The sequence below is a fragment of the Paenibacillus sp. YN15 genome (genome assembly GCF_003285005.1).
Taxonomy (GTDB): domain Bacteria; phylum Bacillota; class Bacilli; order Paenibacillales; family NBRC-103111; genus Paenibacillus_AR.
The window spans coordinates 57,672-115,342 of record NZ_QMFA01000004.1 but is presented as its reverse complement, the minus strand read 5'-3'; the positions used below and the strand labels follow the sequence as shown (position 1 = coordinate 115,342).

At 55.8% G+C, this 57,671-nt stretch carries 52 protein-coding genes (2 of these 52 cut by a window edge); 40 read left to right on the top strand and 12 right to left on the bottom strand.

The genetic code is table 11. The features are described 5' to 3' along the window. Together DQG13_RS05155 and DQG13_RS05150 are read right to left on the bottom strand one after the other, a co-directional pair. Positions 1–1,129, bottom strand: partial view of an iron-containing alcohol dehydrogenase gene (locus DQG13_RS05155; protein WP_397333938.1) — the 5' portion only. 29 nt of this gene lie to the left of the window's left edge; the window shows 1,129 of its 1,158 coding nt (coding positions 1–1,129); the start codon lies at positions 1,127–1,129; its stop codon lies off the left edge, out of view. A gap of 171 nt (positions 1,130–1,300) precedes the next feature. Then, positions 1,301–2,590: a class II aldolase/adducin family protein gene (locus DQG13_RS05150; RefSeq protein ID WP_113018677.1), complete on the bottom strand. Its 1,290-nt coding sequence runs from the start codon at positions 2,588–2,590 to the stop codon at positions 1,301–1,303. A gap of 290 nt (positions 2,591–2,880) precedes the next feature. On the opposite strand from DQG13_RS05150, the gene DQG13_RS05145 reads away from it, so the two are divergent. From DQG13_RS05145 to DQG13_RS05130, 4 genes are all read left to right on the top strand, one after another. After that, complete coding sequence (locus DQG13_RS05145) at positions 2,881–4,056, top strand: GerAB/ArcD/ProY family transporter (protein ID WP_181592585.1); 1,176 nt, start codon at positions 2,881–2,883, stop codon at positions 4,054–4,056. Next, positions 3,962–5,506 carry a spore germination protein gene (locus DQG13_RS05140; protein ID WP_113018675.1) on the top strand — a complete coding sequence of 515 codons (1,545 nt, stop codon included), beginning with the start codon at positions 3,962–3,964 and terminating at the stop codon, positions 5,504–5,506. The genes DQG13_RS05145 and DQG13_RS05140 overlap by 95 nt, the downstream gene beginning before the upstream one ends. Beyond that, the gene (locus DQG13_RS05135; RefSeq protein ID WP_113018674.1) at positions 5,503–6,660 is read left to right on the top strand and encodes a Ger(x)C family spore germination protein; all 1,158 of its coding nucleotides are present in this window, start codon (positions 5,503–5,505) and stop codon (positions 6,658–6,660) included. Before DQG13_RS05140 ends, DQG13_RS05135 begins: the two co-directional genes overlap by 4 nt. Before the next feature lie 70 nt (positions 6,661–6,730). Beyond that, positions 6,731–7,387, top strand: a complete 657-nt coding sequence (locus DQG13_RS05130; protein ID WP_113018673.1) for a hypothetical protein — start codon at positions 6,731–6,733, stop codon at positions 7,385–7,387. A 459-nt stretch (positions 7,388–7,846) separates the two neighbouring features. Here DQG13_RS05130 and DQG13_RS05125 read toward each other — a convergent pair whose 3' ends face one another. Both DQG13_RS05125 and DQG13_RS05120 read right to left on the bottom strand, forming a co-directional pair. Continuing rightward, positions 7,847–8,182 (bottom strand): DUF4870 domain-containing protein, encoded by a 336-nt coding sequence (locus DQG13_RS05125; RefSeq protein ID WP_113018672.1) that lies wholly within the window; start codon positions 8,180–8,182, stop codon positions 7,847–7,849. A 206-nt stretch (positions 8,183–8,388) separates the two neighbouring features. After that, positions 8,389–8,622: a hypothetical protein gene (locus tag DQG13_RS05120; protein WP_113018671.1), complete on the bottom strand. Its 234-nt coding sequence runs from the start codon at positions 8,620–8,622 to the stop codon at positions 8,389–8,391. Between the two features lie 260 nt (positions 8,623–8,882). On the opposite strand from DQG13_RS05120, the gene DQG13_RS05115 reads away from it, so the two are divergent. From DQG13_RS05115 to DQG13_RS05095, 5 genes are all read left to right on the top strand, one after another. Then, a complete protein-coding gene (locus DQG13_RS05115; RefSeq protein WP_113018670.1) occupies positions 8,883–9,650 on the top strand; it encodes an alpha/beta fold hydrolase in 768 nt (255 codons plus the stop codon). Between the two features lie 665 nt (positions 9,651–10,315). Then, the gene (locus tag DQG13_RS05110) at positions 10,316–11,890 is read left to right on the top strand and encodes a UDP-N-acetylmuramoyl-tripeptide--D-alanyl-D-alanine ligase (RefSeq protein ID WP_113018669.1); all 1,575 of its coding nucleotides are present in this window, start codon (positions 10,316–10,318) and stop codon (positions 11,888–11,890) included. A 16-nt stretch (positions 11,891–11,906) separates the two neighbouring features. Then, positions 11,907–13,088 (top strand): D-alanine--D-alanine ligase family protein, encoded by a 1,182-nt coding sequence (locus DQG13_RS05105; RefSeq protein ID WP_113018668.1) that lies wholly within the window; start codon positions 11,907–11,909, stop codon positions 13,086–13,088. A gap of 90 nt (positions 13,089–13,178) precedes the next feature. Next, complete coding sequence (locus DQG13_RS05100; RefSeq protein WP_113018667.1) at positions 13,179–13,364, top strand: hypothetical protein; 186 nt, start codon at positions 13,179–13,181, stop codon at positions 13,362–13,364. 85 nt (positions 13,365–13,449) lie between these two features. Then, positions 13,450–13,917: a PilZ domain-containing protein gene (locus tag DQG13_RS05095; protein WP_113018666.1), complete on the top strand. Its 468-nt coding sequence runs from the start codon at positions 13,450–13,452 to the stop codon at positions 13,915–13,917. On the opposite strand, the gene pdxR is transcribed toward DQG13_RS05095, so the two are convergent. After that, positions 13,899–15,458 carry a MocR-like pyridoxine biosynthesis transcription factor PdxR gene (gene pdxR / locus DQG13_RS05090; RefSeq protein WP_113018665.1) on the bottom strand — a complete coding sequence of 520 codons (1,560 nt, stop codon included), beginning with the start codon at positions 15,456–15,458 and terminating at the stop codon, positions 13,899–13,901. The genes DQG13_RS05095 and pdxR overlap by 19 nt on opposite strands. 138 nt (positions 15,459–15,596) lie before the next feature. Here pdxR and hisC point away from each other — a divergent pair, with 138 nt between their 5' ends. Then, positions 15,597–16,661: a histidinol-phosphate transaminase gene (gene hisC / locus DQG13_RS05085; RefSeq protein WP_113018664.1), complete on the top strand. Its 1,065-nt coding sequence runs from the start codon at positions 15,597–15,599 to the stop codon at positions 16,659–16,661. 299 nt (positions 16,662–16,960) lie between these two features. Here hisC and DQG13_RS05080 read toward each other — a convergent pair whose 3' ends face one another. Next, a complete protein-coding gene (locus DQG13_RS05080) occupies positions 16,961–17,209 on the bottom strand; it encodes an HPr family phosphocarrier protein (RefSeq protein WP_113018663.1) in 249 nt (82 codons plus the stop codon). Between the two features lie 649 nt (positions 17,210–17,858). On the opposite strand from DQG13_RS05080, the gene rsmD reads away from it, so the two are divergent. Together rsmD and coaD are read left to right on the top strand one after the other, a co-directional pair. Continuing rightward, positions 17,859–18,440 (top strand): 16S rRNA (guanine(966)-N(2))-methyltransferase RsmD, encoded by a 582-nt coding sequence (gene rsmD, locus DQG13_RS05075; RefSeq protein ID WP_181592584.1) that lies wholly within the window; start codon positions 17,859–17,861, stop codon positions 18,438–18,440. A 41-nt stretch (positions 18,441–18,481) separates the two neighbouring features. Then, a complete protein-coding gene (gene coaD / locus DQG13_RS05070; protein ID WP_113018661.1) occupies positions 18,482–18,994 on the top strand; it encodes a pantetheine-phosphate adenylyltransferase in 513 nt (170 codons plus the stop codon). 55 nt (positions 18,995–19,049) lie between these two features. Here the strand turns inward: coaD and DQG13_RS05065 are convergent, their stop codons facing one another. Continuing rightward, positions 19,050–20,273: a hypothetical protein gene (locus DQG13_RS05065; RefSeq protein WP_113018660.1), complete on the bottom strand. Its 1,224-nt coding sequence runs from the start codon at positions 20,271–20,273 to the stop codon at positions 19,050–19,052. A 137-nt stretch (positions 20,274–20,410) separates the two neighbouring features. On the opposite strand from DQG13_RS05065, the gene DQG13_RS05060 reads away from it, so the two are divergent. Then, on the top strand, positions 20,411–21,463 hold the full coding sequence (locus tag DQG13_RS05060) for a YlbL family protein (protein ID WP_258525478.1): 1,053 nt from the start codon (positions 20,411–20,413) through the stop codon (positions 21,461–21,463). A 78-nt stretch (positions 21,464–21,541) separates the two neighbouring features. Here the strand turns inward: DQG13_RS05060 and DQG13_RS05055 are convergent, their stop codons facing one another. Next, on the bottom strand, positions 21,542–22,816 hold the full coding sequence (locus tag DQG13_RS05055; protein WP_113018658.1) for a nucleotidyltransferase: 1,275 nt from the start codon (positions 22,814–22,816) through the stop codon (positions 21,542–21,544). Positions 22,817–22,969: 153 nt separating this feature from the next. Between DQG13_RS05055 and DQG13_RS05050 the strand changes: the two genes are divergently transcribed. The 12 genes from DQG13_RS05050 (at position 22,970) to ftsY (ending at position 36,283) form a co-directional block, all read left to right on the top strand. Beyond that, positions 22,970–23,476 carry a YceD family protein gene (locus tag DQG13_RS05050; protein ID WP_113018657.1) on the top strand — a complete coding sequence of 169 codons (507 nt, stop codon included), beginning with the start codon at positions 22,970–22,972 and terminating at the stop codon, positions 23,474–23,476. A gap of 47 nt (positions 23,477–23,523) precedes the next feature. Further along, positions 23,524–23,697, top strand: coding sequence for a 50S ribosomal protein L32 (gene rpmF, locus DQG13_RS05045; RefSeq protein ID WP_113018656.1), 174 nt, complete (start codon positions 23,524–23,526; stop codon positions 23,695–23,697). 751 nt (positions 23,698–24,448) lie between these two features. Further along, on the top strand, positions 24,449–25,078 hold the full coding sequence (fapR, locus tag DQG13_RS05040; protein ID WP_113018655.1) for a transcription factor FapR: 630 nt from the start codon (positions 24,449–24,451) through the stop codon (positions 25,076–25,078). Next, the gene (gene plsX / locus DQG13_RS05035) at positions 25,062–26,060 is read left to right on the top strand and encodes a phosphate acyltransferase PlsX (RefSeq protein ID WP_113018654.1); all 999 of its coding nucleotides are present in this window, start codon (positions 25,062–25,064) and stop codon (positions 26,058–26,060) included. Before fapR ends, plsX begins: the two co-directional genes overlap by 17 nt. Positions 26,061–26,062: 2 nt before the next feature. Continuing rightward, positions 26,063–27,049, top strand: coding sequence for a beta-ketoacyl-ACP synthase III (locus tag DQG13_RS05030; protein WP_113018823.1), 987 nt, complete (start codon positions 26,063–26,065; stop codon positions 27,047–27,049). A 118-nt stretch (positions 27,050–27,167) separates the two neighbouring features. Then, entirely contained in the window at positions 27,168–28,094 is a 927-nt protein-coding gene (gene fabD, locus DQG13_RS05025) for an ACP S-malonyltransferase (protein ID WP_113018653.1), read from the top strand. Positions 28,095–28,115: 21 nt separating this feature from the next. Next, positions 28,116–28,859, top strand: coding sequence for a 3-oxoacyl-[acyl-carrier-protein] reductase (fabG, locus tag DQG13_RS05020; RefSeq protein ID WP_113018652.1), 744 nt, complete (start codon positions 28,116–28,118; stop codon positions 28,857–28,859). Between the two features lie 86 nt (positions 28,860–28,945). Continuing rightward, positions 28,946–29,179, top strand: a complete 234-nt coding sequence (gene acpP / locus DQG13_RS05015; protein ID WP_113018651.1) for an acyl carrier protein — start codon at positions 28,946–28,948, stop codon at positions 29,177–29,179. Positions 29,180–29,360: 181 nt separating this feature from the next. Further along, on the top strand, positions 29,361–30,605 hold the full coding sequence (gene fabF / locus DQG13_RS05010; RefSeq protein ID WP_113018650.1) for a beta-ketoacyl-ACP synthase II: 1,245 nt from the start codon (positions 29,361–29,363) through the stop codon (positions 30,603–30,605). 115 nt (positions 30,606–30,720) lie between these two features. Further along, the gene (gene rnc, locus DQG13_RS05005) at positions 30,721–31,422 is read left to right on the top strand and encodes a ribonuclease III (RefSeq protein WP_113018649.1); all 702 of its coding nucleotides are present in this window, start codon (positions 30,721–30,723) and stop codon (positions 31,420–31,422) included. Positions 31,423–31,675: 253 nt separating this feature from the next. After that, on the top strand, positions 31,676–35,257 hold the full coding sequence (smc, locus tag DQG13_RS05000) for a chromosome segregation protein SMC (protein ID WP_113018648.1): 3,582 nt from the start codon (positions 31,676–31,678) through the stop codon (positions 35,255–35,257). A 36-nt stretch (positions 35,258–35,293) separates the two neighbouring features. Further along, the gene (ftsY, locus tag DQG13_RS04995; protein ID WP_113018647.1) at positions 35,294–36,283 is read left to right on the top strand and encodes a signal recognition particle-docking protein FtsY; all 990 of its coding nucleotides are present in this window, start codon (positions 35,294–35,296) and stop codon (positions 36,281–36,283) included. A 481-nt stretch (positions 36,284–36,764) separates the two neighbouring features. On the opposite strand, the gene DQG13_RS04990 is transcribed toward ftsY, so the two are convergent. Then, positions 36,765–37,469: a hypothetical protein gene (locus DQG13_RS04990; RefSeq protein WP_113018646.1), complete on the bottom strand. Its 705-nt coding sequence runs from the start codon at positions 37,467–37,469 to the stop codon at positions 36,765–36,767. Positions 37,470–37,907: 438 nt separating this feature from the next. On the opposite strand from DQG13_RS04990, the gene DQG13_RS04985 reads away from it, so the two are divergent. The 9 genes from DQG13_RS04985 to DQG13_RS04945 all read left to right on the top strand — a co-directional run bounded on the left by DQG13_RS04985 (position 37,908) and on the right by DQG13_RS04945 (position 50,187). Continuing rightward, a complete protein-coding gene (locus DQG13_RS04985; RefSeq protein WP_113018645.1) occupies positions 37,908–38,504 on the top strand; it encodes a hypothetical protein in 597 nt (198 codons plus the stop codon). 117 nt (positions 38,505–38,621) lie between these two features. After that, positions 38,622–39,629: a LacI family DNA-binding transcriptional regulator gene (locus DQG13_RS04980; protein WP_113018644.1), complete on the top strand. Its 1,008-nt coding sequence runs from the start codon at positions 38,622–38,624 to the stop codon at positions 39,627–39,629. 112 nt (positions 39,630–39,741) lie between these two features. Then, a complete protein-coding gene (locus DQG13_RS04975) occupies positions 39,742–41,229 on the top strand; it encodes a tagaturonate epimerase family protein (protein WP_397333929.1) in 1,488 nt (495 codons plus the stop codon). Positions 41,230–41,269: 40 nt separating this feature from the next. After that, positions 41,270–42,538, top strand: a complete 1,269-nt coding sequence (locus DQG13_RS04970; protein ID WP_113018642.1) for a nickel pincer cofactor-dependent isomerase, group 22 — start codon at positions 41,270–41,272, stop codon at positions 42,536–42,538. After that, positions 42,539–44,092 (top strand): gluconokinase, encoded by a 1,554-nt coding sequence (locus DQG13_RS04965; protein WP_113018641.1) that lies wholly within the window; start codon positions 42,539–42,541, stop codon positions 44,090–44,092. It begins immediately after the preceding gene. 50 nt (positions 44,093–44,142) lie between these two features. Continuing rightward, positions 44,143–44,910 carry an SDR family oxidoreductase gene (locus DQG13_RS04960; protein WP_181592582.1) on the top strand — a complete coding sequence of 256 codons (768 nt, stop codon included), beginning with the start codon at positions 44,143–44,145 and terminating at the stop codon, positions 44,908–44,910. 337 nt (positions 44,911–45,247) lie between these two features. Beyond that, entirely contained in the window at positions 45,248–46,657 is a 1,410-nt protein-coding gene (gene gndA / locus DQG13_RS04955; RefSeq protein WP_113018639.1) for an NADP-dependent phosphogluconate dehydrogenase, read from the top strand. A gap of 672 nt (positions 46,658–47,329) precedes the next feature. After that, the gene (locus tag DQG13_RS04950) at positions 47,330–48,247 is read left to right on the top strand and encodes a hypothetical protein (protein WP_113018638.1); all 918 of its coding nucleotides are present in this window, start codon (positions 47,330–47,332) and stop codon (positions 48,245–48,247) included. Between the two features lie 365 nt (positions 48,248–48,612). Beyond that, the gene (locus tag DQG13_RS04945; RefSeq protein ID WP_258525477.1) at positions 48,613–50,187 is read left to right on the top strand and encodes a DUF5050 domain-containing protein; all 1,575 of its coding nucleotides are present in this window, start codon (positions 48,613–48,615) and stop codon (positions 50,185–50,187) included. 70 nt (positions 50,188–50,257) lie between these two features. Here the strand turns inward: DQG13_RS04945 and DQG13_RS31395 are convergent, their stop codons facing one another. Genes DQG13_RS31395 through DQG13_RS04935 form a run of 3 tightly spaced genes read right to left on the bottom strand, consistent with a single transcriptional unit; the run spans position 50,258 to position 51,642 of the window. Next, positions 50,258–50,485, bottom strand: a complete 228-nt coding sequence (locus DQG13_RS31395; RefSeq protein WP_258525468.1) for a hypothetical protein — start codon at positions 50,483–50,485, stop codon at positions 50,258–50,260. After that, positions 50,449–50,922 carry a class I SAM-dependent methyltransferase gene (locus DQG13_RS04940; protein WP_258525467.1) on the bottom strand — a complete coding sequence of 158 codons (474 nt, stop codon included), beginning with the start codon at positions 50,920–50,922 and terminating at the stop codon, positions 50,449–50,451. The genes DQG13_RS31395 and DQG13_RS04940 overlap by 37 nt, the downstream gene beginning before the upstream one ends. A gap of 30 nt (positions 50,923–50,952) precedes the next feature. Next, positions 50,953–51,642 carry a class I SAM-dependent methyltransferase gene (locus DQG13_RS04935; RefSeq protein WP_113018636.1) on the bottom strand — a complete coding sequence of 230 codons (690 nt, stop codon included), beginning with the start codon at positions 51,640–51,642 and terminating at the stop codon, positions 50,953–50,955. A gap of 152 nt (positions 51,643–51,794) precedes the next feature. Here DQG13_RS04935 and DQG13_RS04930 point away from each other — a divergent pair, with 152 nt between their 5' ends. The 6 genes from DQG13_RS04930 to DQG13_RS04905 all read left to right on the top strand — a co-directional run. After that, positions 51,795–53,711 (top strand): glycosyltransferase, encoded by a 1,917-nt coding sequence (locus DQG13_RS04930; RefSeq protein ID WP_113018635.1) that lies wholly within the window; start codon positions 51,795–51,797, stop codon positions 53,709–53,711. Between the two features lie 24 nt (positions 53,712–53,735). Further along, positions 53,736–54,437 (top strand): glycosyltransferase family 2 protein, encoded by a 702-nt coding sequence (locus DQG13_RS04925; protein ID WP_113018634.1) that lies wholly within the window; start codon positions 53,736–53,738, stop codon positions 54,435–54,437. 141 nt (positions 54,438–54,578) lie between these two features. Next, the gene (locus DQG13_RS04920) at positions 54,579–55,082 is read left to right on the top strand and encodes a shikimate kinase (protein ID WP_113018633.1); all 504 of its coding nucleotides are present in this window, start codon (positions 54,579–54,581) and stop codon (positions 55,080–55,082) included. 347 nt (positions 55,083–55,429) lie between these two features. Next, positions 55,430–56,731 carry a 3-phosphoshikimate 1-carboxyvinyltransferase gene (gene aroA, locus DQG13_RS04915; RefSeq protein ID WP_113018632.1) on the top strand — a complete coding sequence of 434 codons (1,302 nt, stop codon included), beginning with the start codon at positions 55,430–55,432 and terminating at the stop codon, positions 56,729–56,731. 43 nt (positions 56,732–56,774) lie between these two features. Continuing rightward, a complete protein-coding gene (locus tag DQG13_RS04910; RefSeq protein WP_113018631.1) occupies positions 56,775–57,608 on the top strand; it encodes a C39 family peptidase in 834 nt (277 codons plus the stop codon). Positions 57,609–57,642: 34 nt separating this feature from the next. After that, positions 57,643–57,671, top strand: partial view of a CoA-binding protein gene (locus DQG13_RS04905; protein WP_113018630.1) — the 5' portion only. Its footprint extends 397 nt past the window's final position; the window shows 29 of its 426 coding nt (coding positions 1–29); its start codon is at positions 57,643–57,645; its stop codon lies off the right edge, out of view.

The window sequence follows — 57,671 nt, the reverse complement described above, 5'->3', positions numbered from 1 at the left end:
CGACCATGTCTTCGGCTGTAACCGGCTTCGGATTGCCTCCGGTACATACGTCGCGCATGGCTTGGTCAGCCAGCTTGGCGGCATCGTCCGGGTTGAAGGAGGTTTCCTTCAGGGACGGAATGCCTACAGCCTTGGACAGCTTGCGGACAGCGGCCAGCGCCAGTTGGGCGGCTTCCAGGTCACTTGCGGCCTTGGAGGTGTCTTCGCCCATCGCTTCGGCGATTTCGGCGAACTTCTTGGGCGCGGAATCCAGGTTGAATTCCATGATGTACGGCAGCAGAATGGCATTGGCTACGCCGTGGGGCAGGTCATACTCGGAGCCCAGCTGGTGAGCCATGCTGTGCACAATGCCCAGACCGCAGTTGGAGAAGGACAGGCCTGCGGTAAAGGAGCCCCATGCCATTTCCGAGCGGGCTTCCACATCTGCGCCGTTGTTAACGGCTTTCTCCAGGGAGTTGGCGATGAACTTGATGGCTTGCAGGGCGATGGCGTCGGACAGCGGGAAAGCGCCTGCAGTCACATACGCCTCGATGGCGTGAGTCAGCGCGTCCATACCGGTAGCGGCAGTCAAACCCTTGGGCTTTTTCACCATCAGCTCGGGATCGTTTACAGCAACGGTTGCCAGAGAGTTGGGGTCTACCATCACCATCTTGATTTTGCGGTGCTCGTCGGTAATGACGTAGTTTACGGTTACTTCGGAGGCGGTGCCGGCAGTGGTGTTGATGGCGATGATGGGAGCGGACTTGTTCTTGGACTTGCCGATGCCTTCATAGTCCACAATGTTGCCGCCGTTGGTGGACAGGATGCCGATGGCCTTGGCTGCGTCCTGCGGGGAGCCGCCGCCCAGGGAGATGATGAAGTCGCAGCCGGCTTCCTTGTACAGAGCCAGACCGTCGTTTACGTTTTGGGTAGTCGGGTTGGGCTTTACATCGTCATAGACCACATAGGCGATGCCGCTGGCATCCAGCACATCAGTTACTTGTTTTACAACGCTGATTTGGTTCAAGACTTTATCGGTGACGAACAAGGCCTTGGTTTTGCCCAGGTTGATCACTTCTTGTCCGATTTCCTTCACGCAGCCGGGTCCAATCAGGTTAATGGCGGGCCAATACAGTCTCCGAACAGCCAACATAGAGATCATCCTCCATAGATTAAGTGTTTTAGTGTTTGCGAAAAAAATCACATGCCACTGCAAAAATAATGCTATCTTCACGCGCCGGCCATGCCCGAAAGCGGACAGACGGAATTTCTCCGCTCCGCGGGCATGGAGGCACGGCAGATACTGAATAGTCAGCGCAAATTACAGCAGGTTGAAGGCTACTTCCAGGTCATAGACTTGCTTCTCGTCGATGTGGACGATATCGCCCAGCACACCGGCGGAGATGATGGCTTGGGCGCTGAACTCGCACACTTCCAAACGGTCGAATGCATTCAACAGGGAATTGCCGGTAGCGATGATGCAGTCGTTTTCGCAGATGACAATCGGCTTGTCCTTGGTGAATACTTCTGCGGTTTTCTTGGGCGTGAGGAATGCGGCGCCGAAGGGAAGCCGGGGAGTTCTGCGCAAGAGAATATAGCTCTCCGGAATGGTCCGGGAATCGAAGCCGGCATTGGTGACGGCAAAGGCCATGCTGTACGGCGGGTGGGCGATGATCACCGATTGCACATGAGGCTGGGCCTGGTAGATTTCCTGGTGCAGAGCCACCGCGCGGCTGGGAATCTTGCCTGCTTCCTTGGCGCCGTCCTTGACCAGCACCAGATCGCTGGGCTCCAGATACTTGCGGTCCAGTCCGAAGGGAGTGATGACGAAGGAGCCGTCGGACAGACGCTGGGAGAAGGACCCTTGGCCGCTGGTAAACAGACGCTGGTCATAAGAGCGCTGAATCAGGCGGCACATTTCGCGGCGGGCTTCCCGCTCCTCGGAGCTGAAGCGCTCCGGGGTGAAGTCGGCCATTTCCAGCGGCTTGCGGCTTTTGGCCTGCTCCAACTGTCCGTCGGTGAGGGACACCGGGCTGCCGATGCGGCGGGCGTTGATTTCGATGCGGGCCATGAATTCAAGAGTTTCAAAGGACTTGAAGGCGTCGAACAGGTTTTTGCCGCCGACCACAACGCCATGGTTTTCCAGCATGACGGAGTCATAGCCTTGCGCAAACACAGCGGCCACCTTGTCAGCCAGCTCGGAGCTTCCCGGCAGGCCGTACTCGGCGATTCTGACTTCGCCCACCAAAGCATGGTCGAAGGGAAGCAGATGCATGTCGGGCGCCTTGCGCACGATGCTGAAGGCAACCAGTGCGGGAGGATGGGCATGAACGATTGCCTTCAAGTCGGGACGGGTGCGGAAAACCATTTGGTGGAAAGGGAACTCGCTGGAGGGCTTGTGCTTGCCGACTACAGTGCCGTCAGCCTTCACGCAGACGATGTCGCCCCGGTTCAGGTTTCCTTTATCGATGCTCGCAGGGGTAATCCAGATGTCCCCGTTGTCGTCGAGGATGGACAGATTGCCGCCTGACGTGGTGGTCATGCCGTAGCCGTAAATACGTTGGATCATCATGATAATCTGGTCGGCCGGATGCAAATATTCGAATTGCATAAAACAGGTTCCTCCTTGAAAATCCGTAGTGTGGGAGCAGATGCATGTTTTGAATATCTTTGATTCGCTCTAGATGTTTTTATTTTAAGCCAGTCCAGCCCAAAAATGAAGCCCCAATTTAGAGAAATTTGTGAAGAAATTTTGTTTTGTTTTTGTTTTTCGTTTTGAATGCAAGGGTTTTTGGATCAAATACAGCCTTTGCGCCCGTTTGCCTATTTGCTTCGGCCGATGTATACCCTCGCCTGCCTTGGAGAAAAATGACAACAACTAAAGCGAGAGGAGTGAAGCCGATGAAATCCCCCAAGCCTACGCTGCTCCAAGGAGCCATGGTCATGATGATGAGTGCAGGCATGGCCAACCATGTCTTTATCCTTCCCGCTTTGCTCCGCGCCACAGGAAGAGACGCATGGATGTGTATCATCTGCACCGCTCCCATTATGCTGCTGCTCTTGCTGACCATGCATTTTATCGCCAAAAAGCTGGGGGATGAGCCTCTCATCCATTGGATATCCCGCCATGCAGGCCGCACGGTATCTGTAGTATTCCAGGTTATGCTTACGCTTTATGCCGTCGTCAATATTTTCTCAACCATGTACGAAACCATGCTTTGGGTCAGAATCAATTTTCTGCTGAATACGCCTATGGGGATAACCAGCCTGTTCCTGATGCTGGTTTGCTACAGGGCCTCCAGCAAGGGACTGCGGGCTATCGCCAATACGGCGGGGATTCTTTTGCCGCTGGTCTGCCTTTTTGGCTTTACCATTGCATCCATCAATTTGAAATACAAGGACTACAATCAGCTGCTCCCCATGCTGGAGCATGGCATTTGGCCTGTGATCAACGGCATGGTCTATGTGATGGCGGGCGCTTTTGAGCTGATTTTGTTTTTGATCCTGCAATCGGGCCTGCGGTCGAGGATCAATCTTAAGACTCTGTTGATCCTGGGCTTCTCCGTTTTATTCATTACCTTCGGCCCGGTGATTGGGGCCATAGCGGAATTCAACCCTTACGAGGCGATTCACCAGCGTTTTCCCGCTTATGAGGAATGGCGGCTGGCGACAGTGGGGAAATTTCTCTCCCAGACGGATTTCCTTTCCATTTTCCAATGGCTGGCCGGTTCGTTCCTGCGGATATGCTTCCTTCTGTATGTAACGGTCGAAATGTGGCAAATTAAAACCGAGCGGCAAAAAAATACCGCCTTGCTGTTTATTTGCGTGGTTCTGGTACTCATCGGTTTGGCCCCGATCAGCGATGTATACATGCATCAGTACACAGGCGAATGGCTTTACCCGTCCAATCTGGTGCTGCTTAGCCTGGCGGCTGCCGGATTGGCGGTGATTGCCGCCAAGGCCGGAAGGAGTGGAGATACGCGTGGACAATCTGGACAGCAACCCGGGCAGCCGCGACAGCAGCAGCCCAAACAGCGAAAACTGCGAAAACCGCGTGTCCATGGCAGCGGCGGATGAGGAATTTTATTATGACTATTTCCGCCGGTGCGGCGATGTGGTCCTGCATACAATCCGTTACGGGGAAGAACACAGGCATGCTCTGGTTCTGATGTATTGCGGCGGCATGGTGGACCAGAAGCAGATTCCCCAATTTATTATTCCCCGGCTGGAGTCTGCCCGCAGCCGGCTTAAGGAAGACGCGAGCGGCCATTTGGCGGAGCTGTCCGCTCTTCCCTTGTCGCCGCTGAAGGAAGAAGAGGGCTGGCTGACCGTGTTGACCCGGCTGGTATTCAGCGGTCAGCTTATTGTTGCCCATCTGCGCCAGAATGCGGTTTATGCCATGGATATATCCGATATGCCTAACCGCAACCCCGAGGAATCGGCTATGGAACCCTCCATTAAGGGGCCGCGGGACGGTTTTACGGAAAGTCTGAAGACCAATATTGCCCTGATCCGCAGGCGTCTGCGCACCCATTCTCTTTGCGTGGAACTGTTCACTAAAGGCAAGCGGGGACAAACCAAGCTGGCCCTGCTGTATATCCAGGATATTATCAACCCCGACATTCTGGAGGAAATCCGCGGTTCTATCGAGCCGGTGGATCAGGACGCGATAATCGGCACCTCCATGGTGGAGCGGATGGTTATGGGCAGACGCCTGAAATCGCTGTTTCCTGTCTCGGATACTACGGGACGGGCCGACTATGCCGCCGATTCTCTTCTGAACGGCCGCTTTGTGCTCATGTCCGACGGTTCTCCCATGGCCACCATAGCCCCGATCACCCTGTTCGGCTTGTTAAAATCCCCGGAAGACGAAAATATGCCCTTCCACATCGTCAGCATGCAGCGGCTGCTCCGGTATGTGGGGCTTTTGATCTCGCTGTTTCTTCCCGGCTTTTTTGTGGGGCTCACCAGCTACAATCTGGACCAGGTGCCATTGCCGCTTCTGGCCACCATTGCCAATACCCGCCAGGGCCTTCCCATGCCCGTGGGTTTGGAGGCCGTGCTGATGCTGGTTATGTTCGACATCTTCGCCGAAGCCGGCAGACGGCTGCCGCGGGCCATCGGCCAGACCGTCACCGTCGTGGGAGGCATTATTATCGGAGACGCGTCCATCCGGGCGGGCATCACCTCGCCTACGGTGATTGTGATGATTTCCATTTCGATTATTTCCTCCTACACCTTGGTGGACCCCATTCTGAACGGTACAGTAGCCCAACTGCGGTTCGTTATTTTGGCATCCGCCTCCTTTTTCGGACTGTTCGGCTTCATGATGGCCTTTCTTTTGCTGCTGGTTCACCTTTCCTCACTGGAGCATTTCGGGGTTCCGTATTTATCTCCAATCACACCCTTTAACCGGAAGGATTTTCTGGCAGGCATCCTGACGAGGCCCAGCATGAACAAAGTCAACAGGCCGGAAATGCTGGACACGGTGGATAAAACCTCGGGAAAGGACCGGAACAAAATATGAAGCGGAACATAGCGGCTCTGCTGGCGGCTCTGCTGATTCTTCCGGGCTGCTGGGATATGAGGGAGGCCCAGGATACCAATTTCGTCACCGCCCTTGGAGTGGATTATATCCAGGACCATTATGTGGTGTATGCCCAAATTATTGATTTCCCCAGCATCGCCAAGCGGGAGAGCAGCGACTCCGCACCCCAGAGCGGAAGCGATGCCATCTGGGTGGGGAGAGGCGAGGGGAAAAGCGTGATTGCCGCTTTAAACCATATTTACGATTCGTCCCAGCAGCAAACGGTTTGGACCCATGTAAAAGCCGTCATCCTCTCGGAATCCGTCATGAAATCCAAAATGGATGAGGTGTTTTCCAGCATCTTGCGCTCCAGGGAAATGCGGTATACGCCCTGGGTATATGGCACCCGTGAGCCGATTACCAATCTGATGTCCTCCCTGCCGCTCCTGAACCTGTCCGCCCAGAGCACAGTGATGTTTGAGCCCACCTCCATTTACCGGCAAAGCTCGGATGTGGAGCCGGTGCATCTGCAGCGGGTAATGAATGCCGTCCGTGAGCCTGCCTCCATTGTCCTCTTGCCCTCCATTACCAGCAAAAACAGAATTTGGTCCAACCAGGGCAAGCAGCCCCCCCTTTCCCGGACAGACGGCATATTTGTTCTCGGCAAAAATACGCTCCACGGCTTTGTGCCGGAGCATAGCATCCAGGGGACACGTTTTGTGAAATATTACCGGGTGTTCCGCTATCCCATGACTCTGAACCTTGAGAACGGGGGCAGCGCCCTGCTTCTGATCCGCAATCCCCGGACCTCGGTGGACATTACCCTGTCCGGGGAGGAGCTGCAGCTGTCCATCCATGTTACCAGCAGAGCCAATCTCATTGAAAAAAATACGGACGAGAGCATCAGCTTCCAAACCATTGTGGAGGCAGGCAACAAAAAAATCGAAGACGAGATCCGCGCGGCTTTCCAGATGTCGCAGAAGCAAAACATGGATCTGTTCGGGCTGGAGGAGGAGCTCTACCGGAAGAAGAACGCCGTATGGAAGCGGCTCCGGGATTCCGGAGAGCCGGTGCTGCCCAAATTCACGCTCAAAGAGGTGCAGGTGACGCTGAAGATTAACCATGCCAATACGTACACTTTCCAGCAGAAATGAGCTTTTCTTTTTCTTCCGAAAGTATGGTAAGATAGAAAGGATGGAATTGAAGGGGGGATTCTTTTTTACAATGAGCGATAACGGGACGAATACACCGGCAGACGAAGCGGCAAAAGAACAGGAACAGCAGCTGGAGATGGAGCAGCAGGTTAAGGCCTGGTTTGAACTGACACGCAATATCCTTGCGGATGAATATAAGGACTATGAGGTGGACGGGCAGGTTGCCCTTCACCCTGGCTTCGGCCATTTGTTTGCTTTCCGGCTTCAGAAGGACGGCAAGTTCTATACCTGCGGCTTTATGCTGACGGAATTGATTCAGGTGTATAAGAATAATGCCAATCCGCCGCTTTGGCTGGCCTCCTTTTTCTATGATATGATCCAGGCCGGCGAGAGCCGCGGCTTCCCCAATCCGCCGCAGACGGATGACGATGCCAACAAGATCCTCCAGGAAGTGGTGCTGCCGCTGGTGATGAAGGGTGTGCAGGAGGAGTTTACCGAGGAAAATCAGGTTTATGTCGATCTGGAGGTCAACGAGCAGCTGGGCCCTGTGCTGGAGCTGGGGTTCCCGCAGATTACCGACGGCCCCAATACCTGCGCCATCCCGCTGCAGTATTTCATGACCATGTATCTGATGAACCGGGACCCGTCGGAGCATGCTGTGCAATCGCTGCATCGGCTTCTGGAGGAAACGGCCAAAGCCAAAGCCGCTTCCGGCCAGCAAGCATAAGAAGCAGCGGCAGGAAGCTGCCGATAATCATCAGGTCGCATTGCCCGGCAACCCAAAAAATCCGACAGCGCTTGTCTGTCGGTTTTTTTCGTTTCTATAATAGCGGACAGTTAACTGCCGCTATTTCCGGTTTGGCTCTGCTGCCCACGCGCACCAACTAACTATCTCCTTTGCACTCGGAAGAGTGCAGCGGAACTGAGCGACTCTTAAATCAGCTTTTGCAGCTAATTCCCGCTCTAGCGGAACTGAGGAGCGCTTATTCCCCGCTTCAGCCTTATTTTCCCCTGTTTCCGCCGCGTAAGGGACAATAACGGTTTCTCAGTTCCGCTACTCATCCAAATTCCCGTTTTTGCCGCTATAAGAGTCTCTGAGTTCCGCAACAGAAAACCGCCTGCCTTACCAGTAACGCCCCGATGCGGGCTCCTTCGGAAAGCCCGGATGCTGCCGGGAAACCGCGGCTTATTTAAGCAGCGTATACGCGCCGATAACCGGCAGCGGCTTGGCCTGTCCCTGGGCCGCGTTGACAATCCCCAGAATCATGAGGATGACCAGCGCCAGATTCACCAGAGGCAGCAGAAACCAGCCGATGATGGGCAAGATGCCCAGCACCACATTGCAGAGAGCAAAGAGCAGGAACAGGGTCAGCCCCTGATTGGCATGATACATGGCGAAGCGGGAATGCTTGGCGGCGATCAACGGCACAAAGAATAAAATATAGGCAATGATTGCCATTCCCTTGTTGGCTTCAATATCCGACGGGTCGTATCCGTTATCCGCAGGAGGGTAAGGCTGCATGACCGATCACCTCATTTTTGGTTTGGGAGAGCCGATTATGTAGCAGGGTGCTGGTTTGAACTATGAACTATTGACATGTATATGAAAACTCCCCTAATCTAGAACTTACCCCGGGATTGAACCGGAGAAACACCCTGCACGTAAAAAAACAGCCCCACGCCGGGGGCTGTTCAGATGCGGTTTGCGCAAGTTGGGCCGATGTGCGTCTAATAAAGGGACAACGCCAGAGAATCCCGTTCGTTGAAGCTATGTAGAAAAGCCTCGCAGCCGTCGATTTCCACGCTGATCAGGTTCTCAAGACATTTTTTGATGGTGGCTTTACCATACATCACTTTAAGCTCCAGTGCGCTTAGCAAGAGGTCGATGGCTTTTTGGGAGGATTTGCTGCTCTTGATGTATACGGGAATGACCTTATTTTGGAATTGAATGAGCATTGGCATGCCGGGATCACCTACCTGATTGGAATCTTTGATCTCTATTATAAAAGAAAAAGATTAATTTCAGCTTAAAATAATCTTACTTTTTCATTGCGTGTTGTCACTCCAGAGCGATTCTGTTATGATAATTTGGTTGGCGGAATCGGCTTACATCGCAATAGTTTAATAGACAAGGGCCAATGCGTCTTCCCCTCGCCGGGAATACTTTTGGCCTTTTTATGTATAATGGTTATGATGAAGAACATAAAGGATGCTGATGGGCGTTGAGAATAAACATCGATGGAATCGATATCGAATACACGGATTCGGGCAGCGGCAGAGTTGTCCTGCTGCTTCACGGCTGGGGAGCCAACAAGGAGAGCTTTTCCTTCATCGCGGAAAGCCTGGGGAAGCACTTCCGGGTAGTGGCTCCGGACTTTCCCGGCTTTGGGGGAAGCGGCGAACCTCCGGTGCCCTGGGGCTCGGAGGAATATTGCGCCTTCGTGGAGAAGTTCAATGCGGCGCTGGGGATTGAGAACCCCATTGTTGCGGGCCACTCCCACGGCGGCCGCACCGCCATCCGGTTTGCCTCGCGCAATCCGGTGCATAAGCTGATCCTGCTGGACAGCGCCGGCATTAAGCCCAAACGTAAATCTTCCTATTATATCCGCGTGTATGCCTACAAGGCGGCGAAGCATCTGCTGAAGCTTCCCGGCCTTCGGCGGAGGCGGGAGCAGATTCTGGAGCGGTTCCGCAAGAGCTCCGGGTCGGAGGATTACAAACGGGCCACGCCGCTGATGCGCCAGACGCTGGTGAAGCTGGTGAACGAGGATCTAAAGGCGTTCCTGCCGAAGATTCAGGCTCCCACGCTGCTTCTCTGGGGCGAGCTGGATACAGATACCCCTCTTGACCACGGCAAAATCATGGAGAAGCTGATCCCCAATGCGGGGCTGGTGACCATGAAGGGCGCCGGGCATTGGGCGTTTGCCCAAAGGCCCAGAGAGACGGTAATCATCCTGAACAACTTTCTGGAGAGCGACAAGGATAACTAGGAGTCTGTCCGACGAAAAGAAAAAGTGAATAAATATTGGCTCTAACCATAAATCAGGGCTTGAGCGCGCCTCTGCCTGTTTGTTCATAAGCAGTTTAGCGCAGATTTGAACCCTTGGCGATACTGGGAACATGCCCCCATTCCTAACGGCGGTGAGAGCCTCTATTTGCTCCAAAACGGGGGGCTGCCAAATCTAACGGAAGCAGGAGCCCTTATTGGGCTAAAAAAGGGCTTGCGGCGGAGCAATCGGTCCCAATAGCGGCTGTTGCCGCCGTTAGATTTTCTGAAGCGGTGTTTTTGCCGAAATAAGAGCTCCCACTGCCGTTAGCGTCAGACCATGGCATGGTCTAACAGCCCTCAGTCCGTGGCGTCAAGCACTGATTTTCGCGTAGAGCCTAAATATTCACTTGAAATGACTGGGAGGGAAAGAGTCGAGAGTTTTCCTTTAGGAAAACTGGCTTCGGAAGCATCTGCTTTGAGGGCGAGTTTTTTTGGCGGCTTTGACACCTAAAACATTCAATAAAATCAAGGGCGACAAAAACTGTTTGAGCATCCAAGGCACTGCTTTCCCGGTAAGGAATGAAGCTTGATGAATATTTATTCGCTTAAACAACTCCGTCGGACAGACGCTTAGAGAACTAATGAAACGAGGAGGAGCCTTTCCCCATGACTCTCACATTCGCGCTGCTGGCCGGATTGGCCTGGCTGGGATACGCCGCCTTGCGCATCCGCAGAGGCATCCATATGCTGCAGCTCAATTCGTACCGCAACTCCCGTTATTGGACCTGGAACAAGAACAATTGGGGCAGCACCCTGGCGCTGCGGGAGTGGATTCCGCTGGCGGCGGCTGTGCCCGCATTCTTCGGTTGGGAAGAGGCGGCTTTCATCGCCTTGGCGGCCGTCTATATTCTCTTGATTCTGCTGCGCCCCAAGGAAAAAGATAAAAAGAAGCTGGTCTTCACCAACCGGGTGAAGCGGCTGGCGGCTACCGCAGCGGTTCTGGCCTTGGCAGTGGGGCTGGCGGGACTGCTGATTGCAGCCAACGGTTTTGCTTATGCGCTGGCACTGCTTCCGCTTGTGACGCTGTTCCCCTTTGCAGTGGTGATTGCCGCCAATACGGTGAACGCCCCTATGGAAAAAGCCGTCAACAACAGCTACCTGAACGATGCCAAACGGCTCATCCGCAGCATGAACCGGCTTCAGGTGATCGGCATTACCGGCTCCTACGGCAAAACCAGCGTCAAGCACTTTTTACATACTGTCCTGTCCCAGCAATACAACGTTCTTATGACGCCGGAGAGCTTCAACACCCCCATGGGCATCACCCGCACGGTCAGAGAGCATCTGCGACCCACCCATGAGATTTTTATTGCCGAGATGGGCGCCAAGCAGATTGGCGATATCCGCGAGCTGTGCGAGCTGGCCCAGCCCCGGTACGGCATTCTTACCTCCATCGGCCCCCAGCATCTGGAATCCTTCAAGACGCTGGAGAATGTGCAAAAGACCAAATACGAGCTGCCGGAATTTCTCCCTGCGGACGGCATTGCCTTCCTCAATGCGGATGACCCCAACGTCATGTCCTACCAGCCGAAGCTGGCCTGCCGCCGGATCACCTTCGGCTTCAAGAATCCTGATGCGGACTACCGGGCGCAGGAGGTTTCCGTATCTGTCAAAGGCACAGCCTTTACGGTGACGGCGCCTTCGGGAGAAACAGCGCGTGTGGAAACCCTTCTGTTGGGCGGCCACAATGTAACCAACCTCCTGGCCTGCATCGCCTGCGGGCATGAGCTGGGGGTGCCGCTGGATAAGCTTGCCAAGGCCGTGAAGCGGATCAAGCCGGTGGAGCACCGGCTGGAGCTGCGGAAAAACGGCAGCATCACGATTATCGACGACAGCTTCAACTCCAATCCGGTTGGCTCCAGGAGCGCCCTGGAGGTGCTGAAGGAGATGGACGGCAAACGGATTCTCATTACCCCGGGCATGATTGAGCTGGGCGAAAAGGAATTCGAGCTGAACAAAGCCTTCGGCAGCTTCGCGGCGGAAGCCAGCGATTATATTATTCTGGTGGGACCCAAACAGACGGCTCCCATCCAGCAGGGGCTCAAGGAAGCCGGTTACCCGGCGGAGCGCCTGGCGGTTGTGCGGAATTTCAATGAAGCCATGACCGTCATGAGAGAAGTTGCGGAGCCGGGCAGCATCGTGCTTCTGGAGAATGATCTGCCTGACAACTATAACGAATGAACCGGAGGCAATTCATATGAAAACCAGAGTTGGCGTTCTATTCGGCGGCATGTCCGTGGAGCATGAGGTATCGGTGATTTCCGGCCTGCAGGCCTTGCATGCCCTGGATACAGGCGCGTATGAGGGCGTGCCGATTTACATTACCAAGCAGGGTGAATGGTTCACAGGTCCGGAGCTGACCTCGGTGGAGGAGTTCAAGGATGTGGCCGCCCTCAAGAAAAAAGCCAAACGGGTGGTGCTGTTTACCGACGAAACCGGACGGCATCTGCTGTTGGACCCCAAGCCGCCGGGGTTGTTCAAGTCCAAGAACATTGTGGACGAAATCCATGTTGCCTTTCCAATTACCCACGGCACATACGGTGAGGACGGAGCCCTGCAGGGGCTTTTGGAAATGAACAAAATTCCCTATGTGGGCTGCGACGTGCTCTCCTCTGCCGTCGGCATGGATAAAATCGCCGCCAAAACCATCCTCAAGGGAGCTGGACTGCCCCAGGCCGATTATCTGTGGTTTTATTCCAAAGCCTGGTCGGATGACCGAGAAGGCTGTCTGGCGCGGGTGGAGGCTGAGCTGGGTTATCCCGTTATCGTGAAGCCGGCCAACCTGGGCTCCAGCGTAGGTGTGGAACGGGCCATGAATGCGGATCAATTGGAGGACGCGGTGGATCTGGTTGTGAACTACTCCCATAAAGTCCTCATTGAGAAAATGGTGAATAATTTGAAGGAAGTCAATTGCTCCGTCCTTGGCGACTATGAGGAGGCTTTGCCCTCCGTGATTGAGGAAGTGGGCAAAACCAGCGAAATCTTAAGCTACGCGGACAAGTATATGAATCAGGCCTCCAAGGGCATGAGCGGCTCCGCCCGGATCATTCCCGCCAACATTACGGAAGAGACCCGTCTGAAGGTCCAGGATCTGGCGGTGAAAACCTTTCTGGAGCTGGGAGCCAGCGGCGTTTCCCGGATTGATTTTCTCATTGATACCGCTACGGACCATGTATATATTAATGAAATCAATACGATTCCCGGTTCCCTCTCCTTCTATCTGTGGGAGCCCAGCGGCAAGTCCTTCACCGAGCTGACCACCCGCCTGATCCAGCTGGCGCTGAAGCGAGCCCGGGAACGGGAGAATCTTACCTTCTCCATCGACACCAACCTGCTCTCGATGCACTCCAAGGGCGGCAAGCTGGGAACAAAGGGCTGATCTGTCAACGAAGACATACATTCTTTTCCTTTTTCGGAGGCATACTACTCCTGTTGCTTCTATGGTACGATTTGCTGGAGGAGGGGTTTGATGGCCCGGAATGAGGAAGAGGTTCTGAAAAATTTGCAGGTGGAGTTTGAATCCGCCAATGCGGCGACCTCCGCAAGTGTGGGGTTGACTGCCATGCATTCTGTGGCGGATGAGGCCCAGAAGGAATTGGCGGAGAACTCCGAGGGAGATAACGGAGATTTCGGCCCGCTGCATTCCCTGCAATAACCGACAGGCCCGCTGCGCTCTTCTTCATGAAGCCGCGCAAAGCGGGCTTGATTGCACAACAGAACGTTAAGGAGCGGAATGGTTGATGGCAACCCCCAACAAACGGCAATTTTACCGGTTGACCCTTCACGTTCCGCTGGCGGCGCGATTCCGTATTATTGGCTTTCAAAACACGAAGCTTGTCTCCAACAACGGCACGACCTACATAGCGGATATCAGCGCAGGCGGCATCCGGATGCACTCCCGCCTGAACCTGCCTCTCCTGGAAAGCTTGCTGCTGGAGTTCGATATTGAGCTTTTTCACTCCAAGCTGAAGCTGTTGGGCTGTGTGCTGCGCAAGGAACCGCTGTATGACGGCATATACGAATACGGTGTGGAGTTTATTCTGGATGATGCCGTGCGGGAGCAGCTGCTTGGCCATATCCATCTCCTGTCCATCCGGCTGAAGCATAACCAGGTGCTGGCCAGCTGCAGCTTCTGCAGTGAAGAGGAATGGAAGGAATTCTACCGCCCGGAGAATGAGGGAAACATGAACTACGGAAGCCAGGCCTGAGCCAAAAGCTGCACGCCCATGCGGATGGCCTCCGTATCCAAACCGCCGAAGCCCAGCAACACGGGGCCTTCGGTTTTTTTGTCTGCCAGCAGGGAATACACCGATACCGGATATACCTTTACGCCGCGTTGGGCAGCTTTCCGGATCATGTCCGTTTCCTCCGCCCCCGGGGACAGGCGGACCAGCACATGCAGGCCGGAGCCTGCTCCGATGATTTGCAGCCGATCTCCGAAGCTTGTGCGCAGCGCTTCCAGGAGAACGGCATGTTTATGCTCATAAAGAACCCGCATCCGCCGCATATGCCGCTCCAGCTCCCCGCTCTCCATAAAAAGCCGGAGTGTCTCCTGGAACAGGGGTGAAGCCAGTTGGTCGTAGCTGTGCTCCCCTTGTTTGAACCGCTGCGCCAGCGGCAAGGGGAGGACCAGATAGCTTAGCCGGAAGGAGGGAGTCAGCGCTCTGGAGAAGGTTCCCAGATAGATGACCCGGCCGGCCCTGTCCATGCTCTGCAAGGAGGGGATCGGAGCGCCTCCGTAGCGGAATTCCCCGTCATAGTCATTTTCGATCAGATAGCTGTTGTGCGCCTCCGCCCATTGCAGCAGCTGAAGGCGTTTGGCGGCGGACAGAATCATGCCGTAGGGAAACTGGTGGGAGGGGGTCAGATAGACGGCTTGTGCTCCGGCAGCCTCCAGGGAAGCGAGGGACACCCCATCCGGCTCCAGAGGAAGGGGCACACAGGAGCCGCCGGAATAGCCGAAGCGCCGGAACAGGGATTTGACTCCTGTGTTCACGTAATTCTCCGAAGCAAGTATTTGTACCTCTCCCTCCAGAAGCTGCAGCAGCAGATCCAGGGAATGGTAGGTCCCCGCCCCAATGACAATTTGCTCCGGAAGGCAGCGCACGCCTCTGGTCTGATGCAGATAGGAGACAACTTGCTTCCGCAGCCCCAGCTCGCCCTGGATGTCTCCGTACAGCAGGATGGGATTGGCTTCGGCTTGGAGGCTGCGGTTCAGAAGGCGCCTCCAGCGCACAGCCGGAAATGACTTCAGATCCACTGCGCCGTAGCCGAAGTCCACAAGGGGCGGAGCCTCGGCAGCCTCCGCGGGGGTGAGCCTGGAGAAAACGGACGCCTCCGGCGATGCAGGCGCAGATGCAAGAGTGGGGGCAGATGCAAGGGGAAGAGTATGCGCAAGGGTGGGGGCGGGTGCAAGGTTGGAGGTGGGCGAAAAGGTGGGTGTAGGCGCAAGGTTGGGAGCAGGCGTAACGGCAGGCGACGCGGCTGCGGCTGTCCACGCCGGAGGCAGCTCCGCGGCGAACAGCCCGGAGCGGGGTTTGCTCACCACATACCCTTCCGCCTGCAGCTGCTCATAAGCGAGGGCTACCGGCGTTCGGCTGAGATTGAGCCGCCCGCATAACCGCCGGATGGACGGCAGGCGCGCTCCCGCCGGAATCCGGCCCTGGAGAATATCCTCCCGGATGCTCCGGTACAGCTGCATATACAACGCCTCGCCCGAGGCGGGATCAAGCTTGGGGGTCAGGTCCATGGCGTCCGGCTCCTTTGTACAGTTTGGCGAAAGCATAAGCAGGCAATCTGTCACTCTCAAAAAGAACAAACTGTATATTTCCTGGATGACAAACTGCGGATAGACTTATGATAAACCATAAGTCAGGAGGTTGTCCAAATGAGCTTTGCGCTTCCCCATATCCGCAGTATGCCCCGGTATCAGACAGGAATAGCTCCCCGGCCCGGAGAGCGGGCTGTAAAGCTGAACCAGAATGAAAATCCGTACCCTCCCTCTCCCCGTGTGCGGGAGGCCCTGTTGTCGGCAGATGCGGCTGCTCTTAGGCTTTATCCCGGTGAAAGCGTGGAGCAGCTCCGTGAAGGGTTGGAGACATTGCATGGCACGGCCTCCGGCCGGGTGTTCATCGGCAATGGCTCCAGCGAGATTATTTCGCTGATCATGAAGGTGTTCGTCGGTGCGGGCGGCGCTTTTGCCGTGCCGGACCCCACCTTTGGGCTGTATCAGACGGCGGCTTGGTCACAGGGGGCGGAGGTGATCCGGGTTCCGCTGGACAGCCGGTATCAGGTGGACGTGGAGGGGCTGCTGGCAAGCGGAGCCAAGGCCGTCATCTTGGTCAACCCCAATGCGCCTACAGGGCTTTTGTTGGAGGGCGGCGGGGTGGAGAAGCTGGCGAGCCGGTTCCCGGGGCTTGTGGTGGTGGACGAAGCCTACATGGACTTTGCCCCGGCAGGCTTCTCGGCAATGGAGCTGCTGGAGAAGCACTCCAATCTGATGGTGCTCCGCACATTTTCCAAATCCTACAGTCTGTCGGGAGCGAGGGTAGGCTACTGTGTGGCGTCTCGGGAGCTGATTGCCGCATTGGACAAGGGGAAGGATATTTACAACGTGAATGCCCTGAGTGCCCGGCTGGCCTTGGCGGCCTTGCAGGACAGAGCCTATCTGCATGAAACCGTGGGCAAAATTATCCGGACGCGCCAGACGTATACCCGGCGTTTGAAGGCGGCAGGGTTTGCCGTTCTGCCCTCCGCCGCCAATTTCCTCCTGTGCCGGGTGCCGGAGGGAGGCAATGCCCGGGAGGCGTTGAGGCTGTATGAGGGGCTGGCGGAGCAGGGGGTGTACGTGCGCTATTTCGACCATCCCCGGCTCTGCGACAAGCTGCGGATTTCGGTGGGGACGGACGCAGAGATGGAGCGGCTGTGGGAGGCGCTTATGGCGCTTTTATAGATGAAGGAAAAGGGGACGGTTGGAGGGAGCAGGGTGCAGGACATGCGGACCGTATGGCCGTTATTTTGCTGTTTCACAGCCTTTTGCGCATTTCGCGGACACAGGGTACGCTATTGACCCCGGCAAACCTCCAATCGGCTGTTTTTGCCCCGCTTAGCGGATTCTCAGTCCGTTTGAATGGAAAAACGCCGCTTTTTCGCCGAATAGCGGAACCTGTGTCCGGCTGGCTTGCCCTTCCGAGTGGATGAAGCGGGGATGGCCTGTATATAAACAAAAAACCTCCGCACGGAGGCAGAGGTTCAGCAAGTCTCCATTATTTTGCACATAAAGTCCAGCGCTTCCTCCTCATCCTTGCCCCGGGTCCGGATGGTAATAACCGATCCCTTCTTCAAGGGGAAGGTCATCATGCCCAGCAGGCTTTTCACATCGATCACCGCGTCCTGCTTCAATAGAAGAATGTCCGAATGAAAGCGGCCGGCATCAATGCAAATATGCTTCAACTCATCAGGGGAGAAGTCATTGGCCAGTGTAATATCATGTACGCGCATACAAGTCCCTCCCAACGTTATTATCCCGATTTTAGCACCGGAGGCAACGGTTTGAAAAGAGAGGCGAGCCTATAAATTCGCAACAGAATAAGGATGATCCGCGAGGGTAAACCCACTGGATGTAGGCGTTTGCAGAATTGTTCCCAAGGAACGGTCCATCAGGGAATGGTTCGCTGAAAACGGGTTCTGTGTTATAATATCGGATGACCGCTACATGCCGTGGGATTTGCTGTCGGCGCTGCCGCATGGCGGATATACTCGAAGCTTCCTGCCCCCCCTCTTCACAAAAAAATAGAGCGACACCGCAAGAACGGCGCGCCCTCCGAGTCATACAAAACCCTTGTCCCGCAAGGGTTTTTCTTATGTATGAGCCAGAACAAGCGGGGCAATCGTTGCCAATCACCCCATCATGGGAGAGGAGAAACCGAATGGAGGCTTATGAAGAGAAGATGCATAATCCTTCACACGGTTAACCGGCATCCGGGGATGCCGATATCAATAGCATTTCCGCCGCAGGAAATGTTATACAGGAATAGCGAGAATATTTTTGGGAAAATGGATGCGGATATGGTACGATAAGCAACGAAAGTGTGGCCAAATGCATGCGGCCAGGGATTTTAGTATTCTTACGACTAGGAGCAAAATAGAGATGAGAGTCATTTCGGGTACGGCTAAGGGCCGGCATCTGAAGGCTGTTCCCGGCATGGGAACTCGGCCCACCACAGACAAGGTGAAGGAAGCGATTTTCAGCATGATCGGACCTTATTTTGACGGGGGGATGGTCCTTGATCTGTTCGCCGGCACCGGCGGATTGGGCATTGAGGCGTTGAGCCGCGGGATGGACCGGGCGGTGTTCGTGGATATGGACAAAAAGAGCATCGAGGTGGTCCGGGAAAATTTGACTGCCTGCCGTCTGGAGCAGGCTGCGGAGGTATACCGGAATGAGGCGGAGCGGGCGCTGAAGGTGCTGGCCAAGAAGGAAAGCCGCTTCGATCTGGTGTTTCTCGATCCTCCGTACCGCATGAAGACGGCAGACAAGCTGATGGAGGAGATGCATGGCCTCGGCCTTCTCGCCCCGCAAGCGGTGGTGCTGGTGGAGCATGTCTCGGATTACCGTTACCCGGAGGCATTCGGCCCGTTTGTGTGCCGCAGATTCGCTCTTTACGGGGAGACGGCGGTAGCGATTTATGATTATCAACAACAGGACCTGCCGCAAGGAAATCAATCCTGATCATATAGAAATGCGGCTGATGAAAAAAGGAGTGTATTGTGATGAAGCGTTTGGGACATGAGCCAACCATTGCTGTTTGCCCGGGAAGCTTTGACCCGGTGACCTACGGGCATTTGGACATTATTCACCGGGCGGCGGAGGTATTCGATAAGGTGATTGTGGCGGTGCTGAACAATGCTGCGAAATCCCCCCTGTTCACGGTGCAGCAACGGATGGAGCTGCTGGTGGAGGTAACCAAGGATATTCCCAATGTGGAAGTGGACGGGTTCGATGACCTGCTGGTGAATTATATCCATAAGAAAAACGCCCATGTCATTATCAAAGGACTGCGGGCGGTTTCGGATTTTGAATATGAGCTGCAGATGGCTTCGGTGAACCGGAAGCTGTCGTCCGAGATTGAAACGTTCTTCATGATGTCCAGCACCCAATACTCTTACTTGAGCTCCAGTGTGGTGAAGCAGGTGGCCATGTTCGGCGGTCCGGTGGAGGATCTGGTGCCGGATGTGGTGGAGAGGGCGCTGCGCACGAAGTTCGAGGAGCTGCGCAAGCGCTAGGCGGTTGCCGGCAAAATTCGGCGGTAACTCCTCTCAGGGAGACGCGGGGCGGCCGCTACCGGCGGCGCCCCGCCGAGTAGGCCTGCTCCAGCAGCCGGATGACCAGGGACAGAAGGAGCATCACCCCCAGCACCAAACCCAGCAGAATCAGCGACGCCCCCCAAACGGCCCCCAGCTCCCGCAGTCCGAAGGCTTCTCCCAGCCGGGCCGCCGATTCCCAGCCGACGCTGGGGGAGAATGCGGCTTCGGTGCCTTGAATAAGGCTGGTCAAGGGCTGCCAGACCAGCAGGGTGACGGCGGTGGCGATGCTGCTGTGCAGGAGCCGGAAGCGGAGGAAGGGTAGATAACGAAGCCCGGCAGGCCGCATAAAGCCTGTGGCCTGAGCGTGTACGGACAGGCCGCTCCAGGCCAGCGCCGCGCCGATGGCGGCTGCGCGAAGGGCGGGTGACCAGGCGGATATGGCGCTGTAGGCATATGCTCCCAGATGGGGCTCAAGCACGCCGGGAACCAACTGAAGGAACCACTGGGCGGCGGAGCTTGACCCTAAGTATAATCCGGCCAGCCGGACCGCCACGGAGAAGGCCATGATCAGGCCGCCGATGAGGAGCAGCGCATAAATGGATTGGGTGACGGCATCCCCCAGCATTTTGCCGAATACCCGGCCGTCATTGGAGCGGGCCTCCTCCATAGCGCGGAGCGCCTTGTGCGGAAGACGGCGCAAGGGTACCGCCGGAGAAGGCGATGCCCGCTCTCCCCGTTTGCGGGTGCAGAAGCCGGCGATCACAGCGGAAAGATAATGAATAATCGCCAGCAGCAGGCCGCTTTCCGGGCTGTGCAAAAAACCTGCCCCAACCACGCCTACAATCAGCATCGGGTTGGCCAAATGGCCCAGGGCAGCCAGCCTTTCGGCTTCGGCGGGGCTGACCCCGTGCTGCTGGCTCAGCTTGGCCGCGGCGTCTGCAGACAAGGGATAGCCGCCGGCTACCCCCGACGCCAGCACCCAGCCTCCGGAGCCGGGGAGGCGGAAGACTCTCCGCATCAACGGCTCCAGGAACACGCCAAGGCCATGGATAAGGCCAAAACCAAGCAGCAGCTCTGTCATCATGAAAAAGGGCAGTAGGGCGGGGAAGACCCAATCCCACCAGAGACGGAGTCCCGAGAGCGATGCCTGGAAGGCTTGTTCGGGGTAAGTGATGACGGAGACAACAAAAGCGATAGTCACAATGCCCAAGAACAGAGTATAGATGTTTTGGCGGCTGTGGTTTTTTCCCGATTGCACAGGCAATCACCTTCCGATCATGCGTTTGTTCCATATGTACGCCATTGGAAGGATGAATAGACCAAGCCCCGATTAAGGCCAACACGCCCGCCCTGACGACACCGGCGGGGGAAGGAATGGGATCGGCCGTGAAAACGATGGACAACGGGCGGACGCTGGCAGCGGCGCGCGCCGTTATTTCGGGATTTCTGGCTCTGCTGTTTTGCTATGCTGCATTTTTTGTGCCTTTGCCATATTACATTTTCCAGCCGGGAACGGCGGATGATCTGCAGGGAATGGTTCGTGTGCAGGGAGGCGGCTATCCTGAGAGCGGCCGTTTTTTGCTGACGACAGTAGGGGTAAGCAATGCTACCTTGGCCAAGATGGCGGAGGCCAGGTTTAAGGGGTACGAGGTGCGGCGCCAAACGGCGGTGCGCCAGCCGGGGGAATCGGAGCAAGAGTATGGGGAGCGCCAGCACCAGGTGATGCTTACCTCCCAATCCAATGCCATCCAGGCCGCCTACCGGGCGGCGGGCATTTCCTACACCATCGCCAATAAGGGGATTGTGGTGCTCGGCACGGTCGAAGGCTTGCCTGCCGAGGGAGTTCTGGAGCCGGGGGATGTGATCCTGAAGGCGGACGGCGCGCCGGTGGATGCGGGGAGCAAGCTGGACGCCATTATAGCCGGGAAAAAAGAAGGGGACGCCATACGCCTTACCTATAAACGGGGGAGCGTTGCCATGGAGGCTTCCTTTACCCTGCGGGCGCTGCCCGCGGCGGAGCAGGGCACCGGTCAGTTGGGCATCGGCATCGCCACCGCCGACCGCAAGGCGGTGCAGGCTGCCCGGCAGGCCGATGGGGTCACTGTCCGGGCCGGCGAAATCGGGGGGCCGTCTGCAGGCTTTATGTTCGCCCTGGAAACCTACGGGCTGCTGCTGGCCGATGATCTGTCCCGGGGCTACACCATTGCCGGGACAGGCACCATTGACCCGCAGGGCGTTATCGGGGCCATCGGCGGCGCCCGCCACAAGGCTACGGCCGCCCACCGGGCAGGGGCGGACATCTTGTTTGTGCCCCGCGACGAGCAGTCGGCGGGTGAGGCCCGGAAGCAGGCCGAGAAGCTGCATTCGGCCATGAAGGTGGTGGAGGTGGGCACCCTCCAGGAGGCCATTGCCTACCTGGAAAGCCTCCCGCCCAAGGCGGCGGGCTAAGGAGTCTGCGGCGAAAAACGATGCTTCCGAAGCGCGTTTGCTTTCGCAAACGCTTAAGCACCGCAGCGCAGCAGCTTCTTAGTCCAACCGAAGCGGAGGCTCTCTGTAGTCCCGCTGCCACTCACCCGGGTCCAGCCTCCGGTAGCCCAGGCTGTAGACGGCTCCGGCGCGGATGTCCATCCCGAGCCAGGCTGGGTCCTCCGCGGCGGCGGCCCGGGTAATGACGGGCAGCTTGGCGGTTTGGCGCATCCGCTTGAGCAGGGTTCTGCCCCGGGGGCTGAACCCCAGAACGCGGATGCAGGCGGGACCGGCCAGCAGGCTCTCCCGGCCAAGGCTCTGCTGCGTGTGCCCCAGCAAGATCCGCAGCAGGGTGCGCTGCAGCTTGGTGCGGGTGTAGCGTTTGGTCTTGAGCAAATCCAGCAGGGCCTCTACCGGGGAGGAGGCATCGGCCGGCATCCGGCCCAAAGCGGCCTTGATCCGGTTTTCCAACCCCTCGGTGACTTCATGGAGCTGCCGCAGCTCCTCCTCTGGACGGGACAGAAGCTGGCCGAACAGAGGCCCGGCGAAGTGCTCCCAGCACAAAGGGCCGCGTCCCTCGCCATGCTCCCGCTGCATAATCTCCAGGGTGTAGGGCGGCACATAAGGGGCAATGGCTCCCAAAGCATCCGCCCCCGGGGCCTGCCAGCCTGTGCGGAACAGAAGCTTGCGCAGGGCTGTGGCGCTGGCAATGGACGGAGCGGTAATATCGGCCTGGTGAAAGCCTGCCTCCCGGCGGACTACCGTCAGCGGCGCGATGGGGCTTTGCAGGCGCTTCAAGGCCAGCAGATAGTGCAGGCCCAGAATGGTATTGGGCTGTTCCAACGGCGGCGGCGGTTCGCCATTAGCGCCCCCGCCGCTGCCGCTGAACCGGCGCACCGCTGCGGCATAAGCGGCAGGGTAGCTGGCTCCCTGCTTCAGCTCCTCCTGCAGCAGGCTGCGGAAGGCCCCGTCCTCCCGGCAGAGCAGTCCGGCCAGCCGGTCCAGCGGCGCAAGCGTCCCTTCCTCGCTGCCGAAGCATAGGGCGTCCACCACGCCGGTGGCGTCCAGCAGCTTGACCGCGCCATAGGCAAACCATTCCGCGGGCTGGCAGGCATAGGCCACCGGTAGCTCGATAACTACATCGGCGCCCATGCGCAGAGCCATTTCCGTGCGGGCCCACTTGTTGACGACGGCGGGCTCCCCCCGCTGCAAAAAATGCCCGCTCATCACGGCAACGCAGGCTTCCGCTCCGGCGGCCTGCAGGGACGCGTTAAAATGATGCACATGCCCGTTGTGCAGCGGGTTGTATTCCACGATGATGCCGACTGTTTTCATGACGATCCTCCATAAAGTAACACTGCATTCTATCCCGCTCTATTAGCCATACTTAAGAATATACCACATTTTTCTTTTCAAATCTTGAATGAGGCGTTGACAAAACCTACACAAAATCGATATAATAATCTTTGTTTGTTTGGGGTGATAACGATGAAGATAAACATCCGGGATTTAGCTCAAAAGAGCGCCCCCGTTGCTCTCAAGGGCGTCTTCGATCTGTCCGGCATTCTTACCGGGCGCGAGGATATCCAGATTGTGGGCAAGCTGGACGCCGAACTTACCGCCAAATCCCAGGGAGGATTGGCCGAGGTGGAGGGAATGCTCCGCTTCAAGGTTCACTCTCTTTGCTCCCGCTGTCTGGCCCCTGTGGATGAGACCCTTGCAGTTCCCTTCCGGGAACGCTTCGCATCCCGGCCTGACGCTGTCCCCCAGGAAGATCAGGACGAAGTGCATCTGGTTACGGACGATCACATTACGCTGGACCCCTATGTGGAAGAAGCGGTGTGGCTGGCATTGCCTCTGGCTCCTGTCTGCAGCTCCGACTGCAAAGGCCTGTGCCCCCAATGCGGGGCCAACCTTAATGACAAGCCCTGCGGCTGCAGCAATGACAGCATTGATCCGCGGCTGGCGGGACTGGCTGATTTTTTCAAGCAATAAGCGTTCCAGGCGATTATGGGCGGTAATTTGTTGAAGGAGGTGGGAACATGGCAGTCCCTTTTAGAAAAATTTCCAAGACTCGTCGCGACAAGCGCCGTACTCACTTCAAATTGGAAGTCCCCGGCATGGTTAAATGCGACCAATGCGGCGAACTGAAGCTTTCGCACCGGGTGTGCAAGGTTTGCGGAACTTACAAGAAGAGAGAGATTATCAAGCAATAATCTCGCTTCTCTAGCGCATGAAGCGCTCCTCCTTAACAGGCGGGGCGCTTTTTTGCGTATACCTGTATTTGCGTATCCCCCTGTATACGATAATGCGCCTATATAATCTGCAGATGGTCCCAAAAGAAAATTGTGTATGAAAAATTACATACCTTTTCGCGGATATGTTCGCGTTAACCTGCCCCGATTCCTAACGGCGGTGAGAGCCTCTATTTGCTCCAAAACAGGGGGCTGCCGAAACTAACGGAAGCAGGAGCCCTTATTGGGCTAAAAAGAGGTTTGCAGCGGAGCAATCGGTCCAAATAGCGGCTGTGGCAGCCGTTAGATATTCGGAAGCGGCGTTTTTGCCAAAATAAGGGCTCTCACCGCCGTTAGCATCAGACCATGCCATGGTCGAACAGCTGCCAGACCATGGCAGGGGCGAACAGCCATCCGTCCGTGGCGTCAAGCATTGATTTTTGGCCGAATGAGCACAGAGGCGATTTTATATGCGATTTTTCGAATACGGCATCCCTGAGAGTGAGGTGGAGAGCATGTCTGACAAATGGACGGTACCTTGTTTCGGCACAGTCCAAGGGAGAATCCGTGCGCTTGCGCCGGGCCCCTCAAAGGGGGGGGCTTTTCTTTTTGCGGCAAATTCGTTATACTACAATTTAGCACCAGGTATTAAAACTACATAGCAAAGTGCAATACGTATAGACCGGGTGCAGGAATGGAAAGTTGAAGAAGGCGGTGTTGCGCCATCGTACGGATGCCCAAGCGTGAACGCCAGGAGCAGCTGGCGCTATTGATAAAGGAAAACCCATTTGTGACGGATGAAGAGCTGATGAAGGCCTTCCATGTCAGCATCCAGACCATCCGGCTGGACCGGCTGGAGCTGGGGATTCCCGAGCTGCGGGAGCGGATCAAGGCCATGGCCGAGCAATCCTATGACCAGGTGCGCTCTATCGGACCCGATGAGGTTATCGGCGAGGTTATTGATTTGCAGTTGGACAAAAGCGGCATTTCCATATTTGAAATCCGCGAGGAGCATGTGTTTTTGCGCAACCGGATCGCCCGGGGGCACCATATTTTTTCCCAGGCTAACTCCCTGGCGGTAGCGGTGATCAATGACGAGGTGGCGTTGACGGCGTCGGCGGATATCCGTTTTATCCGGACGGTGAAGCTGGGGGAACGGGTTATTGCCAAGGCGTATGTGCTCTCCTTGTCCAAGGGAAAGGCGCGGGTGGAGGTTAAGAGCTACGTGCAGGATGATTTGGTGTTTGAGGGGCGGTTTCTGATTTACCACTCCTATAAAGAACGGCAGTCGGAGGAAGCCATGCCGATTGCCATACCGGGGGAAGCGGACGAAGGGGGATTACGGGATGCGGATCGCAATTGATGCCATGGGCGGGGACCATGCTCCCAAGGCAGTGGTGGAGGGCGCGCTTGCGGCGGCCAAGGAATGGCCGGATACGTCGATTATTCTGGTGGGTCCGGAGGATGCCATCCGAGCCCTGCTGCCGGAGCTGCCGTCCAATTTGAGCATCCGGCATGCCTCGGAAGTGGTGGAGGCGGAGGATGAGCCGGTGAAGGCGGTGCGCCGCAAAAAGGACTCCTCCATGGTGGTGGCCGGCCGTCTGGTGAAGGAAAATGAAGCGGACGCCATGATTTCCGCCGGCAATACCGGAGCCCTTATGGCAACGGGCCTTCTGGTTGTGGGGCGTATGGAGGGCATTGAGCGCCCTGCGCTGGCGCCGATGATTCCTACTATGGACGGCAAGGGAGTGCTTGCCCTGGACTTGGGCGCCAATATGGATGCCACTCCGGAAAATCTGCTGCAATACGCCATTATGGGCAGCATGTACCGGCAGGCGGTCCATGGCATGGCGAAGCCGCGGGTAGGCCTGCTGAACGTGGGCACGGAAGCGGCCAAGGGCAATGAGCTGACCAAGGCGGCGTATCCGCTTTTGAAGGAAGCGCCGATCCACTTTGTCGGCAATGTGGAGGCCAGGGATGTGCTGCAGGCGGAATGCGACGTGCTGGTTTGCGACGGCTTTGTGGGCAATATCCTGTTGAAGTCTCTGGAGGGGACGGCGGGCGCGATTTTCTCCGTGCTGAAGGAGGAATTCACCAAGTCCTTCCTGAGCAAGCTGGCGGCAGCGGTGCTGAAGCCGGGCTTAAGCAGCTTTAAGAAGAAGCTGGATTACAAGGAGCATGGCGGCGCGCCGCTGTTGGGATTGAAGGGGCTGGTGATGAAAAGCCACGGCTCCTCCGATGCGTTGGCCGTGAAGAACGGGGTCCGCCAGACGCGGCTGGCTCTGGAACATAACCTGGTAGGCGCTATTTCATCCGAGATCGCCAACAGGAAGGGAGCAGAATAATGATGAACATGAAAGCTGTAGGAATTCTGGGCACAGGCAAATACGTGCCGGAGAAGATTCTTACCAATGCCGATTTGGAAAAAATGGTGGAAACCAACGACGAATGGATCGTCACCCGCACCGGTATGAAGGAGCGCCATATTGCCCGTGAGGATGAAGCCTCCTCCGATCTGGCTTATGAAGCGGCGCTGGTGGCCCTCAAAAATGCCAATGTTGCCCCCGAGGATCTGGATTTGATCATCGTGGCTACCATAACCCCCGATTCCGCTTTTCCGTCCACGGCCTGCATTCTCCAGAACCGGCTGGGCGCGAAGAAAGCGGCGGCTTTTGACCTGTCCGCCGCCTGCTCCGGCTTTATCTACGGTCTGGCCAGCGCCTCCAATTTCATTGCCACCGGCATGTACAAGAAAGCGCTGGTCATCGGGGCGGAATGCCTGTCCAAGATTACCGACTACACCGACCGCAACACCTGCATCCTGTTCGGCGACGGCGCGGGCGCGGTGGTGCTGGGCGAGGTGCCGGAGGGCCGCGGCTTCCTGTCCTTCGAGCTGGGGGCGGACGGCTCCGGCGGTGAGCTCTTGAAGCTGGCCGGCGGCGGCTCCCGGATGCCCTCCTCCCAAAGCACGGTGGATAATAAGCAGCACTACATTTATATGGCGGGCAGCGAGGTATTCAAATTCGCCGTGCGCATCATGGGCAATGCCGCCGAAGAGGCGTTGCGCAAGGCGGGGCTGGAGAAGTCCGACATTGATCTCTTGGTGCCTCATCAGGCCAATATCCGCATTATTCAATCCGCCGTGCACCGGCTGAATCTGCCGGAGGAGAAGTGCATGATCAATCTGCACAAATACGGCAATATATCCGCCGCCTCCATTCCCCTTGCCTTGGCGGAGGCCGATGAGGAAGGCCGGCTTAAGCCCGGGGATTGTGTGGTGCTGGTGGGCTTCGGCGGCGGCTTGACCTGGGGAGCCGCAGCGCTCCGCTGGTAAAACCGTTCCCCCAAAAATAGACCCCCAAAAGTGAAGCAAAGCTCTGTAGCGTAATCCGACTACTTTTGGGGGAGCCCCCCCCCCAGATATTTAGTTTGACTGATAAGGAGTGGCGATAATGGGAAAGATTGCATTTGTGTTTCCCGGCCAGGGAGCCCAGGCCGTTGGGATGGGCAAGGACGCGTATGAGGCCCATGCCGGAGCGAGGCAGGTTTACGAGCTGGCGGACCGGGTGCTGGGGTTTCCGCTGACGGAGCTGATCTTCGGCGGGCCTGAGGAGCAATTGAAGCAAACCGCCAATACCCAGCCGGCGCTGGTGGCTACCAGCCTGGCCCTGTACCAGGCCTTCCGGGAGAAGGGCATCCGCCCCGATTTTGTGGCCGGGCACAGTCTGGGTGAATACAGCGCCCTGGCTGTGGCCGGGGCGTTAAGCGCCGAGGACGCCATCCGCACCGTGCGGGCCCGCGGCCTCCTGATGGAGCAGGCGGTACCCGGAGGTCAAGGAGCTATGGCCGCTACCCTGGGCGCAAGCCGGGAAGCGCTGGCCGCCCTGTGCGCCGAGGTCAGCGGCTCGGTGGGAGCCGTGGAGCTGGCCAATCTCAACTGCCCGGGACAGATTGTGGTCTCCGGCACCAAGGAGGGAGTGGCCGCCGTGGCGGAGCGGGGCAAGGAGGCGGGAGCCAAGCGGGTGATTCCGCTGGAGGTCAGCGGACCCTTCCACTCCTCCCTGATGAAGCCTGCGGCGGAAAAGCTGGCCGAAGTGCTGGCAACCCTTCCCCTTGCCAAAGCCGAGGTTCCGGTGGTGGCCAATGTGACCGCCCGTCCGGTTACGGAGCCGGAGGATATCCGCAGGCTGCTGGTGGAGCAGGTGTATTCCCCCGTTCTGTGGGAGGATACCGTTGCCTGGCTGATCGCCCAGGGTGTGGATACCTTCATCGAGATCGGCTCCGGCAGCGTGCTGGCGGGTCTCATCAAGAAAACGGACAAAGGGGTCGCCGCTTATTCCCTGAACAGCCTGGAGGCCATCGGCGCACTCAATTTATAGTTTCGTTAGGAGGAATCGCTTATGCTATCCGGTAAAACTGCTCTTGTCACCGGGGCGTCCCGGGGCATCGGCCGGGCCATTGCCCTGGAGCTGGCGGCGGCAGGCGCCGATGTGGCCGTGAACTATGCCGGCAGCGAGGAAGCGGCAAACGCCGTTGCCCGCGAGATCGAAGGCCTGGGCCGGCGCGCCATTGCCATCAAGGCGGATGTGGGAAGCGCCGCGGAGGCGGAGCACATGGTCAGCCAGGCCATCGAAGCCCTCGGGCGGATCGATATCCTGGTGAATAATGCCGGGATTACCCGGGACAACCTGATTATGCGGATGAAGGAAGAGGAATTCGACCAGGTAATCAACACCAACCTGAAGGGCGTGTTTAACTGCATCAAGGCGGTTACCCGGCCGATGATGAAGCAGCGCTCCGGCAGAATCATCAATATTTCATCGGTGGTAGGCGCCTTGGGCAATCCCGGCCAGGCCAACTATGTGGCGGCCAAGGCAGGGGTTATCGGCTTGACCAAGGCATCGGCCAGGGAGCTGGCCAGCCGGGGAATCACCGTCAATGCGGTGGCTCCGGGCTTTATTGCCACAGATATGACGGATAAGCTGTCCGAGGAGCAGAAGGCGGCGCTCCTGCCCCAGATTCCCCTGTCCCGGATGGGACAGCCCGAGGAGATCGCCCGTGTGGTCCGTTTTTTGGCGTCGGAGGACGCCTCTTATCTGACTGGGCAGACGCTGCATGTGGACGGCGGCATGTACATGGGCTAGGCTCAGCCCGACACTTACATATTTTGTCCCGGGATATGGCATTTTGATTTTAATTCTCGTATAATACCAAAGAGGAGGTGAACCGGATGTCCGATATCTTGGATCGTGTAAAACGAATCGTCGTCGACCGCTTGGGGGTGGATGAAGCAGAAGTCACCCTGGAAGCTTCTTTTAAAGATGACCTGGGCGCTGATTCTCTCGACGTAGTAGAATTGGTGATGGAACTCGAAGACGAGTTCGATCTGGAAATTTCCGATGAGGATGCAGAAAAAATTACGTCTGTGGGAGAAGTAGTGAATTACATAAAATCTCATGCGTAAGTAGCGTCAAGTCCCGTTGGTTCTGAAGACAACAACGGGACTTGTCCTCGTTGGTTTGCCCGCGCCTGAAAGCGCTATTGAATGCTGTTACGGCCCCTCCCGGACGGGAAGGGAGTTCCATATAGATAAGGCTTGATTTACATTTTTTTACGATAACGGATGGATATAGAGGTGATCGACATTGACGCAACGAGTAGTAGTGACCGGCATGGGCGTGACCACGGCTTTGGGCCGTGAATTGGACACCTTCTGGGGCAACCTGATGGAGGGCAAGTCAGGCGTATCCCTGGTGGAGAGCATGGATGTCAGCGATTATCCGACGAAAATCGCCGCTTCCATCAAGGATTTTAAAGCCGAGGATTACCTGGACCGCAAGGAAGCCCGCAAGATGGACCGCTTCGTGCAATTTGCCGTTGTCACCAGTCAGGCGGCATTGAAGGATTCGGGCCTCACCATCGGCGAGAATGCCGATCCCGAGCGGGTTGGCGTATCTGTAGGCTCCGGCATCGGCGGCCTCCTGACCTGGGAAGAGCAGCATACCATCCTGATGGAAAAGGGCCCCAAGCGGGTCAGCCCGTTTTTTATCCCGATGATGATCGCCAATATGGCTTCCGGCCAGATCTCCATGGTCACCGGCGCCAAAGGCCCCAACAGCACGGCGGTTACCGCCTGCGCTACGGGCACCCACTCCATCGGCGACTCCTTCCGGCTGATCCGGGACGGAGAAGCCGATGTGATGATCTGCGGCGGGGCTGAAGCCACCATTTCCCCCATGGGAATGGCAGGCTTCTGCGCCCTCCGGGCCATGTCTACCCGCAATGACGAGCCGGAAAAGGCCAGCCGCCCCTTTGACAAGGACCGGGACGGTTTTGTGATGGGGGAAGGCTCCGGCATTCTGGTGCTGGAATCCCTGGAGCATGCGGTGAAGCGCGGCGCCCGCATCTATGCCGAAGTGGTAGGCTACGGCATGAGCGCAGACGCGCATCATATGACCGACCCGGCTCCGGGCGGCGAAGGCGCGGCGCGCTGTATGAAGCATGCCCTTCGCAGCGCGGGGCTTGCGCCGGAGGACATCGGTTACATCAATGCCCACGGCACCTCCACCGGTGCAGGCGACAAGGCGGAGACGGCTGCGGTAAAGGCCGTGTTCGGCGATTATGCCTACAAGGTTCCGGTCAGCTCCACCAAGTCCATGACCGGGCATTTGCTGGGGGCGGCAGGCGGCGTGGAGGCTGTCATTATTGCCCTGACTCTCCAGAACGGCATGATTCCGCCTACCATCAACCTGGACAACCCGGACCCCGAATGCGATCTGGATTATGTGCCCAACACTCCCCGCAAGGCGGATGTGAAGGCGGCCATGTCCAACTCCTTCGGCTTCGGCGGACATAATGCTACCATCATTTTGAAGAAATACGAAGCTTAAGCAACTGCCGGACACGGCAGGCTGCATGAGATACGGGTTCGCGATTACGCAAGCGGGGGGCTGCAAGGCGGCTCAATCCCGCTTGCGTTTTCATTGAACCGGGGAGGGATTAACCTTGGGAAGTGATTTGCGAAAACTGGAGAAGCAGCTGGGCGTGGCTTTCCGCAACCCGGAGCTGCTGAAGCAGGCGTTTACCCATTCTTCTTATGTAAACGAACACCGGATGACGGCGAGCAGGGATAATGAGCGGCTGGAATTTCTCGGGGATGCGGTGCTGGAATTGACCGTATCGGAGTTCCTGTATGCCAAGTATCCGGAGCGCTCGGAGGGAGAGCTGACCAAACAGCGGGCCTCCATTGTCTGCGAGCCTGCGCTGGTGACACATGCGGTGGCCTTGCGCTTCGGGGAATTTGTGCTTTTGGGCAAAGGGGAGGAAATGACCGGCGGCAGAACCCGCCCTGCGCTTTTGGCGGATGTATTCGAGGCGTTTATCGGGGCCTTGTATTTGGATCAGGGGCTGGCGGCGGTGCAGACCTTCCTGCAGGCCCATATGTTCCCGCACATTTCCTGGGAAGGCAAAAGCCAGATGGCCGATTACAAAACCCAGCTCCAGGAGCTGGTCCAGCAGCAGGGCAGCGCGTCCTTGGAATACCGGATTGTGGACGAACGCGGGCCTGCCCATGAGAGGGAGTTTCTGGCGGAGGTGTGGATGGACGAGCGTCTGCTCGGCCAAGGAACCGGCCGCTCCAAGAAGGAAGCGGAGCAGGAGGCGGCGGCGAAGGCGTTGTCTCAACTGGATGCGCGAACGAATGGCTGAAACCGGCGGATATTTAAGAGCATATAGGCGGGGAAGCTGACCGACCTCTTGACAAACGCACGGCATCATGGAATGCCGCAGGCGTTATCCTCGTGTTATCCCTTTGGCTTTAGGCGATGCCGGCACCTCAAGCGAGAGGGATAGGGCCTCCAGCGCCGTTTCAGCTGTCCGGGAAAGCCGGGCAATACAGGCAAGGCTGCCTATTTTCATACGGACGGGTTATGTTACAATAGCTGTGAGGTGAACGCACAACATGTTTTTGAAGCGTATCGAATTGGCGGGCTTTAAGTCCTTTGCGGACAAAACGGAGCTGGAGTTTGTCCGCGGCATTACTGCGGTGGTCGGGCCCAACGGCAGCGGCAAAAGCAATATTTCCGACGGCATCCGCTGGGTGCTGGGCGAACAGAGCGCCAAGTCCCTCCGGGGCGGCAAGATGGAGGATGTTATTTTTGCCGGAAGCGACGGCCGCAAGGCGGTGAACTTCAGCGAGGTCTCCCTGACCCTGGACAATGAGGACCGGGCGCTGCCCCTGGACTACAGCGAGGTGACGGTTACCCGCCGGGTGCACCGGAACGGGGACAGCGAATATCTCATCAACAAGCAGGCCTGCCGCCTGAAGGATATTACCGAGCTGTTTATGGACACGGGCATCGGCAAGGAGGCCTATTCCATTATCGGCCAGGGCCGGATTGAGGAAATTCTGAGCACCAAGTCGGAGGACCGCAGAGGGATTTTTGAGGAGGCCTCCGGCATTGTCAAATATAAATCCCGCAAGAAAGAGGCGGAGCGGAAGCTGGCGGACACGGAGCAGAATCTGCTGCGGATTCATGACCTGGTTTCGGAGCTGGAGGACCAGATTGCCCCGTTGCAGGAGCAATCCAGGAAGGCCGTCAAGTTCAAGGAACTGAAGGAAGTGCTGAAGGCCAGCGAAATTGCGGTTTATGTGCACCAGATCGACCAGATCTACAGCCAGTGGTCGGAAACCAATGCCAGGATGGAAGGCATGAAGAAGGAGCAGCTGGAGCTGGCCACAGTGGTGAATGCCCATGACGCCCAGCTGGAAACCCACCGGTGGGAAACCCGGCGTCTTGATGAGGAGCTGCAGAAGCTGCAGGAGACGCTGCTCACTTTAAGCGAGGAGTTTGAGAAATGCGAGGGCCAGGGCGAGGTGCTGCGGGAGCGCAGCAAAAACCTGGCGGCCAACCGGCTGCAAATGGAGCAGGTTACGGCGGCCCAGGAGAAGCGCCTGGCGGAGAGAAGCGCGGAGCTTACGCGGATTACCGCGGTCATGGTGGATGTGAAGGAACGTCTGGAATCGGCCAGAAGCGCTCTCCGGGAGGAAGAGGAGAAGCTGCTGGCAGTTGCCGGCGGAACCAAAAGCGATGAAGAGGAGCGGCTCAAGGGCGAGCTTCTGGATACCCTAAACCGGATGGCCCAGGCCAAGAATGAGGCCCGCTACGCGGAGCAGCAGATCGAAAGCCTGACCCGGCGGGGCGGCCGTTTGGATGAGGAGCGGGCCCGCTGGAAGGAGGAGCTTGCCCAGCTGGAGCGGCGCAAGTCCGCTCTGGAGGAGGAGCTTTCGGTGGTCCAGAAGGAGTCCGAGGAGCTGCGCGGACAGTTCCTGCAGCTTTCCCAAAGCATGAGAGAGCGGCAGGGGCTTCTGGAGGAGCTTCAGGGCGCTGTGCGCAAATGGGAGCAAAAGCTGGACGCTCTGACCTCACGCCGTGACACCATGCGGGAAATGCAAAATGATTACGACGGCTTTATGCATGGCGTCAAGGAGGTTCTGAAGGCGAAGAACCGTCCCATGGACGGCCTGCGGGGCATTCACGGCGCGGTGGCGGAACTGGTGAAGGTGCCGGCCCAGGTGGAGCTGGCGATGGAAACGGCTCTTGGCGGCGCCATGCAGCACGTAGTGGTGGAGAATGAAGCCAACGGCCGGGAGGCCATTGCCTTCTTGAAGCGCAAGCAGCTGGGACGGGCGACCTTCCTGCCCCTGGACGTTATCCGTGCCCGTTCCATTCCGGATCATGAGGTCCGTTCTATCTCCGGCCTGGACGGGTTTGTGGGACTTGCCGTTAATCTGGTCAGCTTTGCCCCGGCATATGCCGACATCGTAGGCAGCCTCTTGGGCAATGTGATTGTGGCCGAGCGTCTGGAGGACGCCAACCGGATTGCCGCCCGCTGCCAGTACCGCTACCGGGTGGTTACTTTGGAGGGGGATGTGGTGAATCCCGGCGGCTCCATGACCGGAGGAAGCCTGCAGAAGAAATCCTCCAATCTTCTTGGCCGCCAGCGGCAGATTGAGGAGCTGGACGTGGAGATTAAGAACTCTGTCGGCCAGCTGAACGAGCTGCGGCGCAAGGCCCAAGGCATGAAGGTGGAGCTGGTCAAGGACAATGACCGGCTGGAGGAGCTGCGCCAGGCAGGTGAGTCCAAACGCGGCGAGGAGCAGCGGCTTCTGGCAGAGGCGGCTCCTTTGCACAAGCAATGGGTACATGCCAAGGAGCAGATGGAGCTGCATGCCCAGGACGGGGATGCGGTATCTTTGGAAACTGATGAGTTTACGCTAAAAAGAAAGCATGCCCTGGAGCAGGCCGCTGCCCTTGAGGAAGCGGAGAAGGAGCTGCAGGCGGCGATCCGCGAGGCGGAGCTGGCCCGCAAGCAAAGCGAGCTGGCCAAGGAAGAGCTGGTGGGCACCTTGACGGAGCTGAAGGTAAAGGTGGCCTCCATTGCTCAGGAGAAGGAATCCCTGGCCGGCCAAGAGGAGCGGATGCGCTCGGATATTGCCGTGCAGACCGAGGAGTTGGAGCAGAACCGCCGTATGGTGGCCCAACTGGAGCAGGAAATCGCGTTGAATGAGGAGGAAATGGTCAAGCAGCGGGAGCTTTTGAACCATTTGTCCATCAAGAAGCGGGAATGCACCGAACAAACGGATTTCAAGCGGGCGGCACGGGCCGAATGGCACCGGAAGCTGGAGGAAGAGGAGAACCATACCCGGGAGCAGCGCAACGCTCTGAAGGTGGTGGAGGAGAATCTCCACCAGACGGAGGTGCGGATGAACCGGCTGGATGTGGAGCTGGACAATCTGCTGAAGAAGCTGGGCGAGGAGTATGAGCTAAGCTATGAGCTGGCCAAGACCCGTTATCCGGCGCCGGAGGATGTGCCTGCCGCCCAGGCCAAGGTTCGGGAGCTGAAGCGGGAAATCCACGGGTTGGGCGAGGTGAATCTGGGGGCTATCGACGAGTTCGCCAGAATCAGCGAGCGCTACGAATTCTTAAGCGGCCAGAAGAAGGACCTGCTGGATGCCAAGGCGTCCCTCTACCAGGTGATCCGGGAGATGGACGAGGAGATGTCCAAGCGGTTCCGGGCTACCTTCGACCAGATCCGTTCCCACTTTACGGTGGTGTTTGCCAAGCTGTTCGGCGGCGGACGGGCCGACCTGGTTCTGGTGGACCCGGCTATGCCGTTGGACACGGGCATCGAGATTATTGCCCAGCCTCCCGGCAAAAAAACGCAGAATCTCCAGCTGCTCTCCGGCGGCGAACGGGCGTTGACGGCGATTGCCCTGCTGTTTGCCATTCTCCACGTGAAGCCGGTGCCCTTCTGCGTGCTGGATGAGGTGGAGGCGGCTCTGGACGAGGCCAATGTGGCCCGGTATGCCGGTTATCTGCGGGAGTTCTCGGATGTGACCCAGTTTATTGTGGTCACCCACCGCAAGGGCACCATGGAGGAGGCCGATGTGCTTTACGGCGTCACCATGGAGGAGGGTGGCGTCTCCAAGCTGGTCTCCGTCCGTCTGGAGGAGCTGGAGGAAGCGGCGGTATCGGCTTAGAAAGTAAGAAATCTATTATGACTCCAGGAGGAGACCATGAGCTTTTTTCGCAAACTGAAGGAGAGCATTTCCAATAAAACCGAAGCGGTCACCGCCGTATTCAAGGAAGGTCTGGCCAAAACCCGGGATGCCTTTGTGGAAAAGGTGGAGGACCTGTTCGTCCGCCGGAAGAAAATCGACGAGGAGTTTTACGAGGAGCTGGAGGAAATTCTCATCGGCGCCGATGTGGGCGTCAATACGGTGATGGAGCTGATGGACGAGCTCCGGGCGGAAGTGAAGAAGCGCCGGATCGAGGAGGCTTCCGATCTGCGGCCTGTGCTGTCCGAGAAGCTCATCGGGCTGCTGGATGAGGAAGGGGATGCCACGCTGGCCATGGCTCCCTCCGGGTTGACGGTGATCCTGTTCGTCGGCGTCAACGGCGTAGGCAAAACCACCACCATCGGCAAGCTGGCCCACCGCTTCAAGCAGGAGGGCAAGAAGGTGCTGATGGCCGCGGGAGACACCTTCCGGGCAGGGGCCATTGAGCAGTTGGAGGTATGGGGCCAGCGGGTTGGCGTGGACGTGATCAAGCAGCAGGCAGGCTCCGACCCCGCGGCGGTCATGTTCGACGCCATCCAGGCGGCGAAGACACGCCAGGCGGATGTGCTGCTGTGCGATACAGCCGGACGGATGCAGAACAAGTCCAATCTGATGGAGGAGCTGAACAAGATTTTCCGCGTCATCAAGCGGGAAATTCCCGACGCTCCCCATGAGGTGCTGCTGGTGCTGGACGCCAACACCGGGCAGAACGCCCTGCAGCAGGCCCGGTTGTTTGGCGACAAAAGCGGCGTGACCGGGCTGGTGCTGACCAAGCTGGACAGCACGTCCAAGGGCGGCATCGTCATTGCCATCCGCCAGGACATGAACATCCCCGTGAAGCTGGTGGGGCTGGGCGAGAAGATGACGGATCTGCAGGACTTCGATTCGGAGCAATTCGTCCATGCGCTGTTCGCCGGTCTGGTGACGGAAGTGGCGGAGGAGAAGTAGAGGAGCCAGTAGAATACGGGGTGGCCTGCTTTTGCGGGCTGGCCCTCTTTTTTGGGTCACATACAAAATAACGGAAGCTATTTTCCCGGATGCCGTTCCTTATTCAAGCGTAGCGGAAAATCGCTTCCGTTCTGCCTGGCCAGCATATGGACCCGCGAACCATGCAGGATAACGGAAGGCAGACTTCCGCTATTGGCTGCGGCGGCTGGCTAATCGCTCCATAAGGGAAGGCAAACTTCCGCTATGGTACCGTTTGATCGGGTAAAGCGCCAGCTTCACGGCCAATAGCGGAAAACAGGCTTCCGCTATCCACCTGAAAAAGGCTGCTCCGCCCAAATAGTGGAACATTCACTTCCGCTATCATGAAAAGCATAAACTCTTGTCTCAGATAGCCAACCAGGCTCCTGCCACGCGCCGCGGCAACAATAACAAAACCTCTTCCCCGTGAGAAACGTTCACGCGGGAAGAGGTTTTTTCAGCTTTATTTGGTTTTGTCCTTGGTTTTCTCCTTGCCCTTCACCTTGTCTTTTGCCTGCTCCAGCGGGGCCTTGCGCTCAATGGCCTTTTCCAGCGCCGGGGTCAGCTCATCCTTGATCTTGGCGATCAGGTCATCCTTGGAAATCCCCTTCTCGGCGGCAATCTCCGCCAGGGATTTGCCTGTTTTGAGCTGGGCCACCAGCTCATCCTTGCTCATGCCCAGCATGCCGGACAGCTTCTCCGGGCCCAGATGGGGGATCAGCTCTCCCCGCTTGTGGTGGGGGTGCCCGGCTCCTTCATCAAACAGGCCTTTATGCTTCAATTGCTGGGCCAGGTGGCTTTGCATTTTGGTTTTGATGGTGTCCGCCCGTTCCCGGGTCAGCTTGCCGCTTTGGACGGCTTCCTCCAGCTTGGCGGAACGCCCGGCCATAATTTTCTCCACCAGGGCAGCCTCGGTGATGCCTTTTTCCTTGGCAATGTCCACAATGCTCTTCCCGGATTTCAGCTGGTCGGTCAGTGCCGACTTCTCCATTCCGAGAATCTGCGCGGTTTCCTCATAGAAATGAGGTCCCGCCTTATGCAGCTCCACAGCCTGCTTGCGCCAGCGGGTCTGCAGATCCGTCAGGCTTGCATAACGCTCTACTTGCTGGCCCTTGGCGCCCAGGCTGAAGGAACCGGCTGCGGAGGCGTTTGCGCTGCCGCTGCCCACTAAGAGACAACCGGATAGCACTAGAGAAAGAGCGACCGCGCTTGATAATGTTTTTCTGGCATAGAGGGATTCCAATTCCATCACCTTCCTGTTCGTTTAGGCCATAGTATATCCGTATACCCGTAGATTATATCCGCCCAACCTTAAGATTACGTTAATCCACCATGTTAAATTGATTACAAATTCGGTTGCCGATACGTTACAAACATATACGCGGGCAGACAGGTTTGCGTTGCGGCGCCAATTCCTAAAATTTTCTTAAGATGAGCCTTCTATAAATGTATTCGCTTACAATTTGTTTTGTCCGGCAAATAAATAGTCAATAAACCAAGTTGCTAAAACATACATTTCATAATAAGATGGAGGAAAGGTTTAATTTTCAGAAGATTCAGTAATCAATGAAACATGGGGAGGATTAACCATCAAGGAGGGATTGCCGTGAATAAGAGTCATGAGGTGGAATATTGCAACCTGGAGCTGAGATTTGATCGGCGGCAAATCCGTTTTTTCATTAAAGCGTTGATTCAGGAGGGCTTCTCGCTGTACTGGAATGAAAGTGACCAGCATTTTATCATATCCATCCGTTCGGGCCGTAAGCTAGTGAAATTGAAATTTCAGCGGATCGGCGATAAATACAAGATTGTGGGCAATTATTCCATCAAGGACGAAAAGCTGGCGGAGCTCATGGAGAAAATGATCGGGGATACCCGCGGCCATGCCATAGTCAAACGGTTCCGGGACCGGCAAATCCTGATTGAGAACATTATGTTCGGGGAAATCATCCGGTCTGTGGAGATTTCGGGGGTGGAGCATAAGGTGTTATTCCAACGGGAGCCAATGATCACGACGGAGCAGATTATTCAGGCCTTCAAGTCCAAGCGCGCCGAGGAGCGGGCGCCGGTGCTGCGGCTGGAGATGGATTATGAGCTGGCCTGTCTCCATGAGGCCCTGATGCTGGGCGATACGGAGGCGGCGGAAAAATCCAAGAGCCGGCTGGAAGAGATGAGACGGGAGTTGATCATGCTGGAATGCTGAACGGATGCGGAATTTTAAAAGGGTGAAAAGGAGTCCGGACAATAAGTCGGGCTCTTTCAATTTTTTGGATTGTTAACGTGTGCATGATATGTTATCATGAGAATCGAGGTGAACGTTATGAACGTTACAATCAAGGATATCGCCCGGTTGGCGCAGGTCTCCCACACCACCGTATCGCGGGCGCTGAACGATAGTCCGCTGATCAACTCCGAAACCAAGGAGAAGATCAAGCAGCTGGCCCAGGAGATGGGCTATACCCCCAATTTCAGCGCCAAAAGCCTGGTAATGGACCGCTCCTATAATATCGGATTATTCTTCTCCACATTGAATACCGGCACATCGGCCGGGTTTTTCTACGAGACAGTTCGGGGTATTAACAGTGTAGTGAAGGATGCGTACAATCTGGTGGTGCGGGGGATCGACGACTACGAGCATTACCGCAGCATTCACCGCAAGAGCTTCGACGGCGTAATTGTCATGAGCCAAAGCGCCAAGGATGAGCCGTTCCTGCATCATTTGTCCGAAGCGGGCATCCCCCATATTGTGCTGAACCGCAAGGTGGAGGGGCTTCCGGCCATCAATATTTTGTCCGACGATTCCCACGGCTCTTACAAGGTCGTGAACTATATGATCAAAAAAGGGCACCGGCGGATCGCCATTATCTCCGGTAAGGAAATTTTCCACTCTACGCTGGAGCGGAGAGACGGCTTTGTCCGCGCATTGCAGGATGCCGGAATCGAATTGAAGGAATCCTATCAGGTTGGGGCAAGCTATGATTTGAAAAGCGGCTATACGGCCATGCTCAAGCTGCTCGCTCTGCCGGAACGGCCTACCGCGGTTTTTTGCATGAACGACGATATGGCGGTGGGTGCGGTAAAGGCGGTGCATGACGCGGGACTTCAAGTCCCCGGGGACGTGTCCGTCGCCGGCTTCGACGACAGCATGTTCTCCGCTTATCTGTCGCCTGCCTTGACCACTGTCAAGCGGCCCATTGAGGAGATCAGCAGACAAGGAGCGCTGGTGCTCCTGGAGAGCATCGAGCAAAAAACGCTGGCTCCGGAAACCATCTATCTGCGTACGGAGCTGGTGGTGCGCGAATCGGTAGCAGAGCCTGCAAAGGCTTAGCTCATATATGTTGGGAAGGAAAATACAGCGGCTATTGGAGACAGGGCCGGTGTTTTTTCCAAACAACATCCTATGTAAGCGAAAACCAACTAAATTATGGAGGCGATTGACTGTGGGTGTCTATGCAAGGGCAATGGAAGGTTTGAAAAAAGGCGAGACAACTGGAGATTGGGGTGTAAAGAGTTATCCGGGCTCCTACACGACATTGGATGGCGCTGCCCTGCTCATGGTCAAACACGGCGACGAGAAATTCATTCTGGCCGCAGGCGAGGGAGCCTTCTATGAGGAACTGAACGGCCGGGAGGAGGATGGCGGCAAGATATGCCCTCTGACCCACGAAAACCGGTTGGTGCTGAATAAATATCTGCTGTACACCGTCCCCCGGGCCTTCGGCACCGGAATCTCCACCATCGGGCTGGGCGACCGGCTGGGATTGGCTTCTCCGGGCCATATTCAAACCGTCCGCGGACGGGATATCCGCCCCATTCTGGCGCAGCAAAGCATCCGGGAGCTTACCCTGACCGGCCGGGACTACAACCAAGTGGTGGACGCGGCCTGCTTCGCCGTGTTCCAGGAGGGCTACAAGGACGGCTTCGGCGCCGACGGAGATCACCTGAAAGTGGAGGCCGACATCAAGATGTCCCTGGACATGGGCTTCACCATGCTGACCCTGGACTGCTCGGAGAAAATCGACAACACCATCGAAGGCTTGTCCGATGAGGAGCTGGCCGCCAAGTATCTGACCGTGCCGGAAGAACGCCGCAGCTACTACGAAAAGAAATACCTGGACCTGGAATTTGAGGCCAAGGAGCACCGTCTGACCTTCGACAAGAAGAGCCTGATGAAGAATGTGCTGATATACGGCGAGGCCATTGAATTTATGGTTCATATTTACGTAACCTATATTGTCAATGCCGGACGGGTTGTAGACTTTGAAATCTCCATCGATGAAACGGAAACGCCCACCGATCCCGCCTCCCACTATCTGGTGGCCAAGGAGCTGTATGACCGGGAGGTTTCCATCCACAGCATGGCGCCCCGCTTCTGCGGCGAATTCCAGAAGGGCATCGATTACATCGGCGATTTGGAGCAGTTCGAGAAGGAGCTGGAGGTTCATGCGGCCATTGCCGACCAGTTCGGCTACAAGCTCTCCATCCACTCCGGCAGCGACAAATTCTCGGTGTTCCCGCTGGTTGCCAAACATACCACCGGCCGCTTCCATGTGAAAACCGCCGGCACCAACTGGCTGGAGGCGGTGCGGATCGTGGCCAAGTTCAATCCGCAGCTCTACCGGAGGATGCACGCTTATGCCCTGGAGCATTTCCTGGAGGCCAAGGCATACTATCATGTAACCACCGACATTGCAGCCATCAAGCCGCTGGATCAAACCGGGGACAGCGACCTTCATACTTACATGGACGACAACAACGCCAGACAACTGCTTCATATTACTTACGGGCTGCTGCTGCAAGCCAAGGACGAAGCGGGAGAGCCCCTGTTCAAAACCGAGTTTTTCCATACCCTGTCCGAGCATGAGGACCAGTATGACGCCGCTTTGGCCGCCCATATCGGCAAGCATCTGCGTCTTTTGAACAAATAACAGGCTTTACCCATATTCCACATATACGGAGGTTATCGTCATGAGCATCCTGGAAACATTATTGCACGATATTCCGGTTCCGCGGGTCGTGCGCATCCGCCAGCGTTTTGACAACACCAAGCTTGCCGATCCCGTTGCCGCTCTCCAGGAGGAGCTGAAGAAGCCCGGCACCCTGGATGCCGTCAAGCCGGGCCAGCAGGTAGCCGTAGCCGTGGGCAGCCGCGGCATTGCCAACATTGCGGCTGTTACCCGGGCCACAGTGGATGCCATCAAGAACATCGGGGCCCATCCGTTCATCGTTCCCTGCATGGGCAGCCATGGCGGGGCCACCGCCGAGGGCCAAAAGGAAGTGCTGCATCATCTGGGCATCGATGAGGCTACCATGGGGGTTGAGGTGCGCTCCACCATGGAGGTTGTCAAGCTGGCAGAGCTGCCCAACGGATTGCCGGTCTATGTGGACAAATACGCCAACGAGGCCGATGCCATCGTGGTCATCAACCGGGTGAAGCCCCACACCGCCTTCCGCGGCCGGATCGAAAGCGGGATCATGAAGATGATCTCCATCGGCCTGGGCAAGCAAAAAGGCGCCGAGGCCTGCCATCAGCTGGGCTTCAAGTATATGGCCGAGAATGTGCCGGCGATGGCCAACATTATGCTGGGCAAGCTGCCCATTGTGTTCGGTATCGCGTTAATCGAGAACGCCTATGATGAAACCTGCCGGGTGGAGGCTTTGCCCGCGGCGCAGATCGAGAGCCGGGAGGAGGAGCTTCTGAAGGAAGCCAAAGCCCGCCTGCCGCGGATTCTCTTCGATCAGCTGGATGTGCTGATCATTGACTACATCGGCAAAAACATCAGCGGCGACGGCATGGACCCCAATATTACCGGCCGTTATCCCACTCCGTACGCCCATGGCGGTCCGGATGTGACCAAGATGGCGGTGCTGGACCTGACCCCGGAGACCAAGGGCAACGCCAACGGCGTAGGCACCGCGGATTTCACCACCCAGCGCCTGGTGGATAAGATGGACCGGCCGGCTACCTATGCCAACGGGCTGACCTCCACCGTGTGCGCGCCCACCAAAATCGCCACCACCCTGGCCAACCAGAAGCTGACCATCCAGGCGGCGGTGAAAACCTGCAATATTCTGGACTATACCACCTGCCGGCTGGTCCGCATCCGGGATACGCTGCATCTGGGCGAGATCGAAATTTCCGAAACCCTTCTGGAGGAGGCCAAGCGCCATCCGGATATTGAAATTCTGTCAGAGCCCTATGAGCTGGCATTCAACGAGGAAGGGGATCTTTTCTAAATGAGTCAACTGGCGGCGAAGCCTTATATTCTTGCAGTCGACATCGGCACCACCAGCGCCAAGACGCTGGTGATCCGCGGAACGGACGGCCAGGTGGTGGCCGGCCACTCCGTGGAGTACCCCATGTTCACCCCCAAGGCTGATGTGGCGGAGCAGGACCCGGAGGAAATTTGCGAAGCGGTTACCGGGGCGGTGGCCGCGGTTCTGACCAAGGCCGACATTCCCGCGGAGCAGCTCCTGTGCATTTCCTTCAGCTCCGCCATGCACGGGCTGATCGCCGTTGATGAGCAGGGCAAACCGCTCACCAACCTGATCACCTGGGCGGACAACCGGGCTGTGCTCACGGCGGATATCATTAAAAAGGAGCATAAGGGGCGCTCCATCTATATGCGCACCGGCACTCCCATTCATCCCATGTCTCCCTTCGTGAAGCTGGTCTGGATGAAGGACAGTATGCCGGAAATCCATCAGAATGCCTACAAGTTCATCGGCATCAAGGAATATGTCATGTACCGCTGGTTCGGCCAATATGTGGTGGACTATTCCATCGCCAGCGCCACCGGGCTGTTTAATCTGAACCATCTGGAATGGGACAAGGAAGCGCTGGCTTTGGCCGGTATTACCCCGGACCGTCTATCCACCCCTGTGTCCACTGTTCATGTGCTGGAGGGGATTGAGCCGGGGATTGCCCGCCGTATGGGCATCCTGCCTTCTACTCCCGGTGTGGTGGGGGCTTCAGACGGCGTGCTGGCCAACCTGGGCTCCGGCGCCTTCGAGCACGGCGTCTGGGCGGTGTCCATCGGCACCAGCGGCGCTGTCCGGGCCGTTACCCGCAAGCCCCTGACCGATCCCGAAGGAAGGCTGTTCTGCTACGCCCTGAAGGAGGATTTCTGGGTGGTGGGCGGCGCCATCAACAACGGCGGGATTATGTTCCGCTGGGTGCGGGACACTCTGGCTACCCTGGAGGCCGAGGAGGGGAGACGGCGGGGCATGGACCCCTACGATTACCTCACCCAACTGGCCGCCGCGGTGCCTGCCGGTTCCGGCGGGCTGATTTTCCTGCCCCTCTTGGCAGGGGAGCGGGCGCCCTACTGGAACGCCAATGCCAGAGGCGTGTTCTTCGGCCTTTCGTTGGCCCACACCAAAAGCCATATGATCCGCGCCGTGCTGGAGGGCGTTATGTACCGCATCCATTCCGTGGCCGAGGCCTTGGCCGGTCTGGTGGGCGAACCGGAGGAAATCCGGGCGTCCGGCGGCTTCGCCCGCTCCGAATTCTGGCGCCAGATGCTGGCGGATGTGATGGGCACCACCCTGTCCGTGCCGGATGCCATCGAGGCCTCCGGGCTGGGCGCGGCCCAATTGGGGCTGTTCGCCATGGGCGAGGTCAAGGACTTCTCCGGCATCCACGGCTGGGTCAAGGCGGGCACCCGGCATGTGAAACGCCAGGAGGACCATAACATCTATAAGCGTTTGACACCTCTTTACCAAAAAGTGTATCATCAGTTGAGCCGGGAATTTGACGAAATTGCCGCATTCCAGAAGGAGCAACTGTAGTTGTCTTCAGCTTCGTCAAATTTTATTTACGGGAAGGGAACGATTCAGGCGTGAATATGTTCGATTTAACCGGAAAAACGGCTGTGATTATCGGAGGAAACAGCACTCTCGGCGGCTCCATGGCGGAGGGCCTGGGCGCTCACGGCGCCAATGTGGCCATCGTCGGACGGAACCGGGAGAAGTCTCTGGCGGTTTGCGCCAAGGTGGAGGCGGCCGGCGGCAGGGCTAAAGCTTTCCAGGCGGATGCTGTTAATCCCGACGATCTGAAGCAGGCGCTTGCGGATGTGCTGGAGTGGACCGGACAAGTGGATGTGCTGATGAATTGTCCCGGCGTCAACAGCAACACCCCATTTTTCGAGCTGTCCATGGAAGAATGGGACAAGATTATGGATGTGAATCTGAAGAGCGTGGTGCTGGCCTGTCAGATTTTCGGCAAAGTCATGATGGAGTCAGGCAGAGGAGGCAGCATTATCAATATTTCCTCCGTATCCTCCGACCCGCCGCTGTCCAAAGTGTTCACCTATTCCGCCTCCAAGGCCGCAGTCAACAATGTTACCCAATATCTGGCCAGGGAGTTTGCTCCCGGCGGGGTTCGGGTCAATGCCATTATTCCGGGATTTTTCCCGGCTGAGCAGAACCGGCAGATTCTCTCCGCTGAGCGGGTGGAGAGCGTCATGCGCCATACGCCCATGGGACGCTTCGGCAGTGCCGAAGAGCTTCAGGGGGCAGCGGTTTTTCTGGCTTCCGAGAAGGCGTCCAGCTTTGTCACCGGCTCGCTTCTGCGGGTGGACGGCGGCTTCGGAGCCATGACGATATAGGAAGGTACAGACTTGGCACAACGGGATCGCTCCGGAAGCATGACGGTACGCCGCCATCGGATATACGGACACATGTTCCGCTATTTCCTGCAAAACCTGCTTATGGCGAATTGTGCGGACAGATGATCCGTTATTTTGCGGAAAACAACCGGTTTTGGCGGCTACAAGGCCCAATAACGGATTGAGTGTCCGCGAAATCCTCAAAAATGAGCAAACAGGAGCAATAGCGGATCGTGTGTCCGTCCGTTCCGGCCATGAAAACAGACGTGAGCGCGGCTCCCGGCTTCCAGGGGGCCCTGAACCAAGTGATTACAGAATCAGAAAGGATGAGAAACCCGTGTCCAAGCAGCAAATCGGAGTAGTCGGTCTGGCGGTTATGGGGAAGAACCTGGCGCTGAACATTGAGAGCAGAGGCTTTTCGGTGGCCGTGTATAACCGTTCTCCCGAGAAAACGAAGGAAATTCTGGAAGAGAATCCGGGGAAAAACCTGAAGGGGGCTTTCTCGGTAGAGGAGTTTGTCCAGTCCCTGGAGACGCCGCGGCGGATTCTGATCATGGTTAAGGCGGGCAAGCCTACCGATGATACCATCAACCAGCTGTTGCCTTACCTGGATCAAGGGGATATTCTCATCGACGGCGGCAACGCCTATTTCCCGGACACCCAGCGGCGCAACAAGGAGCTGGAGGCCAAGGGCTTCCGCTTTATCGGCACCGGCGTTTCCGGCGGCGAGGAGGGCGCCTTGAAGGGTCCCGCCATTATGCCGGGCGGCCAGAAGGATGCCTACGAGCTGGTAGCTCCCATCCTGACGGCTATTTCCGCCAAGGTGAAGGGCGATCCCTGCTGCATCTACATCGGCCCGGACGGAGCCGGCCACTATGTGAAGATGGTGCATAACGGCATCGAATATGGCGATATGCAGCTGATCTGCGAAGCCTACCAGCTGCTGAAGGACGGGCTGGGTCTGACTCCGGCGGAGCTGCACGAGATTTTTGCCGAATGGAACAAGGGCGAGCTGGACAGCTATCTGATTGAAATCACGGCGGATATCTTCACCAAAACCGATCCCGAAACCGGCAAGCCGATGGTGGACATTATCAAGGACACCGCAGGCCAGAAGGGCACCGGCAAGTGGACCAGCCAAAGCTCCCTGGATCTGGGCGTGCACCTGTCCCTGATTACCGAGTCCGTGTTCGCCCGGTTTATCTCCGCCATGAAGGAGGAGCGGGTGGCCGCCAGCCAGGTGCTGAACGGTCCTGCCGCAGCCGACCTGGGTGTGGAGCGCGCTGAGTTTATTGAAGCGGTGCGCCAAGCCCTCTACGCCAGCAAAATCTGCTCCTATGCCCAAGGCTTCGCCCAAATGCGGGCCGCCTCCAAGGAGTACGGCTGGGATCTGGATTACGGCGGCATCGCCATGATCTTCCGCGGCGGCTGCATTATCCGGGCGGCCTTCCTGCAGAATATCAAGGATGCGTATGACCGCAATCCGGAGCTGAAGAACCTGCTTCTGGACGAATACTTCAGCAGCGTCATCCACAAGTACCAGGATTCCTGGCGCAAGGTAGTGGCCACCGCGGTCCGTCTGGGCATCCCGTTGCCGGCCTTCTCCTCGGCCCTGTCCTACTACGACAGCTACCGGACAGCCCGCCTGCCGGCCAACCTGCTGCAAGCCCAGCGGGATTATTTCGGCGCCCACACCTACGAGCGGGTGGACAAGGAAGGCTTCTTCCATTATCAGTGGCTGGAATAGTAAATTTAGAATAATCGGTAATATAGCGTAAATAAAGCGGTTGGTATTCCTCTTGAACAGGAGGAGTACCAGCCGCTTTTTCTTTTGTAACCAGGTTTAATTATAACTTCCGAAGAAAACCAAAAAAACTACATTTCCAAAAATATATATATTTTTATTTTATTAGAAATAACTTAATCAATTTTTAAGAGTTTGTGGCGGTTTGTACCTGTTGGTGGCAATGCACAAATGAATCAATAGCAACGACTAAAAACGACAATGAAATATTTTTAATAAAATTCTTACTTTTTCTTTACCCTATTCGCCGATTGATGTGGACTTTGTTAACTTATTAATTATATTCTAAAAAATTGAAATTTATCAAAATTTTATTGGTATGTCACTAAAAACGAATTAAGAATAGATTGAGTGATTTGATAAATAGTTTGTCAATTAAGCGGCTATGCATTTACCTAAAAAATACAATTAAAAAAGGATTAAATGGTTGATATATAGAAAAAGGAGGATTATATTGGATTATATATCCACAAACTAGGAGGCGTAAAATTTATGCTTTATATCTTTCTGAATACGAGCTAGATATAAGTATTGAATTTGTAAGGGTTAAAAGGACGAATGAGTAAAAATAAATTTAATTAAAGAAAGAATCTCATTTAAGGAGGATCAAAAAACATGAAAGTTAAGAATACTTTGGCTATTGGTGGTATATCTATGTTGTTGTTATTATCTTTAGTAATTCCTTCTTATACTCAAGCTAAACCCAATGACTATGTCGTCGGTGATGAAGCCATAACTTTTTTGAAAGAACATAATGTAGATTTGACTCCATTTGTAAAAACAACAAATCTGAAAAATGATAGTATCTACAGCGAGGAAGATGCTTCAGAAAGCATTTCAAAGTCAGCTCTGTATAATGAAGAAGTACTGTTTTTAAAAAAACAAGCAGCAGTGTATCAATTTACTGATGAGCAAATTCAAAACTATGTAAAGGGAGTGGTGGAGACCACGCCCATTCTTGTACATGGTAAAAATGCCTCAAACCAATACAGCACTATGAGTACGCCGTATTCCTCCCGTATTGGCGACGATGGCATTGGATATGAAGTAGTCTCTTCATCAGCTGGGTTTAATGCAGAATCCGCGTTTTTAACCATACCTTCTGCATCAATTGCAAGCTCAACTTCTGGCTATTTATTCTACTCTGTTTCTTCGCCTATCACCAATTTTATTATTGATGTTGGACTTTGGTATGGAGCTGGGGGAGCGACTGGTAATATAGTAGGCTGGAGAGGTGTTTATAATAGTTCGACGTTAGGTCAGCACGCCGTTCCAAGTGACGGTAGCACCATAAGTGCTTTAACACCTGGAAAACAAGTGTATATGATTTCACAAATTAGGGAAGACGGATTTTTAGAGACAAAAGTTCTTGATGCAAGTAATTTTAGTATTTCGTACCTGAACTTTATCTATTATGTTGGAGATCAAAATGTGTGGCAAACAAATGGAGTTTTTGATAGACAAATAACGTTATGCCAAAATGATGCGGTTTTTACAAACGGATCTTATCTGCACAATGCTAAATTTAGCTAAGCATTTTTGTATAAAAGTAACGGCTATTACGCTCCAGTTAATGATACAAATACAGAACCCAATAAGCGAGGGGCATTTATAAAATACAGCACAGATTATAACAAAGTAATTGTAAATAACTATACAGAATGGGATTCCGAAGATGTAAGTATAAATTTCACCAATCCATAAGCTGGTGTGAATTGTTTGGTTCAAGCTCCCCGTTAATTCTTTTAGGGGAGCTTGGCCGTTTCTTTTTTGTGATGTTAATGAGTGTAGAGAGAAAAGTTATACAAGCTCTTTTGCTTCAAATGTGAAATTAATCTGCAACTTTTTGTCAATGCCCAGCGTTAATTTATGCGGAGAGGAGTTGTTGCACTTTGAAAATGAAAATTATTTTAAGTACAGTCATTTTTCTGTTGTTTTTCAACTTGTTGGCTACGCCGGGGCATAGTCGCGCTGCTAATGGAGTCGCGAAAGTTGCACTGCCGAATTTTACCGTAAGCTTAAATGGTCATCTTGTGGATAATCAATATCGAGAATATCCACTTCTGGTTTATCACGATATCACCTATTTTCCAATGACATGGTATGATTCTAGGCTACTTGGCCTGGAAACAAATTGGTCAATAAGCAATGGCCTAAGCATTCAACAAAGTCATGTTACTTCATCTTATGAATCGTACACATCGAATTCCCAAAATGCATCCACCTATACTGCGACGATTCCAGCATCAGTCATCACGATCAACGGAAAGGAAATCAATAACTCAAAAGAAGAGTACCCATTATTAAGCTTTAGGGATGTTACGTATTTTCCGCTAACCTGGCGCTTTGCTCATGATGAATTTGGATGGGATTACCAATGGAGTGATGCAGCGGGACTTAGTATTACATCCACTAACCCGCAGATTCAACAAATCGGACTGTCTCAAGATGCTGGAAAAAATGACATCGTATTATTTAAGGGTTACTATTATTTTGCAGAAACACTAGGCACGATAAACCACATATACCGTGCGCCCGAATGGAATCCGTCTGCAAAAGAAGAAATTTATACCTATGATATTACAAATCCAACCGGAACCTCTCCCCGTCTATCCTTTCAAATTCGGGATAACATATTATGGTTTACCTATCATGTAGGAGGAGGTCTTTCAGGTAGCAATAAATTCGTTAAGGTTGATGAAAACGGGAAAACGGAAGCAATTTCTTTAGGGCATCCATACATGGACTTCCGTGACACTGCATATGGAACATTGATAATAGATTTAGGTGCTGATAACGTCAAATTGTCATTGTTGCCGAAAGATCAAAAAGCAACAGATGCTAAGATAGTTGGTGACCCAAATCTAACAAGATCTGCTGTACATGTTACACGTTGGGATGGTTTCACACCATATGCGCTAACGACTGCAACTACAGTCGTCGGTGAGGATGTCTATGTGTTGTGTTCACCCTTATCGGACCAGAATTTCATTTACAGAATCAACCTGAAAACAAATAAAACGGATAAGATAGTGGATCAAAGCACAAGCTGGTTCAAGATTATTGATGACAAACTATATTATGTAAAAGAGGCTGATAACGCATTATATTCGTCTTCATTGGAAGGGAATGGTGAAATCAAGCTGTCCGATCATACAGTATCGTGGTTTGATAGTATTAATGGAAATGTGTTCTATACAACTCAAAATGAAGCAAATCAATTCAAATTGTACAAAGCCAGTATAGAAGGAAGTGATGAGTTAGCTTGGCCAATGCCAATCGTAGATGTTAAAGCTTTAAACGGTCAATTGGTATGTACATTTAGTGAAAACGATGGCTACGGTATTGTGCTTCTTGACAATGCTGGTCGTGTCGTACTGAAAGTTGCGGATGCAAATTTGCAGGTATTAAAATCTGACAAAGATATTTTGTTAAAAAATGTAAGTGACAATTCAATTAAGTTGATTAAATAAAGATCGGCAATTGGAACACTAACGGGAAGCTCAGGCCTATCAGACCTTGCTTCCCGCTTTTTTGCTCTCTTCACGCCCGCTTCCTAAGCGCCGCCCGGAAAACATGCAGATCGCCCCACATGGTGCTGTGAACCGCATTGGCGGGCAGGCTGTCATTCACATCCGCCATATATTCCAGGCCCGCTTCGTCCATCTGGCGGCGCAGCGTCTCCAGGTTGACTGTGGGATAGTCAAAGGTGAGGATCAGCTTCCCTGACGGCTTCAGGGAAGCTGGAACTCCTTCAACGCTTGCAGACAATCGTTCACGGACAGATGCTCCAGCACAGAAATGCAATAAATCAGGTCGAAGCAGGCGTCCTCATAAGGAAGGGCCGTCAGATTGGCCTGGGCCAAATGGAGCGGACCGCCGGGGCGGATTCTCGCGGCGGCCTGGGCGGCAGCCTCCTCTCCGATATCCGCCCTGACTTCCGCCACAATCTCCGTGATGGAATTGATCCGGGCATCCTGATCGCAAGCATAGGTCAGCCTGCACCGTTCCCCGAGGAAAAACTTGAAGGGATGGGAGATGCCGCAGGCCGCATCCAGGACCACTGCCCCATCCCATGCAAAGGATGAGCACCAGGCGTATTCATACGGGCGGCTCCACCAGCTTTTGGGCAAATCAAAAATCAGATGGTCCACCCGCGTATCTGTGTCCACAAAAAAACGGGATTTCAGCTCATCCAAACCGGACATGTTCTCCCCTCCTGCGTTCACAATTTTTCGCTACTCCTTGCCGGTCAACCGGCATAACAGCCACCGGTACTCTCCCCGCGGTTCCCGGGCCAGCTCCTCCATTTGAAACAGGCTCCGCAAATCCTCCACAAACGGGTAATGGTCATAATCGTCAATCAGAACCAGGGCATCCCGCTTCAGGCGGCCATAAAGCAAGGGAAAGGCCAGGGAACGGCCGTTGCCGTGGGGACCGTCCAGAATCAGCACATCCACGGATGCCGGTTCAAGCGGGATCGTCTCAATGTCTGCATAGAAGGCGTTGCGGATGGTATAGTGGTTGAACAATTCCTGGGGAACAGCCTGCCCGTAAGAGCCCCAAACTGCCCAGGCGGTTTCCGGATTGGCAAATACCTCCGTCCGCTCTTCGTCGGAAAGCTGCTTTAAGGGCCGATTGTAAAAATGAAAGGAGCCCTTGCCCAGATGCTGTCCCTCCCACAAGCTGGCGAGACCGGGGTCATGCTCAATATGGAAGAGCGATACAGACAGAAAATCCTGCACAGCAACTTGATCCCAAAAGTACGGCGACATGCCGCCGCCCAGCTCCAGGATATGATAGGATCGGCCGGCTTCAAGCCGCCGGCATAGATGGACCAGCGCCCCTTTGCCAAGGGCTCTGCTTCCGAAGGCAACGCCCTTTTGTTCAGCCGCGGCCAGGCATTTCTCAATATCCCTTACAAGCATTTGGTTCACCCTCTCGCATTTTTCCTGGCATATTTCACTATATGTACAGCCTATTTTGGCCATACCACCGGATAATAGAGGTTTTGCCCAGGTATAGAACAGATAGACCGGAATACTATTTTAGGAGAAGATTTCTAAAATGAGGTGCTGGAATGGGCAAACCAGGGATTCTGATCGGCAGTCCGATCCGTCAAAAACCGGAAATATTGAAGCAGTTTTTGCGTTCATTGGGTGATTTAATCACAGATGGCTTTGATGTGGAGTTTTATTTTGTTGACGATAATGATGATCCGGCTTCCCGTGTTTTGCTGGCTGGCTTCGCGGAGGAACATCCCGGTTCGTTTATTCAGGCTCATGAACCGCCGACTGTGCCTTACGTGCGCAATGACAACACCCACCATTGGCCGGAAGAGCTGGTCTGGAAAGTGGCGGGAATGAAGGACGGCATCATAGAATATGCCAGGTCCAAGGCATTTGATTACCTGTTTCTGGCCGATTCCGATCTGGTTCTCCATCCGCATACGCTGCTGCAGCTGGCAAACGCGAAAAAGGATATTGTCTCCACCGTCTTCTGGACCAAATGGCAGCCGGATTCCCCGGAGATGCCCCAGGTATGGATGTCGGATCATTACACCTTATACGAAAACCGCGGCGGCGAAAAATTGGATGATCAGGAAATCGCCCGCAGAACCCACGAGTTTCTGAATAAATTGCGGGTTCCCGGACTGTATGAGGTGGGGGGACTCGGCGCCTGCACCCTGATCAGCCGACATGCGCTGGAGGCCGGAGTCTGCTTCCGGAAAATCCCGAACCTGTCGCTGTGGGGCGAGGACCGGCATTTTTGCATCCGCAGCGCGGCGTTGGGCTTATCCCTGTTCGTGGATACCCATCTGCCGGCATACCATATTTACCGGGATTCGGACTTGGCTGGAGTGGACGCTTACAGGCAGGCCAGCTCTCCCGCCATCCGGAAAGAGCGCAGCGTCACCGTCAGCCTGTGCATGATCGTCAAAAACGAGGAGGAGGCGTTGGAGCGCTGCTTATCGTCGGTGAAGGATTTGGTGGATGAGATTGTGATTGCGGATACGGGCTCAACGGACAAAACCAGGGAGGTAGCCGCCAGCTTCGGAGCCGTTATTGTGGAGTTCCCATGGATTGACGATTTTGCCGCAGCCCGGAACCACGTATTCAGCAAAGCCACCAAGGAGTATATCATGTGGCTGGACGCGGATGACATCATCCTGGCCAAGGATCGGCAATTGCTGGCGGAAACCCTGTACACCCTGAACCCTGCCATAGACAGCGTGACCATGCCTTACAACATCGGCGTCAATGCCAACGGGAAGGTCAGCTACAGCCTGCGGCGCAACCGGATTGTCAGGCGGGAGCGGGGCTTCCGCTGGATCGGGGCGGTGCACGAGTATCTGGAGGTGTTCGGGAATATTGTCCACAGCGAGGCGGCGGTAACCCATCGCAAGGAAAAAGCCTATACCGACCGGAATTTGCAGATTTACCGCAAGCAGCAAGCGGCAGGGAAGGATTTTTCCATCCGGGATCTGTATTATTTCGCCAATGAGCTGAGGGATAATCAGCTGTTTGAGGAAGCGGCGGTTTATTATAAAAAATTTCTGGCCACCGGACTGGGATGGGTGGAGGATCAGATCAACGCCTGTCTGAAGCTTTCGGCCTGCTACAGCCGGATGTATGAGCAGGATAAAGCGCTCCAGGCCTTGTTCCGCAGCTTTCATTTCGACAAACCCCGGGCGGAGGCCTGCTGCCGCATCGGCAAATTCTTCTATGACCAATCCCCGAAACGGCTGGATCAGGCAATCTATTGGTATGAATTGGCTACCGTATTGCCGAAGCCCAAGGGGGCGCTGGCTTTTGTCGAGCATGATGCCTGGACCTGGCTGCCTCTGCTGAATTTATGCCTCTGTTATGACCAGCTGGGGCAGTACGAAAAAGCCAATGAGTACAATAACCGGGCCTTGGCTTATAACCCGGAGCATCCGAGTATGCTGCATAATAAGAAATATTTTGAGGGCAAGTTTGCGAAGGAAGCCCAATAAATCGGGAGGAGGGGAAGGCAAAAAATGAGAGAGCCGGGTGCAACGGTTACACTGTCCATGGTCGTCCGCAATGAGGAAAAACGGTATTTGCGGCGGATGCTGGGGTTTTACCGGGATATTATCGATGCGGCGGTCATCATCGACGATGCAAGCGAGGACCGGACGGCGGAGGTTTGCCGGGAGGTGCTAGAGGGAGTGCCGCTGACCCTGCTCAGCCTGCCTGAATCCCTGTTCGGCAATGAATATGTGCTGCGCCAGTATGCCTGGAATGAAACGGTGAAGACAAATCCGGACTGGATATTGTCCCTGGATGCGGACGAGATTTTCGAGGATTCCTTCGCAGCCCAGATCGAGGGGATGGTCAGGCTAAAGGAGCAGGACGCCGTATACTTCCGGTTATATGACATGTGGAATGAAACCCATTACCGGGATGACGCATATTGGAGGGCGCATCATTTTTACCAGCCGTTTCTGGTCCGGCACCGGCCGGGGGTGGAATACGTCTGGAGGGAAACGCCGGTCCATTGCGGCCGGTTTCCCCGGAACATCCGATCCTTCCCGTATTTGTGCCATCCCGCCCGCTTGAAGCATTACGGATGGGCCAAGGAGGAGGACCGCATCGCCAAATACCGCCGCTACATGATCCATGACCCGGGTGCGCGGTACGGCTGGAAGGAGCAATACGACTCCATTCTGGACCCAGCCCCCAATCTGGCGCCGTTCTAGGCGCTGTTCTAAAGAATCTCTTGCCTATTTCCTTTCTTTCGCGGTAAAATCCGAGAATGAGCAGGGAGTTTGTCCGAGGATTTCGCCAGCTTGACTCCGTCGGACAGACTCCGGAATTTTATGGAGGGGAGGGAATAGACAATGCAGCAAAATATTGTGCTTGTAGGTTTTATGGGCACCGGCAAAACCACTGTGGGCCGCATCCTGGCGGAGCGGCTGGGGTGGACGTTTACGGATACGGATGCCTATATCGAGGAGCAGGCGGGGATGACCATCAGCCGGATGTTCCAGGAGCATGGAGAGGCTTATTTCCGGGAACGGGAAACGGAAAGCCTAAGGGAGCTGCTGCAGCGGCAGGGCCAGGTGGTGTCTACCGGCGGCGGGGCTGTGCTGCGGGAGGAGAACCGCAGGCTGATGCTGGAGAACGGCCTGGTGGTAGCCATGCTGGCAGAGGAAGCGGTTATTGTGCAGCGGGTCAAGGGGGATGCGGCCAGGCCGCTCTTGCAGGGGGACCTGGAGGAGCGGGTGCGCACACTGGTGGAGGCCAGGCGCCATGCCTATGATTTTGCCCATGCGCAGCTCCATACGGACAACCTGAGTCCGTTGGAGGCGGCCCGCAGGATTCAAGAGATGCTGGACGCGTGAAGCCTCTGCGGGTTTCGCGCAGTCTGGCTCTCGCATGTCCGCTGAATTTAACGCTTTACCGCGTTCCAGCCCGCCGGCGGACCTCCCGGCAGTAATCCGAGATAGAGCAAACCGGGACTTCCCGGTATCTGCGGTAGGATTCGAGGCACTTCGGGAGGATGCGACTTGTACCGCATTCCCAAGGCTTGCCGCATATGGTAAACTGTCAATAAGCTCATGCTTACGGCGAAGCGAGCTTTCCTTGCGGGAAGCTTTTCATTATGAACGGCCGCATGTCCGGCCCAAGCTTATGCTTACGAAGCCAGTTTTTTGCTGGTGCAAAAAGCTCTCAGGAGGGAACTTGCCCGATGAACGGTTTTAAAGCTGTGATCAAGCCTACCCCGGCGCTCCGGGGGGATATACAGGCATTATCGTCCAAGAATTATACCACCCGCTATCTTCTGATCGGCGCTTTGGCCGAAGGGACAAGCACCATCCATTATCCCGCCCACAGCGAGGACAGCGATGCCATGCGCCGCTGTATCCGGGACCTGGGGGCTACCCTGACGGAGGATGACACCAAGCTGGTGATCCGGGGTTTCGGCGCCAGCCCTGCCCGGGTGAAGGAGCTGGATGTGGGCAATGCAGGTGCAGTGCTGCGGTTTTTGATGTCCGTTGCCGCCCTTTGCCCCGATGAGGTCACCTTCGTGAACCGTTATCCCGAATCCCTGGGCAAACGTCCCCATCATGATCTTATTGATTCCTTGCGTCAAATGGGAGTTGAAGTTGCCGACCGTGACGGCAGACTTCCCATTACGATCCGCGGCGGAAAGCCCAGAGGCGGACGGATTACCGTCTCCGGCAATGTCAGCTCCCAATTCTTAAGCTCGCTGTTGTTCATGACCCCGCTTCTGGAGGAGGACAGCGAAATTACCGTACTTCATGACCTGAAGTCCAAGGTGATTGTCGGCCAAACTCTGGAAGTCCTTGAACAGGCAGGAATCCGGGTGGAGGCCGCCGAAAATTATATGCATTTCCGGGTTCCGGGCCGCCAGCGCTACCAGGCCAAGGATTATATCGTCCAAGGGGATTATCCCGGCTCCGCTGCCATTCTGGCCGCTGCCGCCGTCACCTCCTCCGATGTGACAGTGCGCAGGCTCGCCGAGAAGAGCCGCCAGGGCGAGCGGGCGGTGGTGGATGTGCTGAAGGCCATGGGCGTGCCGCTGACCCATACCAACGATACTGTCCATGTGACAGGCAACGGCAAGCTCCGCGGCGGTGAATTCGACGGCGACCATTTCACCGACGGAGTATTGGCCATGGTGGCCGCCTCCGTGTTTGCCGAAGGAACCACGCGCTTCTATAATGTCGAGAACCTCCGTTATAAAGAATGCGACCGCATTACCGACTTTGTCCATGAGCTGAACAAGGCCGGAGCGAATGTGGAGGAGCGGCAAAGCGAAATCATCGTACACGGCAAGCCCGAAGGGGTGAAGGGCGGCGTAGAGATCAACGCCCATTATGACCACCGGGTCATTATGGCCCTGTCCGTGGTAGGTTTGCGTTCGGAGCAAGGGCTGATCATTAATGACGCCCATCACGTAGCCAAGTCGTATCCCGGTTTCTTCCGTCATATGCTTGATCTCGGCGCCCAAATCGAACTGATCTGACCAACGCACAAGCACCGCCACTACAGCAAAAAGAGTGATCAGGATGAATGTTCTCTGGAAGACAATTAAATATATGGCAGCCTTCGTGATGGTGGTAGGACTCGTGTTTTCCAGCGGCGTATTCAGCGTGCTGATTTATGGCAGGCTAACGGGGAAGGAATGGGCCATTTCCACCTATGCCGATGCCGCCCCGATAGCCTTCCGGCCGGCTGGATCCGCCTCTCCCGAGCCTGTGCCGGTTCCTTCGCCAACGCCTGTCAAGCCAGAGCGAAAGGCATCCGTTCTTCTTGATGCGCCGGTTTACCGCCAGCATCCCGAGCTGCCCTCGGGCTGCGAGATCACCAGCTTGTCCATGCTGCTGAATTTCGCCGGCGTGGCCAAGTCCAAGATGGACCTCCTCTCCGAGATGCCGGTGGATATGACGCCCATCACCTTGAAATCCGATGGTTCCCCTGCTTATTGGGGGAATCCCAACACCGGATTTGTGGGAGAAATCTCCGGGAAGGGCCGGGGCTTCGGGATTTACCATACGGCCTTGTTTCCGGTGCTGAAGGAGAATGTTCCGGGAGCGGTGGACCTGACCGGCGGCGAATTTGAGGAGCTGGAGCTTCAGCTGTCCCAGGGAATTCCCGCCGTGGTCTGGACAACCATCGATTTCAGGATGCCCGCCAAATGGGTAACCTGGGACACGCCTACGGGACCGATCAAAACCACGTTTATGGAGCATGCGGTGCTGCTGGTAGGGTACGACGATCAGAATGTGTATGTGAATGATCCCTGGACCGGCAAAAAGCAGCTCGCCGTGGAACGCCAGCAGTTCCTGGAAACCTGGGAAGCGATGGGGCGGCAGAGCCTGTCTTATGAGCCGGTATCCTGAAACATGACCAATCAATTTGTGGAGGCTGAAGCCCATGGCATTCGAAAACCCGTCGCGGGATGA

Coding starts and splice junctions, on each gene's coding strand:
- DQG13_RS05105 (WP_113018668.1), top strand. CDS start 11,907: ATGAAAACCAGAGTTGGCGTTCTATTCGGCGGCATGTCCGTGGAGCAT.
- DQG13_RS05145 (WP_181592585.1), top strand. CDS start 2,881: ATGAAATCCCCCAAGCCTACGCTGCTCCAAGGAGCCATGGTCATGATG.
- aroA (WP_113018632.1), top strand. CDS start 55,430: ATGAACGGTTTTAAAGCTGTGATCAAGCCTACCCCGGCGCTCCGGGGG.
- DQG13_RS05095 (WP_113018666.1), top strand. CDS start 13,450: ATGGCAACCCCCAACAAACGGCAATTTTACCGGTTGACCCTTCACGTT.
- DQG13_RS05125 (WP_113018672.1), bottom strand. CDS start 8,182: ATGCAGCCTTACCCTCCTGCGGATAACGGATACGACCCGTCGGATATT.
- DQG13_RS05130 (WP_113018673.1), top strand. CDS start 6,731: ATGAGCGATAACGGGACGAATACACCGGCAGACGAAGCGGCAAAAGAA.
- DQG13_RS05050 (WP_113018657.1), top strand. CDS start 22,970: ATGAAGATAAACATCCGGGATTTAGCTCAAAAGAGCGCCCCCGTTGCT.
- coaD (WP_113018661.1), top strand. CDS start 18,482: ATGAAGCGTTTGGGACATGAGCCAACCATTGCTGTTTGCCCGGGAAGC.
- DQG13_RS04945 (WP_258525477.1), top strand. CDS start 48,613: ATGAAAATTATTTTAAGTACAGTCATTTTTCTGTTGTTTTTCAACTTG.
- DQG13_RS05135 (WP_113018674.1), top strand. CDS start 5,503: ATGAAGCGGAACATAGCGGCTCTGCTGGCGGCTCTGCTGATTCTTCCG.
- rsmD (WP_181592584.1), top strand. CDS start 17,859: ATGAGAGTCATTTCGGGTACGGCTAAGGGCCGGCATCTGAAGGCTGTT.
- rpmF (WP_113018656.1), top strand. CDS start 23,524: ATGGCAGTCCCTTTTAGAAAAATTTCCAAGACTCGTCGCGACAAGCGC.
- DQG13_RS04925 (WP_113018634.1), top strand. CDS start 53,736: ATGAGAGAGCCGGGTGCAACGGTTACACTGTCCATGGTCGTCCGCAAT.
- DQG13_RS05030 (WP_113018823.1), top strand. CDS start 26,063: ATGAACATGAAAGCTGTAGGAATTCTGGGCACAGGCAAATACGTGCCG.
- acpP (WP_113018651.1), top strand. CDS start 28,946: ATGTCCGATATCTTGGATCGTGTAAAACGAATCGTCGTCGACCGCTTG.
- plsX (WP_113018654.1), top strand. CDS start 25,062: ATGCGGATCGCAATTGATGCCATGGGCGGGGACCATGCTCCCAAGGCA.
- DQG13_RS04950 (WP_113018638.1), top strand. CDS start 47,330: ATGAAAGTTAAGAATACTTTGGCTATTGGTGGTATATCTATGTTGTTG.
- smc (WP_113018648.1), top strand. CDS start 31,676: ATGTTTTTGAAGCGTATCGAATTGGCGGGCTTTAAGTCCTTTGCGGAC.
- fabG (WP_113018652.1), top strand. CDS start 28,116: ATGCTATCCGGTAAAACTGCTCTTGTCACCGGGGCGTCCCGGGGCATC.
- DQG13_RS04940 (WP_258525467.1), bottom strand. CDS start 50,922: ATGTCCGGTTTGGATGAGCTGAAATCCCGTTTTTTTGTGGACACAGAT.
- DQG13_RS04970 (WP_113018642.1), top strand. CDS start 41,270: ATGAGCATCCTGGAAACATTATTGCACGATATTCCGGTTCCGCGGGTC.
- pdxR (WP_113018665.1), bottom strand. CDS start 15,458: ATGGACCTGACCCCCAAGCTTGATCCCGCCTCGGGCGAGGCGTTGTAT.
- fabD (WP_113018653.1), top strand. CDS start 27,168: ATGGGAAAGATTGCATTTGTGTTTCCCGGCCAGGGAGCCCAGGCCGTT.
- fapR (WP_113018655.1), top strand. CDS start 24,449: ATGCCCAAGCGTGAACGCCAGGAGCAGCTGGCGCTATTGATAAAGGAA.
- DQG13_RS05100 (WP_113018667.1), top strand. CDS start 13,179: ATGGCCCGGAATGAGGAAGAGGTTCTGAAAAATTTGCAGGTGGAGTTT.
- DQG13_RS04930 (WP_113018635.1), top strand. CDS start 51,795: ATGGGCAAACCAGGGATTCTGATCGGCAGTCCGATCCGTCAAAAACCG.
- DQG13_RS05110 (WP_113018669.1), top strand. CDS start 10,316: ATGACTCTCACATTCGCGCTGCTGGCCGGATTGGCCTGGCTGGGATAC.
- DQG13_RS05055 (WP_113018658.1), bottom strand. CDS start 22,816: ATGAAAACAGTCGGCATCATCGTGGAATACAACCCGCTGCACAACGGG.
- DQG13_RS05120 (WP_113018671.1), bottom strand. CDS start 8,622: ATGCCAATGCTCATTCAATTCCAAAATAAGGTCATTCCCGTATACATC.
- DQG13_RS04935 (WP_113018636.1), bottom strand. CDS start 51,642: ATGCTTGTAAGGGATATTGAGAAATGCCTGGCCGCGGCTGAACAAAAG.
- DQG13_RS04910 (WP_113018631.1), top strand. CDS start 56,775: ATGAATGTTCTCTGGAAGACAATTAAATATATGGCAGCCTTCGTGATG.
- DQG13_RS04920 (WP_113018633.1), top strand. CDS start 54,579: ATGCAGCAAAATATTGTGCTTGTAGGTTTTATGGGCACCGGCAAAACC.
- hisC (WP_113018664.1), top strand. CDS start 15,597: ATGAGCTTTGCGCTTCCCCATATCCGCAGTATGCCCCGGTATCAGACA.
- DQG13_RS05060 (WP_258525478.1), top strand. CDS start 20,411: ATGGACAACGGGCGGACGCTGGCAGCGGCGCGCGCCGTTATTTCGGGA.
- DQG13_RS05080 (WP_113018663.1), bottom strand. CDS start 17,209: ATGCGCGTACATGATATTACACTGGCCAATGACTTCTCCCCTGATGAG.
- DQG13_RS04980 (WP_113018644.1), top strand. CDS start 38,622: ATGAACGTTACAATCAAGGATATCGCCCGGTTGGCGCAGGTCTCCCAC.
- DQG13_RS04965 (WP_113018641.1), top strand. CDS start 42,539: ATGAGTCAACTGGCGGCGAAGCCTTATATTCTTGCAGTCGACATCGGC.
- DQG13_RS05150 (WP_113018677.1), bottom strand. CDS start 2,590: ATGCAATTCGAATATTTGCATCCGGCCGACCAGATTATCATGATGATC.
- ftsY (WP_113018647.1), top strand. CDS start 35,294: ATGAGCTTTTTTCGCAAACTGAAGGAGAGCATTTCCAATAAAACCGAA.